The sequence below is a fragment of the Paraburkholderia sp. SIMBA_054 genome, assembly GCF_046534875.1.
Classification (GTDB): Bacteria; Pseudomonadota; Gammaproteobacteria; order Burkholderiales; family Burkholderiaceae; genus Paraburkholderia; species Paraburkholderia hospita.
Map to the genome: position 1 here is coordinate 56763 of NZ_JAWRXV010000028.1, position 57671 is coordinate 114433.

General features: G+C 62.9%; 51 protein-coding genes (1 of these 51 only partly in view). 30 read left to right on the forward strand and 21 right to left on the reverse strand.

What is annotated here, in order from left to right; genetic code table 11:
• Both SB822_RS30115 and SB822_RS30120 read right to left on the reverse strand, forming a co-directional pair.
• A protein-coding gene (locus SB822_RS30115; RefSeq protein WP_090836093.1) for an MFS transporter crosses the window boundary here: on the reverse strand, positions 1–308 show its start. The gene continues 952 nt to the left of window position 1, outside the view; the window shows 308 of its 1260 coding nt (coding positions 1–308); its start codon is at positions 306–308; its stop codon lies off the left edge, out of view.
• A 114-nt stretch (positions 309–422) separates the two neighbouring features.
• Entirely contained in the window at positions 423–1853 is a 1431-nt protein-coding gene (locus SB822_RS30120) for a PLP-dependent aminotransferase family protein (protein ID WP_007747526.1), read from the reverse strand.
• Between the two features lie 208 nt (positions 1854–2061).
• Between SB822_RS30120 and SB822_RS30125 the strand changes: the two genes are divergently transcribed.
• The 6 genes from SB822_RS30125 to SB822_RS30150 all read left to right on the forward strand — a co-directional run bounded on the left by SB822_RS30125 (position 2062) and on the right by SB822_RS30150 (position 7400).
• Positions 2062–3237 (forward strand): mandelate racemase/muconate lactonizing enzyme family protein, encoded by a 1176-nt coding sequence (locus tag SB822_RS30125; protein ID WP_090836092.1) that lies wholly within the window; start codon positions 2062–2064, stop codon positions 3235–3237.
• Between the two features lie 63 nt (positions 3238–3300).
• The gene (locus tag SB822_RS30130; protein ID WP_090836091.1) at positions 3301–4338 is read left to right on the forward strand and encodes an ABC transporter substrate-binding protein; all 1038 of its coding nucleotides are present in this window, start codon (positions 3301–3303) and stop codon (positions 4336–4338) included.
• A gap of 41 nt (positions 4339–4379) precedes the next feature.
• Positions 4380–5369, forward strand: a complete 990-nt coding sequence (locus SB822_RS30135; RefSeq protein ID WP_090836090.1) for an ABC transporter permease — start codon at positions 4380–4382, stop codon at positions 5367–5369.
• 14 nt (positions 5370–5383) lie between these two features.
• Complete coding sequence (locus SB822_RS30140) at positions 5384–6205, forward strand: glycine betaine/L-proline ABC transporter ATP-binding protein (RefSeq protein WP_009769519.1); 822 nt, start codon at positions 5384–5386, stop codon at positions 6203–6205.
• Between the two features lie 137 nt (positions 6206–6342).
• On the forward strand, positions 6343–7047 hold the full coding sequence (locus SB822_RS30145) for a pseudouridine synthase (protein WP_090836089.1): 705 nt from the start codon (positions 6343–6345) through the stop codon (positions 7045–7047).
• A gap of 164 nt (positions 7048–7211) precedes the next feature.
• Positions 7212–7400: a hypothetical protein gene (locus SB822_RS30150; protein ID WP_007747542.1), complete on the forward strand. Its 189-nt coding sequence runs from the start codon at positions 7212–7214 to the stop codon at positions 7398–7400.
• A 15-nt stretch (positions 7401–7415) separates the two neighbouring features.
• On the opposite strand, the gene SB822_RS30155 is transcribed toward SB822_RS30150, so the two are convergent.
• Complete coding sequence (locus SB822_RS30155; RefSeq protein WP_090836118.1) at positions 7416–8468, reverse strand: NAD-dependent epimerase/dehydratase family protein; 1053 nt, start codon at positions 8466–8468, stop codon at positions 7416–7418.
• Between the two features lie 74 nt (positions 8469–8542).
• Between SB822_RS30155 and SB822_RS30160 the strand changes: the two genes are divergently transcribed.
• The 3 genes from SB822_RS30160 (at position 8543) to SB822_RS30170 (ending at position 11544) form a co-directional block, all read left to right on the forward strand.
• Positions 8543–9574, forward strand: a complete 1032-nt coding sequence (locus SB822_RS30160; RefSeq protein ID WP_007747548.1) for a CDP-6-deoxy-delta-3,4-glucoseen reductase — start codon at positions 8543–8545, stop codon at positions 9572–9574.
• Between the two features lie 336 nt (positions 9575–9910).
• On the forward strand, positions 9911–11095 hold the full coding sequence (locus SB822_RS30165; RefSeq protein ID WP_086918040.1) for an acetylornithine transaminase: 1185 nt from the start codon (positions 9911–9913) through the stop codon (positions 11093–11095).
• On the forward strand, positions 11092–11544 hold the full coding sequence (locus SB822_RS30170; RefSeq protein ID WP_007747552.1) for a GNAT family acetyltransferase: 453 nt from the start codon (positions 11092–11094) through the stop codon (positions 11542–11544). The genes SB822_RS30165 and SB822_RS30170 overlap by 4 nt, the downstream gene beginning before the upstream one ends.
• 855 nt (positions 11545–12399) lie before the next feature.
• On the opposite strand, the gene SB822_RS30175 is transcribed toward SB822_RS30170, so the two are convergent.
• The 7 genes from SB822_RS30175 to SB822_RS30205 form a co-directional block, all read right to left on the reverse strand.
• The gene (locus SB822_RS30175) at positions 12400–13116 is read right to left on the reverse strand and encodes an ABC transporter ATP-binding protein (RefSeq protein WP_007749228.1); all 717 of its coding nucleotides are present in this window, start codon (positions 13114–13116) and stop codon (positions 12400–12402) included.
• Positions 13116–13892, reverse strand: coding sequence for an ABC transporter ATP-binding protein (locus SB822_RS30180; protein WP_007586207.1), 777 nt, complete (start codon positions 13890–13892; stop codon positions 13116–13118). The genes SB822_RS30175 and SB822_RS30180 overlap by 1 nt, the downstream gene beginning before the upstream one ends.
• An 18-nt stretch (positions 13893–13910) precedes the next feature.
• Complete coding sequence (locus SB822_RS30185; protein WP_090836088.1) at positions 13911–15080, reverse strand: ABC transporter permease subunit; 1170 nt, start codon at positions 15078–15080, stop codon at positions 13911–13913.
• Positions 15081–15098: 18 nt separating this feature from the next.
• The gene (locus SB822_RS30190) at positions 15099–16049 is read right to left on the reverse strand and encodes a branched-chain amino acid ABC transporter permease (protein WP_007586210.1); all 951 of its coding nucleotides are present in this window, start codon (positions 16047–16049) and stop codon (positions 15099–15101) included.
• Between the two features lie 228 nt (positions 16050–16277).
• Positions 16278–17480: a branched-chain amino acid ABC transporter substrate-binding protein gene (locus tag SB822_RS30195; protein WP_086918246.1), complete on the reverse strand. Its 1203-nt coding sequence runs from the start codon at positions 17478–17480 to the stop codon at positions 16278–16280.
• 539 nt (positions 17481–18019) lie between these two features.
• Complete coding sequence (gene ispH, locus SB822_RS30200) at positions 18020–18979, reverse strand: 4-hydroxy-3-methylbut-2-enyl diphosphate reductase (protein ID WP_007749222.1); 960 nt, start codon at positions 18977–18979, stop codon at positions 18020–18022.
• Positions 18980–18981: 2 nt separating this feature from the next.
• A complete protein-coding gene (locus SB822_RS30205) occupies positions 18982–19437 on the reverse strand; it encodes a peptidylprolyl isomerase (protein ID WP_007586223.1) in 456 nt (151 codons plus the stop codon).
• Between the two features lie 207 nt (positions 19438–19644).
• Between SB822_RS30205 and radC the strand changes: the two genes are divergently transcribed.
• The 4 genes from radC (at position 19645) to nadB (ending at position 22860) form a co-directional block, all read left to right on the forward strand.
• A complete protein-coding gene (gene radC / locus SB822_RS30210) occupies positions 19645–20355 on the forward strand; it encodes a RadC family protein (protein ID WP_244144499.1) in 711 nt (236 codons plus the stop codon).
• Between the two features lie 258 nt (positions 20356–20613).
• Positions 20614–20847 carry a 50S ribosomal protein L28 gene (gene rpmB, locus SB822_RS30215; protein ID WP_007586227.1) on the forward strand — a complete coding sequence of 78 codons (234 nt, stop codon included), beginning with the start codon at positions 20614–20616 and terminating at the stop codon, positions 20845–20847.
• 10 nt (positions 20848–20857) lie between these two features.
• The gene (rpmG, locus tag SB822_RS30220; RefSeq protein ID WP_007586229.1) at positions 20858–21025 is read left to right on the forward strand and encodes a 50S ribosomal protein L33; all 168 of its coding nucleotides are present in this window, start codon (positions 20858–20860) and stop codon (positions 21023–21025) included.
• A 236-nt stretch (positions 21026–21261) separates the two neighbouring features.
• Positions 21262–22860 carry an L-aspartate oxidase gene (gene nadB / locus SB822_RS30225; RefSeq protein WP_007586230.1) on the forward strand — a complete coding sequence of 533 codons (1599 nt, stop codon included), beginning with the start codon at positions 21262–21264 and terminating at the stop codon, positions 22858–22860.
• Between the two features lie 81 nt (positions 22861–22941).
• Here the strand turns inward: nadB and nadC are convergent, their stop codons facing one another.
• The 6 genes from nadC to purN all read right to left on the reverse strand — a co-directional run bounded on the left by nadC (position 22942) and on the right by purN (position 29854).
• Positions 22942–23844 (reverse strand): carboxylating nicotinate-nucleotide diphosphorylase, encoded by a 903-nt coding sequence (gene nadC / locus SB822_RS30230; protein WP_090836086.1) that lies wholly within the window; start codon positions 23842–23844, stop codon positions 22942–22944.
• Positions 23844–24974 (reverse strand): quinolinate synthase NadA, encoded by a 1131-nt coding sequence (gene nadA, locus SB822_RS30235; RefSeq protein WP_090836117.1) that lies wholly within the window; start codon positions 24972–24974, stop codon positions 23844–23846. The genes nadC and nadA overlap by 1 nt, the downstream gene beginning before the upstream one ends.
• A gap of 117 nt (positions 24975–25091) precedes the next feature.
• The gene (locus SB822_RS30240) at positions 25092–26288 is read right to left on the reverse strand and encodes an acyl-CoA desaturase (RefSeq protein WP_007586235.1); all 1197 of its coding nucleotides are present in this window, start codon (positions 26286–26288) and stop codon (positions 25092–25094) included.
• Between the two features lie 206 nt (positions 26289–26494).
• Positions 26495–27850 carry a mechanosensitive ion channel family protein gene (locus SB822_RS30245; protein WP_090836116.1) on the reverse strand — a complete coding sequence of 452 codons (1356 nt, stop codon included), beginning with the start codon at positions 27848–27850 and terminating at the stop codon, positions 26495–26497.
• 82 nt (positions 27851–27932) lie between these two features.
• A complete protein-coding gene (locus SB822_RS30250; RefSeq protein WP_007734599.1) occupies positions 27933–29192 on the reverse strand; it encodes an RsmB/NOP family class I SAM-dependent RNA methyltransferase in 1260 nt (419 codons plus the stop codon).
• Positions 29189–29854: a phosphoribosylglycinamide formyltransferase gene (gene purN / locus SB822_RS30255; RefSeq protein WP_007586241.1), complete on the reverse strand. Its 666-nt coding sequence runs from the start codon at positions 29852–29854 to the stop codon at positions 29189–29191. Before purN ends, SB822_RS30250 begins: the two co-directional genes overlap by 4 nt.
• Before the next feature lie 118 nt (positions 29855–29972).
• Between purN and SB822_RS30260 the strand changes: the two genes are divergently transcribed.
• The 6 genes from SB822_RS30260 (at position 29973) to dut (ending at position 37412) form a co-directional block, all read left to right on the forward strand.
• Positions 29973–30965 (forward strand): bifunctional riboflavin kinase/FAD synthetase, encoded by a 993-nt coding sequence (locus tag SB822_RS30260; RefSeq protein ID WP_007586242.1) that lies wholly within the window; start codon positions 29973–29975, stop codon positions 30963–30965.
• 176 nt (positions 30966–31141) lie between these two features.
• Entirely contained in the window at positions 31142–33979 is a 2838-nt protein-coding gene (gene ileS, locus SB822_RS30265) for an isoleucine--tRNA ligase (RefSeq protein ID WP_090836085.1), read from the forward strand.
• Entirely contained in the window at positions 33979–34479 is a 501-nt protein-coding gene (gene lspA, locus SB822_RS30270) for a signal peptidase II (RefSeq protein WP_090836084.1), read from the forward strand. The genes ileS and lspA overlap by 1 nt, the downstream gene beginning before the upstream one ends.
• Positions 34480–34599: 120 nt before the next feature.
• Positions 34600–35811 carry a bifunctional phosphopantothenoylcysteine decarboxylase/phosphopantothenate--cysteine ligase CoaBC gene (coaBC, locus tag SB822_RS30275; RefSeq protein ID WP_090836083.1) on the forward strand — a complete coding sequence of 404 codons (1212 nt, stop codon included), beginning with the start codon at positions 34600–34602 and terminating at the stop codon, positions 35809–35811.
• An 85-nt stretch (positions 35812–35896) separates the two neighbouring features.
• Entirely contained in the window at positions 35897–36901 is a 1005-nt protein-coding gene (locus SB822_RS30280; protein WP_007586248.1) for an LLM class flavin-dependent oxidoreductase, read from the forward strand.
• Between the two features lie 64 nt (positions 36902–36965).
• The gene (gene dut, locus SB822_RS30285; protein WP_090836115.1) at positions 36966–37412 is read left to right on the forward strand and encodes a dUTP diphosphatase; all 447 of its coding nucleotides are present in this window, start codon (positions 36966–36968) and stop codon (positions 37410–37412) included.
• A gap of 112 nt (positions 37413–37524) precedes the next feature.
• On the opposite strand, the gene clpA is transcribed toward dut, so the two are convergent.
• Positions 37525–39825 (reverse strand): ATP-dependent Clp protease ATP-binding subunit ClpA, encoded by a 2301-nt coding sequence (gene clpA / locus SB822_RS30290; RefSeq protein ID WP_007586253.1) that lies wholly within the window; start codon positions 39823–39825, stop codon positions 37525–37527.
• A complete protein-coding gene (clpS, locus tag SB822_RS30295) occupies positions 39822–40136 on the reverse strand; it encodes an ATP-dependent Clp protease adapter ClpS (RefSeq protein WP_007586255.1) in 315 nt (104 codons plus the stop codon). The genes clpA and clpS overlap by 4 nt, the downstream gene beginning before the upstream one ends.
• A 539-nt stretch (positions 40137–40675) precedes the next feature.
• Here clpS and cspD point away from each other — a divergent pair.
• Entirely contained in the window at positions 40676–40882 is a 207-nt protein-coding gene (cspD, locus tag SB822_RS30300; protein ID WP_007586257.1) for a cold shock domain-containing protein CspD, read from the forward strand.
• A 92-nt stretch (positions 40883–40974) separates the two neighbouring features.
• Here cspD and SB822_RS30305 read toward each other — a convergent pair whose 3' ends face one another.
• From SB822_RS30305 to icd, 3 genes are all read right to left on the reverse strand, one after another.
• Positions 40975–42600, reverse strand: coding sequence for a multicopper oxidase family protein (locus SB822_RS30305; RefSeq protein ID WP_090836082.1), 1626 nt, complete (start codon positions 42598–42600; stop codon positions 40975–40977).
• 137 nt (positions 42601–42737) lie between these two features.
• Complete coding sequence (locus SB822_RS30310) at positions 42738–43082, reverse strand: hypothetical protein (RefSeq protein ID WP_007586261.1); 345 nt, start codon at positions 43080–43082, stop codon at positions 42738–42740.
• Between the two features lie 155 nt (positions 43083–43237).
• The gene (gene icd / locus SB822_RS30315) at positions 43238–44494 is read right to left on the reverse strand and encodes an NADP-dependent isocitrate dehydrogenase (RefSeq protein WP_007586262.1); all 1257 of its coding nucleotides are present in this window, start codon (positions 44492–44494) and stop codon (positions 43238–43240) included.
• Positions 44495–44876: 382 nt separating this feature from the next.
• On the opposite strand from icd, the gene SB822_RS30320 reads away from it, so the two are divergent.
• The 10 genes from SB822_RS30320 (at position 44877) to SB822_RS30365 (ending at position 57537) form a co-directional block, all read left to right on the forward strand.
• Complete coding sequence (locus tag SB822_RS30320) at positions 44877–45452, forward strand: pseudouridine synthase (protein WP_007744841.1); 576 nt, start codon at positions 44877–44879, stop codon at positions 45450–45452.
• 401 nt (positions 45453–45853) lie between these two features.
• Positions 45854–46045, forward strand: a complete 192-nt coding sequence (locus SB822_RS30325) for a hypothetical protein (protein WP_007586271.1) — start codon at positions 45854–45856, stop codon at positions 46043–46045.
• A gap of 145 nt (positions 46046–46190) precedes the next feature.
• On the forward strand, positions 46191–46706 hold the full coding sequence (locus SB822_RS30330) for a DUF192 domain-containing protein (protein WP_007744843.1): 516 nt from the start codon (positions 46191–46193) through the stop codon (positions 46704–46706).
• A gap of 255 nt (positions 46707–46961) precedes the next feature.
• Entirely contained in the window at positions 46962–49067 is a 2106-nt protein-coding gene (fusA, locus tag SB822_RS30335) for an elongation factor G (protein WP_007586275.1), read from the forward strand.
• 934 nt (positions 49068–50001) lie between these two features.
• Complete coding sequence (locus SB822_RS30340) at positions 50002–50499, forward strand: cupin domain-containing protein (RefSeq protein WP_007586277.1); 498 nt, start codon at positions 50002–50004, stop codon at positions 50497–50499.
• Between the two features lie 29 nt (positions 50500–50528).
• On the forward strand, positions 50529–51548 hold the full coding sequence (locus SB822_RS30345; RefSeq protein WP_090836081.1) for a HoxN/HupN/NixA family nickel/cobalt transporter: 1020 nt from the start codon (positions 50529–50531) through the stop codon (positions 51546–51548).
• A gap of 257 nt (positions 51549–51805) precedes the next feature.
• Positions 51806–53491 (forward strand): ABC transporter substrate-binding protein, encoded by a 1686-nt coding sequence (locus tag SB822_RS30350; protein WP_090836080.1) that lies wholly within the window; start codon positions 51806–51808, stop codon positions 53489–53491.
• Between the two features lie 31 nt (positions 53492–53522).
• Entirely contained in the window at positions 53523–54533 is a 1011-nt protein-coding gene (locus SB822_RS30355) for an ABC transporter permease (protein WP_090836079.1), read from the forward strand.
• Positions 54530–55423: an ABC transporter permease gene (locus tag SB822_RS30360; RefSeq protein ID WP_007745287.1), complete on the forward strand. Its 894-nt coding sequence runs from the start codon at positions 54530–54532 to the stop codon at positions 55421–55423. The genes SB822_RS30355 and SB822_RS30360 overlap by 4 nt, the downstream gene beginning before the upstream one ends.
• Positions 55420–57537: an ABC transporter ATP-binding protein gene (locus SB822_RS30365; RefSeq protein WP_090836078.1), complete on the forward strand. Its 2118-nt coding sequence runs from the start codon at positions 55420–55422 to the stop codon at positions 57535–57537. The genes SB822_RS30360 and SB822_RS30365 overlap by 4 nt, the downstream gene beginning before the upstream one ends.
• The last annotated feature ends 134 nt before the right edge of the window (positions 57538–57671 follow it).

Here is a 57671-nt window from a genome sequence, read left to right on the forward strand (position 1 = left end):
ACGAGCAGCAGCACGCACGCCATCGCCAGCGCGCGCACGCCTTCCGAAACGGCCATCAACGCGCGGCGCGACCGGCGGTCGGCGTAGACGCCAAGCGGTATCGACAGCAACAGGAAGGGCAAGGTCTGCGCGGTTTGCAGCAGCCCGGTATCGCGCGCGGTCGCGCCGAGCGTGAATACGGCGACGAGGGGCGCGGCGGCAAGACTGATCTGTTCGGCGGATTGTGCGATCAGGTTCGACCACGCGAGCTGGTGGAATGGCGCGGGCAAGCTCGCTCGAGATGAGGAAAACGGCAAGGGAAAGCGCATCGGCAGCCTCCGTGACGCGATGACGAAAAACCCATCGTCACGGTTTCAGCCGATCGTTACGCTCCGCTTCTTGCTCTGTGATTCCGTCAGACAACAACGTGCCGCAGGCCCGCATCAAGGCGCATACGACGACGCCATTCCGCTTTCCAGCCCGTGATCGAGCGTCGTGCGGATCAGCGCGAGGCCGCGCGCGAGCGCATCGAGCGAGACAGCTCCACTCATGCACACGCGGATCGCGTGCGGCGCGGCATTGCGGCCGATCACGAAGCTGTCGGCCGTTTTCACGAGCACGCCTTCCTGGCGCAGCGCCGCCGCGAATTCCGCCGCGCGCCACGGCTCGGGCAGCGGCAACCACAGGTGCGAGCTGGTCGTCGCGTGCCGGTACGCGACGCCTTCGAGCGCTTCGTTCGCGATCGCGTGCTCGGCATCGATTCGCGCGCGCTGCAACGCGTTGAGCCGATCCATCTCACCGCTTTCGATCCAGCGCGACACGATCTCGGCCATCAGCGGTGCCGTCATCCAGCAGTCGCTTCGGATCACGGCGGCGATCTTCGAGCACCACGCGCTCGGCGCCTGCAGATAGCCGACCCGCAACCCCGGCGCAACCGACTTCGACAGCCCCGCGATCAGGAATGCCTGCTCCGGCATGCGTACCGCGAGCGGCTCGGGCGGCGCTTCCATCAGCATCGCCGGGACGATGTCCTCGATCAGCAGCACGCTGTGCCGCTGCAGGATTTCCGCGACGGCGTCGCGCCGTTGCTCCGACATCGTCGCCGTGGTCGGATTGTGGATGGTCGGCACGCAGAAGATCGCGCGCGGATGCAGCGACTTGCACGCGAGTTCCAGCGCGGCGGGCACGAGCCCTTCCTGATCGATTTCGACGCCGACCAGATGCAGCCGCAGTTGCCGCGCGAGCGCGATGATGCCCGGATAGCTGACCACCTCGGCCAGCACCGTGTCGCCCGGACGCGTGACGGCGCGCAGCACCGACGCGAGCGCATGCTGCGCGCCCTGCGTGACGAGCACGCGCGCGGCGCTCGCCGGACTGCCCGCACGGCCGAGCCACGCGGCGCCCGCGAGCCTATGGCGCATCGAGCCGGCTTCGGGCGCGTATTGCAGCAGTTCGGCCGCGAGGCGCTGGTCGGTGGCGATCTCGGCGAGCGTCGTGGACAGCGCGGCCGCTTCTTCCGTCGATTGCGGCACGTTCTGGCCGAGGTCGATCAGTGGCGGCGCGCTGACCGCGCCAGGACGCAACGTTGCATAACCGCTGGCGGCGGGCGGCAGCTCGCGCGAGCGCGCCTGCGCCACATACGTGCCGTCGCCGACGCGCGCATTCGCGAGGCCCTGGCGTTCCAGTTCGGCATAAGCGCGGCTGATCGTGCCCGTCGTCACTTTCAGTTCACTTGCAAGCGAACGATGCGGCGGCAGCTTTTCGCCGGCGGGCAATTGCCCGTTGAGGATGGCCTGCGCGAACGCGCGCGCAATGACCTGATATTTCGGTTCGCTGCCCGCCTCGATTCTTGGCAGCCAGGCATTCATCGCCATGATGCGACGGTCTCCGGAAGTTCGTTGAGTTGTGTCATTCGGATGATACGCAACGCATATCCCAGAATTGGATGCAGTCATTTACTTTTATTGAAGCGATTGAGTTGCCTGCGTCACCTTCATAGCATGGCGTCATTCTTATCCCATTCGAAACGCATTGCGCATCGCATTGAATGCCGCACTGCGTCAATTCAGGAGGAGACGCCTGATGGATCGCGCAACAAGCGAGGCCGCAAGCCGGACCGCGCAAACGACCCGCATCACCCGCATCGAAGTCACGCACCATCAACTGGTGCTGGATCCGCCGTTCCCCGCCTCGTGGGATAGCCAGCCGCGCCGCAAATTTCCCGCGACGATCGTGCGCGTGCACGACGACGCCGGCCACGTCGGCATCGGCTCGGGCGACGCGATGTACGGCTTCGCCGACTATCAGCATCTGTTCATCGGCACCGATCCGCTCGACCTCGCGCGTCATAGCGCCGTGCTCGACAACATCGGCTTTCACGCCGGCCGTCCGTGGCCGCTCGATATCGCGCTGTGGGACCTCGCCGGAAAAATTCGCGACGAAGCGTGCTGGCAGATGGCGGGCGGGCGTAGCAACCGGATTCGCGCGTACGCGTCGAGCGGCGTGCATCGCCGCCCCGATGAAATGGCGCGCATGGCGCTGCATGTCGTCGACCGCGGCTTTCCGGCGCTCAAGATCCGATTCGGACGTTCGCAACTGAAAGACGATTTCGCCGTGCTCGCCGCCGTGCGCGAAGCCGTCGGCGACCGGATCGAACTGATGGTCGATTGCAACCAGGGCTGGCGCATGCCGTGGGACACGGCCGCGCCGTGGACCTTCGATGAAGCGCTCGCCGTCGCGCGCGAACTGGAAAAGCACCGCGTCTACTGGATGGAAGAGCCGCTGCATCGCGGCGATTACGACGGCATGGCGCGGCTGCGCAAGGCTGTGTCGCCGGCATTGCGCATCGCCGGCGGCGAGATGACGCGCGAGCGCTACGAGTTCGATCAGCTGCTCGCGCGCGATTGCCTCGACGTGTTCCAGCCGGATGTCGCGTGCTCGCTCGGCATGGAAGGGCTCCGCAAGCTCGCGCAAGCCGTCGAGGCGCACGGTAAGGTCTTCACGCCGCACACGTGGGGCAACGGCATCGGCCTCGCCGCGAACCTGCATCTGACGGCGGGCGCCGCGAGCGCGCCGTTCATCGAATTTCCGTACGACTCACCCGAATGGTCGATCGAGCGCCGCGACTTCATGCTGATGAACCCGATCGATATCGACAGCGAAGGCTGGATCACGCTGTCCGATGCGCCGGGCCTCGGTCTTTCCATCGACGAAGACATCCTTGCCGCGACGCTCAGTTCCAGTAACACGTACGGCTGACGCCTCGACCTGAAAGGCGCTCGACGACAGCGCCAACTATCCAATCACAATCGGAGACACACCATGCAGATCAGATCCCTGCTGCGCGCCGCCACGGTCGCGCTCGCCGCCGGCGCGTTATGGCCCGCCGCCGCTCATGCCGGCACCTGGTGCTCGGCGGGCAAGCCCGTGCGCTTTGCGGGCGTCACGTGGGAAAGCGGCTCGTTCACGTCGGAAGTGCTGCGCTTCATCACCGAGAAAGGCTACGGCTGCAAGACGGACACGATCCCCGGCAACACGGCCGCGACGGAAACGGCGCTGGCGCGCGACGATCTGCAGGTGTGGTCCGAACAGTGGACGGGCCGCTCGGAAATCACCGCGAAAGCGGTTGCCGACGGCCACGTGAAGCTGCTCGGCGACACGCTGCCGGGCGGCACCAATGAAGGCTGGTTCGTGCCCGAGTACGTCGTGAAGGGCGATGCGAAGCGCAACATCAAGCCCGTCGCGCCGAACCTCGTTTCGGTGACCGATCTGCCGAAGTACAAAGGCGTGTTCGAAGACGACGAAGAGCCGGGCAAGGGCCGCTTCCTGAACTGCCCGTCGGGCTGGGACTGCGAGCGCGTGAACCGGCGCCTGCTGAAAACGCTGAATCTCGACGACTCGTACACCGACTTCCGCCCCGGCACGGGCGCGGCACTCGATGCCGCGATCGAATCGGCGTATCAGCGCGGCAAGCCGATCCTCTTCTACTACTGGGAACCCGCAGCGCTGATGGCGAAGTACAAGTTCGTCCAGCTGAAAATGCCCGCGTTCAACCAGAAGTGCTGGGACACGCTGCGCGCGGATAACAGCACGTCGCAATGCGCGTCGTCGTATCTCGTATCGCATCTGAAGGTCGGCGTGTCGACGCCGTTCTATCAGGCCGAGCCGCAACTGATGGACACCTACTCGAAGGTCAGCTTCCCGATGGACTTCCTCAACAAGACCATCCTCGAGATGACGAGCAAGAAGATCGACGGCCAGACGATGGCGAAACAGTTCCTGCGCGATCACCCGGATATGTGGAAGGCATGGGTGCCCACCGACGTGGCGCAAAAGGTTCAGGCCGCGCTGGCTGGCTGATATCGACACCGACGCGTCATGACGTACCGGAGGGTTTCAACATGAATTCGATCTTCCTGCATCTGTCGATCGCCGACTGGGTGAACGACCATGTGCAATCGTTCGTCGCCGCGTACGGCGACAGTTTCCACGACTTCAGCACGGCGCTCTTGCGCTATGTGCTGGTGCCGCTCGAAGGCGCGCTGCGCGCGACGCCCGCATTGGCGATCCTGATCGCCGTCGGGCTGCTGACGCTGAACGCGACGCGGCGCATCGGCATCGCGGCGTTTTTCGTGCTGCTGCTGTATGTGATCGGCTGCTTCGGTCTGTGGGACAAGCTGATGCAGACGCTCGCGCTGATGCTCGTCGCGACCGTGCTGTCCGTCGTGCTCGGCGTGCCGCTTGGCATCTGGGCGTCGCGCAGCCCGTGGATGCGGCGCGTACTGCTGCCCGTGCTCGACATCATGCAGACGCTGCCGAGCTTCGTGTATCTGATCCCCGTGCTGATGCTGTTCGGCCTCGGCAAGGTGCCCGCGATTCTCGCGACGATCATCTACGCGCTGCCACCGCTGATCCGTCTTACCGATCTCGGTATCCGGCATGTGGATGGGGATGTCGTCGAAGCGGCCCGCGCGTTCGGCACGACGCGCTGGCAGCTGCTCGTCAACGTGCAGTTGCCGCTCGCGCGGCCGAGCATCATGGCGGGTATCAACCAGACGACGATGATGGCGCTGTCGATGGTCGTGATCGCGTCGATGATCGGCTCGCGCGGACTCGGCGAAGACGTGCTCGCGGGCATCCAGACGCTCGATATCGGCAAGGGCATGCAGGCGGGCATCGCGATCGTGATTCTCGCGATCGTCATCGACCGGATCAGCCAGGGCTACGGGCAGGACCGCCGCACGCGCAGGCTCGTCGCGCAGCGCCGCAGGGCGAAGGCGGCATCGCGCGTTCCGTATCGGAATGCAGGCGCGCCGCGTGAAGACGAAGCAACGGCAACGGGCAACGAAAACGCAACGCAGAGCGGCCTCGAAACCCGCGCGGCAGATTGACGGAGGGCACGGACATGTCATCGATCGAAGTGAAGAACGTGTACAAGCTCTTTGGCCCGGAAGCGGGACACAAGCGCGTGCTCGACCTGCTGAAAAGCGGCAAGACCAAGCCGGAAGTGCTCGCGCAAACGGGCTGCAACGTCGGGCTGAACAACGTGAGCCTGCATATCGGCTCGGGTGAGATCTACGTGATCATGGGGCTGTCGGGCTCGGGCAAGTCGACGCTCGTGCGCCACTTCAACCGGCTGATCGAGCCGACGGCGGGCGAGATCGTGATCGACGGTTCGGACGTCATCAAGCTCGATCCGCATGGGCTGCGCGAGCTGCGCCGCTACAAGGTGAGCATGGTGTTCCAGAACTTCGGCCTGCTGCCGCATCAGACCGTGCTCGACAACACCGCCTATGCGCTGCGCACGCGCGGCGAGAGCAAGGCGGAGGCGAACGAGAAGGCGCGCATGTGGCTCGGCAAGGTGGGGCTCGACGGATACGGCGACCATTACCCGGATGAGCTGTCGGGCGGCATGCGTCAGCGCGTGGGTCTCGCACGCGCACTCGCCGCCGATACCGACGTGCTGCTGATGGACGAGGCGTTCTCCGCGCTCGATCCGCTGATCCGCACGGAAATGCAGGATCAGCTTCTGCAACTGCAGGCGACGCTCAACAAGACAATCGTGTTCATCACGCACGATCTGGACGAAGCGCTGCGCATCGGCAACCGCATCGCGATTCTGCGCGACGGCACGCTGGTGCAGGAAGGCACGCCGAACGAAATCCTCACGAAACCCGCCGACGACTACGTCGCGCGGTTCGTCGAACGGCGCTCGGGCGCGCATTGAGTTTGGTCTTGCGCTGACGCTGGCGGGGCAACGCAAGGCGGCGGGTAAAATGCAGGCGATGACGGCGTCCTTCACCACGAAGGACGCCGTCGACGTTTGATACATCGCTGTTCGTCTGTGCCCTTCTGCCCGCCCCAATGAATCTCGAAAGCGTTCTCTTTTCCCAGGGTTTCGGTTCGCGCCGCCAGTGCCGCGCATTGATCGCGGATGGCCGCGTGTCGGTCGGCGGCGCGACGCTCGCAGATCCCGACGCCAACGTCGATACGAATGCGCTGGCGTTCGAAGTCGACGGTACGGCGTGGCCTTATCGTGAGCGCGCTTACATCCTGCTCAACAAGCCCGCGGGCTACGAATGCTCGCGCGATCCGCAGCATCATCTGAGCGTGTTCAATCTGTTGCCCGCGCAGTTCGCGACGCGCGGCGTCCAATGCGTCGGACGGCTCGATCAGGACACGACGGGCCTGCTGCTGCTCTCCGACGACGGCCAGTTCGTCCACGCGTACACGTCGCCCAAACGCAAGGTGCCGAAGGTCTACCTCGCGACGACCCGTCATCCACTCGACGACGCGCAACTCGCCGCGTTGCGCGAAGGCGTACTGCTGCACGGCGAAGCGAAGCCGATCGCGGCCGTCGCTGCTCATGCGCGCGGCGAACACGCGCTGGAACTCACCGTGCTGGAAGGCAAATACCATCAGGTGAAGCGGATGGTCGCGGCGGCGGGCAACCGTGTCGAGGCGCTGCATCGCGAGCGGGTCGGCGGGCTCGCGCTGCCCGCGTCGCTGGCTGAAGGCGCGTGGCAATGGCTCGATGAGTCTCACCTGGGCGCACTACGGAACGGGTAAACGATCAATGCCCGGCCTCATCGTTTCAAGTGATTGAGACTACGTGGGATTCCGAACAAAAACGCTACAAAAACCTTGCAGAACGCTGCGACGTAGCATGCTTGCTCCGAACGCCCGTCCTATACTCGGATCAACAAAGATTACAAAGCTGGCAAGGAGGCGCCATGGTCATCTACGGCAACCTGGCGGTTTCATACGCGATGATGGCGTTCATCGGGCTCGGACTTTTGCTGATTGGCGGCGTGTTGGCCGTCATGCATCGTCGGCACAGGTACGAGCCGAATCTGGTCGCTGCTCTGATCGGTGCGTTCTGCTGCTTCCTGTTGCTGGAAGCGCTACCTGCCCTCACCTGATCGCTGCGCTTTCCGTCACGGCTTGTCTGCGCGCGGCTGCGTGCGGCTATGGCTCGCTACCGTACGCAGAAAGTCGTCGACGCTCGGATAGCGCAGCCTGAAGCGCAACTCACGCTTCAGACGCGTGTTGACGAGACGCCGCGACTCGCGCATGAACGACAGCATCATCTCGCCGAGTTGCTGTTCCGCTTCGTCGCGTGCGATACGCGGCGCGCGCTCGATGCCGAATGCGTCCGCCACCCGGTCGAAGTACTCACCCATTTTCAGCGTTGTGTCGTCGGATGCGTGGATCACGCGTGACGATCGGCCGTGCGTCGACATGCGCAGCAGGATCGCGGCGAGATCGTCGGCGTGGATGTGATTCGTGTAGACGTCGTCGGCATCGACGAGCGCCGGGGTGTGTTTTTCCAGCCGCGCGAGCGGCAGCCGGTTGCCCGCGTAGATGCCCGGAATGCGTGCGATGCTCGCCGTGATTGCACGCCGAGTGGCCGCGCGCCGCAATTGCGTCTCCGCCGACACGCGGCGCTTCGCTCGCTCGTTGGCAGGCGCGACGGGGCGCGTTTCGTCGAGCCACGCGCCGCCGCAATCGCCGTAGACGCCCGTCGTGCTCGCATAGACGACGCGCGAACGCTGGCTCGGCCGATGCCCGGCCCGCGGAGCCGGATACCCCCCGTCGGGTACAATACTGGATGTTTTGCGTGCACGAATGCCGTGCTGCGCGCGCCGCAACCGCCCCGTCGCAAGATGACGGACACGCCGGACACGCGGTGCAGTCAGCGTGGCGATCAGCGCGCGCGTGCGCGTGTCGACGTCGCCTGTTCTTTGCGGAGGCGCGAGATGCAGGACGGTCGGCGCGAGACGCGCAAGACGAGCAAGGCTCGCGCGCACGTCGAGATCGCCGACGATCGGCGTGACGCCAGCCGCGCGCAGTTCGTCGCGGCGCTCCGCGTGACTGGTGAGCGCATAGAGACGCGCGCGTCCTTGCAGTTGCCGCACGCAGCGCATGCCGACATCGCCGCAACCGACGATCAGCACGCGCGGTCTGCGCAATTTTCGTGTCGCTTTCATCGTGGACGCATTGTAGCCGCGATCCACGGCACGCATTGGTTACCGACTTTCTGTATTCGAAGACTGAACGACTTATGGCATTCAATGTAACGCTCCGGCAAAGCGGCCGGCAGTTTCAGGTGGAACCCGACGAACCCGTGCTGACAGCCGCCCTTCGCCAGGGCGTCGGCCTGCCGTACGGCTGCAAGAACGGCGCATGCGGCTCGTGCAAGGGCGCGGTCGTCGGCGGCGAGGTCGAGCAGCGCGCGCATTCGTCGTCCGCGCTGTCGAACGACGAGAAGACGCGCGGCCTGGCGCTGTTGTGTTGCGCCACCGCTTGCACGGACCTCGAGATCGACATCCGCGAAGTGACGGGCATCGGCGACGTGCAGATCAAGAAGCTGCCGTGCCGCGTGAACGCAATCGAGCGCAAGGCCGACGACGTCGTCGTGCTGAAGCTGCAATTGCCCGCGAATGAGCGCCTGCAGTACATGGCGGGCCAGTACCTCGAATTCATCCTGAAGGACGGCAAGCGCCGCAGCTATTCGATGGCGAGCGCGCCGCACGCGGACGGTCCTGTCGAACTGCATATCCGCCACATGCCGGGCGGCGCGTTCACAGATCACGTCTTCAACACGATGAAGGAGCGCGACATCCTGCGCTTCGAGGCGCCGCTCGGCACGTTCTTCCTGCGCGAAGAGTCGGACAAGCCGATCGTGCTGCTCGCGTCGGGCACGGGCTTCGCGCCGCTGAAGGCGATCGTCGAGCATGCCGTGTTCAAGAACATCACGCGTCCGATGACACTCTACTGGGGCGCGCGCCGCAAGAAGGACCTGTACATGATGGAGCTCGCCGACCAATGGGCACGCGAGATTCCGAACTTCAAGTTCGTGCCGGTTCTCTCCGAACCGGATGCGGACGACGCATGGACGGGCCGCATCGGCTTCGTTCATCGGGCCGTCATCGAAGATCTGCCAGACTTGTCGGCGTATCAGGTGTATGCATGCGGCGCGCCTGTGATGGTCGAGTCGGCACAGCGCGATTTCACGCAGCATCATCGCCTGCCGGAAGACGAGTTCTATGCGGATTCGTTCACGAGCGCAGCCGATCTCGCGAACCCCGTCTGATCGTTGCGCAAGCACGCTTCGATTGTGAGAAACGGCCGGCAGTGCGTGAAGACATGCAAATTGCAGGTTTACACGGGCGCCGGCATTGTCGTATTCTTTCGCGCATGAACCGCATCCAGTCCGAACTTCGACGTCGCCGCTCGCTGCTCCCTTAGGGGCGCCGCTGGCTTCGTCACGGATTCGCGCGAACAACGCGCACGCAGTTCGAATCATGAAAGCCACGGCATGCCGTGGCTTTTTGTATTTCTGCCGTACCCGTCGTGCTTTTTTCTTTCCGTTGCTGGGCCATGTTGTCCAAGGCGGTTTTTCATCCCTGTTTGCCTGGAGCCTGTAGCCATGAACTTCAATGAGTATCCGATCGATTCGCTGATGTACATCACGAACCGGCCCGAAATCGTTTTCACGCACGGCAAGGGCTCATGGCTCTACGACAACACCGGCAAGCGATATCTGGATTTCATTCAGGGCTGGGCCGTCAATAGCCTCGGCCATTGCAACGACGGCGTGATCGAAGCACTCACGCAACAGGCGCGCACGCTGATCAATCCGTCGCCCGCGTTCTACAACGAACCGATGGCGAAGCTCGCGGGCCTGCTCACGCAGCATAGCTGCTTCGACAAGGTGTTCTTCACGAACAGCGGCGCCGAGGCAAACGAAGGCGCGATCAAGCTTGCGCGCAAGTGGGGCAAGAAGTTCAAGGGCGGTGCGTACGAGATCATCACGTTCGATCACAGCTTCCACGGCCGCACGATCGCGACGATGTCGGCAAGCGGCAAGCCGGGCTGGGACACGATCTATGCGCCGCAGGTGCCGGGCTTTCCGAAAGCTGACCTGAACGACATCGCGTCGGTCGAAAAACTGATCACCGACAAGACCGTCGCCGTGATGCTCGAGCCGATCCAGGGTGAAGGCGGTGTGCTTCCCGCATCGCGCGAGTTCATGCAGCAGCTGCGCGAGCTGACGAAGAAGCACAACCTGCTGTTGATCGTCGATGAAGTGCAGAGCGGCTGCGGCCGTGCGGGCACGCTGTTCGCGTACGAGCTGTCGGGTGTCGAGCCGGACGTGATGACGCTGGCGAAGGGTATCGGCAGCGGCGTGCCGCTGGGTGCACTGTTGTGCAAGAAGCATGTCGAGGTGTTTGAAGCGGGCGACCAGGGCGGCACGTACAACGGCAATCCGCTGATGACGGCAGCCGGCTATTCGGTGATCTCGCAACTGACGGCGCCTGGCTTCCTCGATGGCGTGAAGGCGCGTGGCGAATATCTGCGCACGAAGCTGCTCGAACTGTCTGCCGAGCGCGGCTTCGAGGGCGAGCGTGGCGAAGGTCTGCTGCGTGCGCTGCTGCTTGGGAAGGATATCGGCAACCAGATCGTCGAGAAGGCGCGTTTGATGCAGCCGGATGGGCTGTTGCTCAACGCCGCGCGTCCTAATCTGCTGCGTTTCATGCCCGCTTTGAACGTGACGACGGAAGAGATCGACCAGATGATGGCGATGCTGCGGTCGATTCTGGATACGCTGTGATTGGCGCGGCTTCCCTGTCGATCCGCGTGTTCGATGCGGCCGATACGGATGCCGTGATCGCGCTGTGGCTCGAAGCGTTTCCTGAGTATAAGGATGCGAGCCGGCCGCAGCGTAATCCGCATCTGTCGATCGCTAACAAGCTGGCTACGCAGCCTGAACTGTTCTTCGTTGCCGTGAAGGATGGGGGCATCGTTGGAACTGTGATGGCTGGGTATGATGGGCATCGAGGCTGGCTGTATTCGCTTGCTGTCGAGGCGGCGGCCAGGCGCCTTGGGATTGGGACTTTGCTTGTGCGGCATGCTGAAGCGGCGCTTACCGCGCGGGGGTGTCCTAAGGTGAATCTGCAGGTGCTGAGCGCGAAGGCCGATGTGCAGGCTTTTTATGAGTCGCTTGGGTATGTTGCTGATGCGGTGATTAGTCTTGGGAAACGGTTGGGGGCAGTGGCTTAGGTTTGGTTTTTTGGCTTCGCCTTTGTGCTGGCATCCGCGTTACGGTGTTTGCTGTTCACGCGTCGCCCCTGTGTGTTTGCCTTTTCGCTGGCATCCGCGTTTTGCCTTCGTGCTTCAAGCGTCGCCCCTGTGCGGGGCGGCACCTACTTTTCTTTGCCGCCGCAAAGAAAAGTAGGCAAAAGAAAGCGGCTAACACCGCCAACATTTCTTCTTGCCTGAGGGCCCCCAAGCGGTCCCACACTTCACACGGCAACGTCCTTGTTCGCGTGTGTTGCCAACGCGCTGAATGAGCGCCTCACCAACTTCAAACACCCGCACAAGGGCTAGCGGTAGCGAATGGTTTGTGCCGCCCAGGTGGCAAACTGTGTGTAGGTTGTCGCACCGCACAGGTGAGTGCTCTTACCAGAAACACCAACCTTGCTACTCAGTCCGGAGTGATGCGCGTATGGCGCGAAAGCCTACACACAGTTTGCCACCTGGGCGGCGGCGGAATGTCCGGCACGGCGTGCTGCGACGCGTGCACATGAAGCAGGTGAGGCGTACAGAGAGAGCGTTGGCAACGCACGTGAACAAGTGCGTTACCGTGTGAAGGACGGGGCCGTTGGGGGCCCTCAGGCAAGAACAAGAGTTAGCGGTGTTAGCCGCTTTCTTTTGCCTACTTTTCTTTGCGGCGGCAAAGAAAAGTAGGTGCCGCCCCGCACAGGGGCGACGCTTGAAGCACGAAGGCATAACGCGGATGCCAGCGAAAAGGCGAAGCCAAAACCAAAACCAATCAAAGCCCACGACAAAACAAAAAAGGCCACACGCCTGAACGTGCAGCCCTTCCTGTTAAAACAAAAAAACCAACCGCGAGAGTTACTCGCCGAGATACGCGGCCCGCACCTTCGGATCATGAAGCATCTGCTTGGCATCCCCCGACATCGTGACCATACCCGAATCCATCACATAACCGCGATCCGCAGCCTGCAAGGCAAGTCGCGCATTCTGCTCAACCAGCATGACCGTGATGCCTTCCTTGGAAATCTCGCGCACGACTTCGAAGATCTTCTCGACCATGATCGGCGACAGCCCCATCGACGGCTCGTCGAGCAGCAACAGCTTCGGCTTCGAGATAACCGCACGCGCCATCGCCAGCATCTGCTGCTCACCACCGGACAGCGTACCCGCCAACTGCGTCGCACGCTCCTTCAACCGCGGAAAGAACCCGAACATCCGCTCGACGTCCTTCTTGATCCCTTCATTATCGGTACGCAGATAAGCCCCCATCTGCATATTCTCGATAATCGACATACGCGCGAAGATCCCGCGCCCTTCCGGCACCATCGCGAGACCACGCTTCAGAAGCTCGTGCGCCGGCACGCCCTTGATCGACTGGCCCATGTACTCGATATCACCGGCCGAGTAAGGCTTCAGGCCCGTAATAGCCTTCATGGTCGTCGTCTTGCCCGCGCCATTGGCGCCGATCAGCGTAACGAGTTCGCCCTGCGCGATCTCCAGGTCAACACCCTTGACGGCCTGAATGCCGCCGTAGTTGACCTGCAGGCCCTTGATTTTCAACATTGCCGTAGCCATCAGTGGACCCCCGCACCCAGATAAGCCTCGATCACCTTCGGGTCCTTCTGCACGTCGTGCGGCAGACCTTCAGCGATCACCTTGCCATAGTCGAGCACTGTCATCCGGTTGCACAGGCCCATCACCAGTTTCACGTCGTGCTCGATCAGCAGGATCGTCTTGCCGTCCGCGCGGATCTTGTCGAGCAGCTTCGTCAGTTCGACCTTCTCCGTTGCGTTCATGCCGGCAGCCGGTTCGTCCAGTGCGAGCAGCTTCGGATCGGTTGCCAGTGCACGCGCGATTTCCAGACGGCGCTGGTGACCGTACGACAGGTTGCGCGACGTGTAGTCCGCGTACTGCAGCACGCCGACATACTCGAGCAGTTCCAGCGCGCGTTCCTTGATCTCGCGCTCTTCCTTGCGCTCAGCCGGCGTCTGGAACACGGCGCCCAGCAGACCGTGCTTCGTGCGCACGTGGCGGCCGACCATCACGTTTTCCAGCGCAGTCATGCCGCCGAACAGACGGATGTTCTGGAACGTACGCGCGATGCCCGCCTTCGCCACCTGATACACAGCCGTCGGCGTGTACGGCGTGCCGTCGAGCTTGAACTCGCCCGAGTCCGGCGTGTAGAGACCAGTAATCACGTTGAAGAACGTGGTCTTGCCAGCGCCGTTCGGGCCGATCAGACCGTAAATCGTGCCTTCTTCGATCTGAAGGCCCACGTCCGACAGCGCCTGCAAGCCACCAAAGCGCTTGTTCACGCCCTTTACGGACAGACGGATTTGCTTGTCGCTCATGTTTAATTCTCCTGTCCGTTAAGCGCGCACCGGCTTCTTGTTGCTGCGCTTGGCAATCTTCGCGATCTTGTCCTCGTGCTTCGGCGACGGCCACAGGCCTTCCGAGCGGTACAGCATGATCAGCACCATCGCGAGTGCGTAGACGAGCTGACGGATCACTTCCGTGTCGACGACTTCGTGACCGAAGATCAGGTGTTGCAGCGGACCCATCGTCGAGCGCAGGAATTCCGGCAGCACGGCGAGCAGCACCGCGCCGAGAATCACGCCCGGAATATGGCCCATGCCGCCCAGCACCACGGCCGCCAGCACGACGATCGATTCCGGCAGCGTGAACGATTCCGGCGACACGAAGCCCTGGAACATGCCGAACATCGAGCCCGACAGGCCGCCAAACGACGCACCCATCGCGAACGCGAGCAGCTTCACGTCACGGGTGTTGATGCCCATCGCCTTCGCGGCAATTTCGTCTTCGCGGATGGCGGCCCAGGCGCGGCCGATGCGCGAGTGCTGCAGACGCGTACACACCCAGATCACGAACAGCGCACACAGCACGAACACGTAGTAGTACGAGTACACCGACGGAATCGTCAGGCCGAACAGCGAGTGCGACTGCGAGAGGCTGAAATCGCCGAGATGAACGGGGTCGATGCCCGTGATGCCCTTCGGGCCGTTCGTGATGTTCGCCGGACGGTCGAGGTTGTTCAGGAAGATCCGGACGATTTCCCCGAAGCCCAACGTCACAATGGCAAGGTAGTCGCCACGCAGACGCAGCGTCGGCGCACCGAGAATCACACCGAAGAACGCAGCGACTGCCATTGCGCACGGCACGATGATCCAGAACGGCACGTGCAGCCCGCCCGGCGCGAGATGCGCGATCCATTCGAATTGCGACGACAGGTGCGGCGAACTCAACAATGCGGCCGTGTACGCGCCCACTGCGTAGAACGCGATGTAGCCCAGATCCAGCAGGCCGGCGAAGCCGACCACTACGTTCAGGCCTAGCGCGAGCATCACATACAGCATCGCGAAGTCGAGCACGCGGACCCAGTAGTTGCCGCCGGCGGTGCCGATGACGAAGGGCGCGGCGATCACGAACACGGCGGTGATGATGCCCACCACCAGCGTCTTCGTCATATTCCGTTCAGGGATGAGCGTCGTGGACGGCTCGATTGGTTGAATAGAGGTCATTGTGTTTGCTCCTTTCCCTTACGCACGATCCGCGACACGTTCGCCAAGCAGGCCCGACGGACGGAACACCAGCACGATGATCAGCACGATGAACGCGAACACGTCCTGATAGTTACTGCCGAACACGCCACCCGTGAGGTTGCCGATGTAGCCGGCACCCAGCTGTTCGATCAGACCGAGAATCACGCCGCCGACCATTGCGCCGCCGAGGTTGCCGATACCGCCGAGCACCGCCGCCGTAAATGCCTTGAGGCCGGGAATGAAGCCCATATAGAAGTGCGCGTTGCCGTATTCCGACGCGATCATCACGCCCGCCAGCGCCGCCAGCGCCGAGCCGATCATGAACGTCGCCGAGATCACGAAGTTCGGGTTCACGCCCATCAGCGAGGCGACACTCGGGTTCTCGGCGATCGCGCGCATCGCGCGGCCGAGCTTCGTCCTGTGCACGAGGAGCAGCAGGCCCGCCATCACGAGGAACGCGACGACGATGATCACGATTTCAGTCATCGAGATCACGGCGCCCGGCGTCGTGTCGGTGGCCTTGATCACGTTCAGCGGATCGGTCGGCAGGAGCTGCGGGAACGGCAGCGGGTTGCGCGACCAGATCATCATCGCGAGCGTCTGCAGCAGGATCGACACGCCGATCGCGGTGATCAGCGGGGCGAGACGCGGCGCCTTGCGCAGCGGCCGGTAAGCCACGCGTTCGATCGTGTAGCCCACCGCCGCGCAGACAATGGCCGCTATGACCAGCGCGATACACAGCGTCGGTATATTGCCGAGACCGGGAAAGTGGTTCTGCAATACCCCGATACAGGACAGGGCAACCATCGCCCCGACCATCAGGATGTCGCCGTGCGCGAAGTTGATGATGCCGAGAATGCCGTACACCATCGTGTAGCCCAGTGCGATGATGGCGTAGACGCTGCCAAGCACCAGTCCGTTGAGAACCTGCTGGATGAAAATATCCATTTAATGCTCCTTAGCCCGTGCGACTGGATTCGCGCGCTTCATCTGCCGGTTGGCACTGATGCTTCACGCAAATCGCAACGGCACTGCGGGTACTGATGTAAAAGACCGGTAAGGGTTATCTTCGTCGAGCGTCTGTAGCCACCGGGTTGCAGCGGCCCGCGCGCTCGACGCGGATGCAAAAACGGCACCGTCGGATGGTCCGGTGCCGTCAGGCTGTACGTCCCGTCATTACATCTTCACGACGTCGAGGACCGCTTTCTTGCCGTCCTTGAAGTCGTAAAGCGTAATCGCGCCTTCTTTCAGGTCGCCCTTGTCGTCGAATGCGATGTGACCGATTACACCTGTGTAGTCAGTCGAGGGCATCGCAGCGAGCACCTTGGGCGGCTCGATCGAATTGGCGCGCTTCATTGCGTCGACGATCACGTATACAGCGTCATACGTGAACGGCGCGTAAATCTGCACCGGCGTGTGGAAGCGTGCGTCGTACTTCTTTTCGAAGTCCGCTCCCCTTTCCATCTTCGAAAGCGCAAGTCCTGCTTCCGAACACACGAGGTTCTGAACGGCACTGCCCGCCAGTTCCCCCACCTTGTCGGTGCACACGCCGTCGCCGCCAAGGATTTTTGCCCTGATCCCGAGCGCCGCTGCCTGTTTCGTGAACGGCCCGCCCGTTGCATCCATGCCGCCGAACATGATGGCGTCCGGCTGGGCACTTTTAATCTTTGTGAGGATGGCCCGGAAATCCGTGGCCCGGTCATTGGTCGCCTCGCGCGCGACGATCTTCGCGCCGCCCGCTTCCGCCGTCTTCGCGAATTCGTCAGCAAGACCCTTGCCATACGCAGTCGCGTCGTCGACCACGGCGATCCGTTTCGCGCCGAGGGACTTCGTCGCGTAGTTCGCCAGCGCCGGACCTTGCTGCGCATCGGTCGCGACAACCCGGTAGGTCGTCTTGAAGCCTTGCTGCGTATAGGCCGGATTCGTCGAGGATGGCGATATCTGCACAATGCCCGCGTCGCTATATATCTTCGAGGCCGGAATCGACACACCCGAATTCAGGTGCCCGACTACGGCAACTACATGATCGTCCACCAACTTCTGCGCGACCTGCGTACCCGTTTTCGGATCGCCCGCATCGTCCTGCGCGTCGAGTTGCAACTGGATCTTGCGGCCGTCGATGGTCAACCCCTGCGTATTGATCTCTTCAATAGCGAGACGCGCCCCGTTTTCATTGTCCTTGCCCAGATGTGCAATGCCGCCCGTCAAAGGGGCCGCATGACCGATCTTCACGACAGTCACTTCGCTTGCGCTCGCCGCCGACACTGCCACCGCTGCCGACGCACTCTTGTCCGCCTCGCCTTCGTTCTTTTTGCTGCACGCGGTCAACATCGCAACAGCGGCCGCGATGGACACGGCACAAGCAAACTTGACTCGCATTAAATAGGTCTCCTGCGCCTTGCTAAATCTGGCGTCCCGAGGCGTTCAAGGCCTGAGAACGGGCGCATTGTAACTCCAATTTTGCGACGGGCAATATTGTTGGAGGCGCAGGGTTTTCCTGCATTGCAACCGTGCTGCGAGGCCCTTAGCGGCTGATCATCGCAACCTGGTTGCGCCAGTTTTCCGTGCATCAGTTGCACCACTGCTGACGCCTTGCAGCATCAGATGTTGCAGAGATTTCGCTGCGAGCCCGATGCTGCGGACTTCGGCATATCCATCTGTCTCAATATTATGTTAGTCCTCAAATGCACCGTATTTGTGCGCTTGTCCGCACATCAACGCAATTGTCTGGCGAAAAACGGGGCGCGATCGGTCTCATTCACCCAAATTACGCCCCGGAAAACAAAAAGAATGTTCGCCTCGACACCGTCCCTGGTTTGTTTTTCGGTGATATGGCACCGTTTTTATGATGATTTCTGATGTGCAAAGGCAATAAAAAAGCGCGCCCGCGGCGCGCTTTTTCAGTTGGGGACAGGTCTTCAGGCGGGCAAACCGAGCCCGCGCGGCAGTGGAAACGCAATGTTTTCCTCGATGCCTTCCAGCGCGCGCACGTTGCGCACGCCCAGCTCGCGCAGACGGCCGATCACGGCCTGAGCCAGTGCTTCCGGCGCCGACGCGCCCGCCGTCACGCCGATGCGGCGCTTGTCGGCAACCCACGCGGGATCGATCTGATCCGGCGAGTCGACCATATAGGAAGGGACGCCGAGCTTTTCGGCCAGTTCGCGCAGCCGGTTGGAGTTCGAGCTGTTCGGGCTGCCGACGACGATCACCACATCGCACTGCGGCGCCATGAACTTGACGGCATCCTGGCGGTTTTGCGTCGCGTAGCAGATGTCCTGCTTCTTCGGTTCCTTGACGTTCGGAAACTTCGCCTTCAGCGCGGCAATGATCTGCGCGGCGTCATCCACTGACAGCGTGGTCTGCGTCACGTAGGCGATGCGCTCAGGGTCGGCGAGTTGCAGCGCCTGCACGTCGTCGATATCTTCGACGAGATACATGCCCTCGGCCGTCTGTCCCATCGTCCCTTCGACTTCGGGGTGGCCCTTGTGGCCGATCATCACGATGTCGAAGCCTTCCGCGCGCATCTTCGCGACTTCGATGTGAACCTTGGTGACGAGCGGACAGGTCGCGTCGTACACGCGCAGGCCGCGCTCGTCGGCTTCGGCACGCACGGCCTTCGACACGCCATGCGCGCTGAAGATCACCGTGCTGCCCGACGGCACTTCGTCCAACTGCTCGATGAAGATCGCGCCCTTCTTGCGCAGGTCTTCGACGACATACGCGTTATGAACGATTTCGTGACGCACGTAGATCGGCGAGCCGTACAGCTTGATGGCGCGTTCGACGATCTCGATCGCCCGATCGACGCCGGCGCAGAATCCGCGCGGCTGCGCAAGCAGGATTTCAGCTTCGGCGAGAGTCGTGTCCGTGATGCTCATGTTTACAGGATCCCGATGATTTTGACTTCGAACGTCAGCGCCTGGCCGGCGAGCGGATGGTTGAAATCGAAGAGAGCCGAGGTTTCACCCACTTCCTTCAGCACGCCCGCATAGCGACCGCCGCCCGGCGCATTGAATTCGACTAGATCGCCGGGAGAAAAATCCTCGCCGATCATCGCGTTTTCGCGCAGCGTGGCCAGCGACACGCGCTGGATCAGCTCCGGGTTGCGCGGGCCGAATCCCTGACCCGGCTCTAGCTGAAAGGTCGAATGGTGGCCCACCTTCAATCCCAGCAGAATGTCTTCCAGCGGCGGCGCCAGTTGGCCCGCGCCCAGCAGCAGCGTAGCGGGTTTGTCGTTGAAAGTGCTGACGATCTCGGCGCCATCGGCAAGCGAAAGCCGGTAGTGAAGTGTGATGTGCGAACCGGGTTTCACTTCGGAGATGTCGATGATGCTCATGCGGTACTCGTTCGGTCGTGGCGCGCGGCGCACAAACGCAGCGGCGCGGGTCGCGCGCATGGCGGGCCCATGCCATGCCGGGGGCGCCGTGCGCAAAGGATCTATTGTAAGCCACATATCCCGAGCCGGCTGGAACGTTGCTGCGCGGCGCGTCGTCGCCGCTTCATCCGAAATTCGAAGGACACAGCCATGAACGACACGATAGTCATGCCGCGCTCCGCGGCAGAAAAGCCTCCGATACGCCGTCCGCAGCCCGCGTGGCCGACCCGCGACATGCCGCGCGAGCGGCTGCTCGAGGCCGGCCCGGCGGCGCTCTCCGAAACCGAACTGGTCGCGCTCGTGCTCGGCTCCGGGCTACCCGGCCACAATGTCTTCGACGTCGCGCGCTCGCTGCTGGGGCGCTTCGGCTCGTTGCGCGCGATGCTCGACGCGACGCCCGAAGACTTCGACGGCGTGCGCGGCGTCGGCCCGGCCAAGCGCGCGCAACTGCTGGCAATCATGGAGATGGCGCGGCGCGCGCTCGCGGAAAAGATGCGCGAGCGTCCGCTGATCGACTCGCCCGAAGCCGTCGAGGACTATTTGCGGCTGTTGATCGGCTCGCGGCCGTACGAGGTGTTCATCTGCCTCTTTCTGGACACCCGGCACCGGCTGATCCGCTCGGAAGAAAACTCGCGTGGCTCGCTCACGCGCATGGCCGTATACCCGCGCGAGATCGTTCGGCGCACGCTGTCGGTCAATGCGGCAAGCCTGATCGTCGCGCATAATCACCCGTCCGGCGCCGTCAAGCCGAGCGCCAGTGACCGCCAGCTCACGCGCGTGCTGCGCGACACCCTCGCACTGATCGACGTGCAACTGATCGACCATCTGGTGATCGGCGCGAACGAGACGTTTTCTTTCGCGCGCGCGGGCTGGCCATGAGCCGCAGCGCAATGAGCACACAGCGGGAAAGGCGCGGGCGGCGGCGTTGCGCATCCGTCCTGTCCGTCGCAAATAAGGTTTGATATTTCGGCTTTTTTTCTGCTAGAATTTCGGTTTGCCTCTTTCCAACCCCTGTTCCGAAGCCTCAAGGCCTTTCCGGAAAGCGAGAGATTAAGTCGGCTACGGCTTGGTTCTTATGTTTTCCCGGGAAACTTCACGGCGTTCCGAACTCAGAATTAGCGTATTAGGAGTGCTCTCATGGCACGCGTATGCCAAGTAACTGGGAAAGCGCCGATGAGCGGCAACAACGTTTCCCACGCCAACAACAAGACCAAGCGTCGTTTTCTTCCGAACCTGCAGAACCGCCGTTTCTGGGTTGAAAGCGAAAACCGTTGGGTGCGCCTCCGCGTCTCGAACGCCGGCCTGCGCCTGATCGACAAGAACGGTATCGACACCGTGCTCGCAGATCTGCGCGCACGTGGCGAAGCCTAAGGAGTAAATCATGGCCAAGGGCGCACGCGACAAGATCAAGCTGGAATCGACCGCTGGTACGGGTCACTTCTACACGACGACGAAGAACAAGCGCAACATGCCGGAAAAGATGGAGATCATGAAGTTCGATCCCGTCGTCCGTAAGCACGTGGCGTACAAGGAAACGAAGATCAAGTAATCTGGTCTTCTACCTGTCGAAAAAGCCCCGCACCATGCGGGGCTTTTTGTTTTCCGGCTACCGGCTTTGCGGTGGCCCTCTTCACCATCCCCTCCTCTTGCGACGCGCGCGCAATAGCCTACGCCGATCGGTCAGCTTTTCCTCGGCGGTTTCAACGCGTATGCTGTTCTGTTTCCCAATCGAACGGTCTTGGCGGCGCTCGCCGCACCGGCCGCGCAATACGACGGAGAGAGGAGATGAATTTCGATGTAGCGATTGTCGGCAGCGGACTGGCCGGTTTGAGTGTCGCGCTGAATCTCGCGCAGACGCGGCGCGTCGCCGTGATCGCCAAGCGTTCGCTGACGGAGGGCGCCAGCGACTGGGCGCAAGGCGGCATCGCCGCCGTGCTCGATTCTGCCGATAGCGTCGAGAATCACGTCGACGACACATTGATCGCCGGCGGCGGCTTGTGTGATGAAGCGGCGACGCGCTTTATCGTCGAGCATGGCCGCGAGGCGATTCAATGGCTGATCGACCAGGGCGTGCCGTTCACAAAGGACGACGCCGCCGAGCTCGGCTTCCACCTGACGCGCGAAGGCGGCCACAGCCATCGGCGCATCATCCACGCCGCCGATGCAACGGGCCACGCCGTCGTCGCGACGCTTAGCGAGCGCGTGCGGCAACATCCGAACATCACGCTGCTCGAAGACCACTACGCGATCGACCTGATCACCTCGGACCGGCTCGGCCTGCCGGGACGCCGCTGTCACGGCCTCTACGCGCTCGATCTCGCGAGCGGCCGCACCGTCACCATCGAGGCGCCGCATACTGTGCTCGCCACGGGCGGCGCGGGCAAGGTCTACCTGTACACGACTAACCCCGACACCGCGACGGGCGACGGCATCGCAATGGCCTGGCGGGCCGGTTGTCGCGTGTCGAACATGGAGTTCATCCAGTTTCACCCGACATGTCTGTTTCACCCGTACGCCAAGTCCTTTCTGATCTCAGAGGCTGTGAGAGGAGAAGGCGGCATTCTTAAGCTGCCCGACGGCACGCGCTTCATGCCGGCTCACGACGAACGCGCCGAACTGGCGCCACGCGATATCGTTGCGCGCGCGATCGACTTCGAAATCAAGAAGCGCGGTATCGACTGCGTGTATCTCGACATCAGCCATCAACCGCCAGAATTCCTGCGCGAGCACTTCCCGACCATTCTCGCGCGCTGCCTCGAGTTCGGCATCGACATCACGAAAGAGCCGATTCCCGTCGTACCCGCGGCGCACTACACGTGCGGCGGCGTCGTCACGGATCTCGCCGGGCGCACCGATCTGACCGGGCTTTACGCTGTCGGTGAAACGTCGTGTACCGGCCTGCACGGCGCGAACCGGCTCGCGAGCAATTCGCTGCTGGAGTGCCTCGTGATCGGTCGCTCGGCCGCGCAGGCGATCGAAGAAGAAGGCTTCGGCGCAGCCGTGCATGCGCCGCTGCCCGATTGGGACGAGAGCCGCGTGTCCGATCCCGACGAGGAAGTCGTCGTCGCGCACAACTGGGACGAACTGCGCCGCCTGATGTGGAATTACGTCGGTATCGTGCGCACGGACAAGCGGCTCGCGCGCGCGAAACACCGTCTGACGTTGCTGCGCGACGAAATCCACGAGTACTACGCGAACTTCAAGGTGAGCCGCGATTTGCTCGAACTGCGCAATCTGGTCGATGTGGCGTCGTTGATCGTCGAAGGCGCGCGTTCGCGGCGCGAGAGCCGCGGGCTGCACTACAGTCGTGACTGGCCGAACGCGCTGCCCAAGGCGCTGCCAACCGTACTTTCGCCGGAGCGTGTGCCGAACCGCAACGTGTAGCCGTCGCGTGCGCGCATGAAAAAAGCCATCGCCAGTCTGACTGGCGATGGCCTTTTGCTTGAGTCGTTTAACTGCGGCGTATCAAACGATGCGCATCGAGAAATCCGTTGCCCGCACGTCCTTGGTCAACGAACCGACAGACACGCGATCGACGCCCGTCTCCGCAATCTGCCGGACCGTGTCGAAGTTCACACCACCGGACACTTCGAGCACCGCGCGACCTGCCGTGATCCGCACGGCGTCGCGCATCATGTCGAACGAGAAGTTGTCGAGCAGAATCGACTGCGCGCCGTGTGCGAGCGCGGATTCCAGTTGTTCCAGCGTTTCGACTTCGATCTGGATCGACACACCCGCATTCAGTGCGAGCGCCGCCTGCATCGCCGCGCCGACGCCGCCCGCCGCCGCGATGTGATTCTCCTTGATCAGAATGCCGTCGTAGAGCGCGAGACGCTGGTTTGCGCCGCCGCCCACGCGCACCGCGTACTTCTGCGCGAGACGCAGACCGGGCAGCGTCTTGCGCGTATCGAGCACGTGTGCACGAGTATGCGCGATCGCATTGGCGAACTTGCGCGTCGCGCTCGCCACGCCGGACAGCATCTGCAGAAAATTGAGGCCGTTGCGTTCAGCCGTCAGCAGCGAGCGCGCCGGGCCGCGCAGCGTGCACACCACGGAATCTGCCGCCATGCTGTCGCCCTCGCGATAGCGCCATTGCACGTCGATGCGTGGATCGACGCGGCGCATCACTTCGTTGAACCACGGCACACCGCACAGCACAGCCGCCTCGCGCACGATGATGCGCGCGTCGCGCATTTCGTCAGCGGGAACGAGCAGGCCCGTCAAGTCGCCGCTGCCGACATCTTCCTCAAGCGCATCGCTGACATTGCGCGCGATCGCGGCAGCAAACGCTTCGCCGTACTGCGCCTCGATTTCCGCGAAGAGCGGCGATACCGCGTCCTTCATCTCCTGTTGGTCATTCGCGCCCATCAAGCGGCTCCAACGTTAGAGAACAGCGCCGTATCGCGCGCGAGATCGCCGCTCGTCTGCACGCGCTTCTTGTGACGCGCGGCGAAATCGAGCATCCGGTCGATCGGCAAACGCGCGCGCTCGCCGAGCGACGGGTCGACAAAGATTTCGTTGTGGCCGCGCTCCAGCACATCCGCGAGATTACGCAAGCCGTTCATCGCCATCCACGGACAATGCGCGCAGCTCTTGCACGTCGCGCTGTTGCCGGCCGTGGGCGCTTCGATGAAGGTCTTGCCAGGCGCCGCGAGCCGCATCTTGTGCAGGATGCCGAGGTCCGTCGCGACAATGAAGTGCGTCGCGTTGCTGTTCTTCGCGGCGTCGATCAGTTGAGTCGTCGAGCCGACCACATCCGCCAGTGCAACCACGCTTTCCGGCGACTCCGGATGCACGAGCACTTTCGCGTCCGGATATTCGGCGCGCAGCAGATCGAGCTCGACGCCCTTGAATTCGTCATGGACCAGACACGAGCCTTGCCACAGCAGCATGTCGGCGCCTGTCTTCTTCTGGATATAGCTGCCCAGGTGACGGTCCGGCGCCCAGATGATCTTTTCGCCGCGAGCGTGAAGATCAGCAACGATTTCCAGCCCGATCGACGACGTCACCATCCAGTCGGCTCGCGCTTTCACCGCCGCACTCGTATTCGCGTAGACGACGACAGTGCGGTCCGGATGCGCATCGCAGAAAGCGGAAAATTCGTCGACAGGACAGCCGAGATCGAGCGAACAGGTTGCGTCCAGATCGGGCATCAGAATGCGCTTGTTCGGGCTGAGAATCTTCGCGGTTTCGCCCATGAATCGCACGCCGGCAACGACCAGCGTCTGCGCGTCGTGATCGCGTCCGAAGCGCGCCATTTCAAGCGAATCGGCCACGCAACCGCCCGTCTCATCCGCGAGTTCCTGCAGTTCCGGATCGACGTAGTAGTGCGCGACGAGCACCGCCTTTTCACGCTTGAGCAAGCCGCGAATACGCTCCTTCAGCGCGAGCCGTTCCTGCGTCGACGGTGCGTCGGGCACCTTCGCCCAAGCCTGTCCCACACCGCAGGCCGCGCCTTGCGGACGGTCGTACTCGACGCTCCTGATCGCCTGATTCATGATCTCCTCTGCCCTGCTGATTCCGCCGCCGACAGCCATTTCGGCGGCCCAAAAAGAAAAACCCCGCCAACGCGGGGTTTTGTGACGTAACGAAAGTTTAATAGATTTCGTCGCGTATCAGGCGTAGCGCCGCAGGCGCATCGCAAATTCCTGCAGGGCCTTGATGCCGCTTTGTTCAGCGCGATGACACCAATCTTGCAATTGCACCAGCAGTTGTTCGCGCGATGCGTTCGAACGCTCCCACATTGCGGCGAGTTCATTGCGCAGTTCGATGTACGTGCGCAATTTCTGGCTGTTAGCGAAAATCTGCGGCAACTGGCGACGCTGCGGCTCGTCCAGACCCGCCTCTTCCTTGTGGAACCAGCCACGGGCGCCGCGCATAACTTGATACTTTTCACGCGCGCCCACTTCCTTCAGATGCGCCAATTCCTGACGGTAAGCGCGCTTGATCGCCTTCGCGTAGGTCGCCATCACTTCATAGCGGTTCGCGAGCACGGCTTGCAGCGTGTCCTGATCCAGCACGAGCTTGCCCGTGGTCAGACGCGGCGTCGGTGCGATCTTCTTCACCTTGGCAAGACGGAACGCCGACATGATGCGGATATACATCCAGCCGATATCGAACTCGTACCACTTGTTCGACAGCTTCGCGGACGTCGCATACGTGTGGTGATTGTTGTGCAGCTCTTCACCGCCGATGATGATGCCCCACGGAATCAGGTTCGTGCTCGCATCCGCGGAGTTGAAGTTGCGATAACCCCAGAAGTGTCCGAGACCGTTGACGACGCCCGCTGCCCAGAACGGGATCCAGATCATCTGCACGGCCCACACGCTCAGACCGACGATGCCGAACAGCGCGACGTCGACGACCATCATGATGCTCACGCCGAGGATCGGGTACTTCGTGTAGACGTTGCGCTCGATCCAGTCATTCGGCGTGCCGTGGCTGAACTTGCGCATCGTTTCTTCGTTCTTCGCTTCGGTGCGATACAGCTCCGCGCCTTCGAGCAGCACCTTCCAGATGCCGCGCGTCTGCGGGCTGTGCGGATCTTCTTCCGTCTCGCACTTCGCGTGGTGCTTGCGGTGAATCGCAGCCCACTGACCAGTAAGCATGCCCGTGGTCATCCACAGCCAGAAGCGGAAAAAGTGGGCCGCAACGGGATGCAGGTCCAGCGCACGGTGCGCCTGGCAGCGGTGCAGATAGACAGTGACGCCAATGATCGTGACGTGCGTGACGGCGAGCGTCCACAACACGATTTGCCACCACGAGAAACGCAGTGCGCCGTGGGCAAGGAAATCAAGCAAGGAATTCAACAAGGCCATTTACCTAGGAACGGAAGACATTCGCAGAAGGATACAACGGCGGATGTCAAGAAAGTGAAAGCAACGAGTTATTTACGACGATATTCTACGCGAACGGTTCCAAGTATCTGTAACAAATAAGGAAATTGTTGTGCTGCATCAACCGGTTGCCGTTGAAAAAGGGGCGAAATCCGGCTGAATGCCCCCCGCAAAGACCCGTTTCAGGCGGCACTGCCCGATTCGTTCGCGATGTGCCCGGTCATTGTTACCGCCTGCGACATGATGTCGCTGGAGCCGGCGACGATGCGCACTTCGCGTTGCGCATACGGGATCGCGATGCCGTTCTCCGAAAAGAGCCGCCAGATGTTGCGATTCACGTTCGAGCGCACGGCGGACGTGCCCGTCGCTGCGTCCTGAATCCAGTAGCCGAGTTCGAGATTGATGCCGTCCGGCCCGAAGCCCGCCAGATAAGGCGTCGGCGCCGGTTCCTGCAGCACGCGGTCGACACCGTGGGTGGCCTCGACGAGCAGCGCCATCGCCTTTTCGACATCGGTCGAATACGAGATCTGGAGCGTCGCCTTCGCGTTGCCGCGCGTCAGGTATGACGATTGGTTCTGCACGACGTCGGTGATCAGCTTTTCGTTCGGAACCAGCGTTTCGATCCCGTCGAGCCCGCGCACCACCGTATAGCGCGTCCGGATCTGCGTGACCATGCCTTGCAGGCCGCTCACGTTGATCGTGTCGCCAATGCGCAGCGACCGGTCGATCAGGATGATGAAGCCGGACACGTAGTTGCTCGCGATCTTCTGCAGACCGAAACCAAGGCCCACGCCGAGCGCACCGCCGAACACACCGAGCACCGTGATGTCGATGCCGACCAGCGACAGGCTGATCAGGACTGCCCCGAGTATCAGCAGCGCCCGGCCAACGCGCGACAGCACCACTTTCAGGTTCGCGTCGAGCGCGCCCGAGCGCATCAGCCGGTCTTCGAGCGCCGCGCCGAGCCACATCGCGACGATCATCGTCACACAGACCCACAGCAGCCCCGACAGCAGCGACAACAGCGTCACATGCGTGTTGGCGATCCTGAACTGCACGCTCGCCATCCACTTGAGCACGTCGTTCTGGATGCCCATCACGGTCAGCACCATGCCGACCCAGACGATCAGCGACACGACCTTTTCGACCAGCGACAGCCACGTGTGCGCGCTGTCGTCGCGGCCGAACACGCGCCGCGCGAGATAGAACACGATGTAGATCAGCCCGATGCCGAACAGCGGCACCAGCGCGAGATCGAGCAGCGACGTATGGATGAACTGCCCGGCGATGGCCCGCGCGATCCACACGAGCACGCCGCCCAGCAGCGGAAAGAGCGCGCGGTTGAGCGCCTCGGCGCCGAAACGCAGCGCGCCGTAACGGGTTTCGCGCTTCGCATCGAGCGCGCGGCGCATGAGTCGCGCGAGCAGATACGCGAGTGCGAGCGTGCCGAGCAGCACGCCGACCTGCCACAAAATGACAGGCTGGCCGAAGTCGCGCACGACGTCGCCCAGCATGTGGAAGAAGAGATGGTTTTGCATGATGTTTCCAGCGGCCGGCGCGGCGCTCACACAGCGCGCGCCGGCCAGACCGGGTCAAGCCCGGCCGTTCGCGTGGCAGGCCTTAGCCGCGGCGTTCCAGCACGGCCGCGAAGAAGCCGTCCGTCGCATGACGATGCGGCCAGAGCGACAGGTAATCGCCCATTTCCAGCTCGATGCGCTGCTCGGCGAGCACGTCGCGCGCGGGCACGAGCGCGAAATCCGGGTGATCGGCGAGAAACTGCTGCACGACACCTTCGTTTTCCGCATCGAGGATACTGCACGTCGCGTAGACGAGGCGGCCGCCCTTCTTCACGAGACGCGCCGCGCTCGTCAGGATGGACAGCTGCTTCGGCGTCAGTTCGGCGATCGATTCCGGCGACTGGCGCCATTTCAGATCGGGATTGCGGCGCAGTGTGCCGAGGCCGCTGCACGGCGCATCGACCAGCACGCGATCGATCTTGCCAGCGAGCCGCTTGATCTTCGCGTCGTGTTCGCTGTCGATCAGCACCGGGTTCACGTTCGACAGCCCGCTGCGCGCGAGGCGCGGCTTGAGCTTCGCGAGGCGCCGGTCGGAGATGTCGAAGGCATAGAGACGGCCCGTCGAGCGCATCATCGCGCCGAGCGCCAGCGTCTTGCCGCCCGCGCCCGCGCAGAAGTCGACGATCATCTCGCCGCGCTTGGGCGCGACCAGCGAGCACAGCAGCTGGCTGCCCTCGTCCTGCACTTCGAGCCAGCCGTCCTGGAACGCGTCGAGCTTGGTGAGCGGCGGCTTGCCGACCACGCGGACGCCGAACGGCGCGAACGGCGTCGCGCCCGCCTCGATGCCCGCCTTCGACAGCGCGGACAGCACTTCGTCGCGGCTCGCCTTGATCGGGTTTGCGCGCAGATCGAGCGGCGCCGGGTAGTTCAACGAGGCGGCCAGGTGCGCGAGTTCTTCGGCTTCGAAGCGCGTGCTGAGCGCCTGATAGATCCAGTCAGGCAGATTCAGGCGGATGCGCAGCGGCAAGCTCTGCGGATCGATCTTCGCCACGTGCTCGAGCCACGCGTTCTCCGCATCCGACATGAACGGCTTCAATGCCGTGCGGCCCGCCGTCTGCATCAATCCGAGCAGCGTAAGGCGCCGGGTAGGACTGCCCGTGCCGCCTTCCGCCAGATGCGCAAACTCCATCCGGCGACGCAGCACCGCGAACACCGCTTCCGCGATCACGCCGCGCTCGCCGTGGCCGAGCTTCGAATGCGCGCGGAAAAAGCGGCTGGTCGCGGCATCGGCGGGGCCGGTGAACTTAAGAACCTCGGCGAGCAGCGTCTCGGTTTGTCCAATCAAAAATCCATGCAGTTTCATTCGCCCTCCCCGGCGGTGTTCTGGCTTGTTGTATCAAGGAAGAGCCATTGAGGCTCGGGTGGCGTCACGGTGACGCGCAGGCCGTCGACGGCAATACGCCCTTCGACGAACCAGCGCACTGCGCGCGGATAAATAACATGTTCGGTTTCGAGCACGCGCGCGGCGAGCGTCGCGGCATCGTCGCCCGCCAGCACGGGCACGGCCGACTGCAGCACGATCGGCCCGTGATCGAGCGTCGGCGTGACGAAATGCACCGATGCGCCGTGCAGCCGCACGCCGGCGTCGAGCGCCTGCTGGTGCGTCTTGAGGCCCGGAAAGCTCGGCAGCAGCGACGGGTGCACGTTGATCATGCGCCCCGCGTAACGATCGACGAATGCGTCGGTCAGCACGCGCATGAAGCCGGCGAGCACGACGAGATCGGGCGCGAAGCCGTCGATTTCGCGCGCGAGCGCGGCGTCGAAGCTGTCGCGGTCGGGAAACTGGCGGTGGTCGACGACCTTTGTGGCAATACCTTGCGACGCCGCGAATTCAAGCCCCGCGGCATCAGGACGGTTGGCAATCACGGCGGCGATACGCGCCGGCCAGCCTTCGTTCGCGCATGCGCTGACGATGGCCTCCATGTTGCTGCCCCGTCCGGAAATCAGAATGACGAGATTTTTCATTTGCGGATTTTATCATTCGGCCAGGCCACAATCCGCGCGCCGGCGCCGTCTGGCGCCCTGTGCGTTTATAATCGATTGTTTTGCGGCATCTGGCCCGCTCAAATCCTTCATCTCTATCGTGAGAGTCTTCCGCGGTCTTCCCAATGCCGAGAGCCGTGCGCCGTGCGCACTGACCATCGGCAACTTCGACGGTGTCCACCGCGGGCATCAGGCGTTGCTCGCCCGCGTCCGCGCGGCCGCTGACGCGCGCGGCCTGCCCGTCTGCGTGATGACCTTCGAGCCGCATCCGCGCGAGTTCTTCAATCCCGCCAGCGCGCCGCCGCGCATCGCGATGCTGCGCGACAAGCTCGAAGCGCTGCGCATGAACGGCGTCGATCGCGTGGTCGTCGAGCATTTCAATCACACGTTCGCAAGCCAGTCGCCGGATACGTTCGTCGAACGCATCATCGTCAACGGCCTGCATGCGCGCTGGGTGATGATCGGCGACGACTTCCGCTACGGCGCGAAGCGCGCTGGCGATTTCGCGTCGCTGAAGGCGGCGGGCGAGCAATACGGCTTCGAAGTCGAGCAGATGGCGACCGTCGCCGATCCGTCCGGTGCGCGCATCTCCAGCTCCGGCGTGCGCACGTCGCTGATCGCGGGCGACCTCGATTCGGCACGCGCCGCGCTCGGCCGCGACTATCTGATCAGCGGCCACGTCGTGCACGGGCTGAAGCTCGGCCGCGACCTCGGTTTTCCCACGCTGAATCTGCCCATCGCGCACAAGCGTCCCGCGCTGTCGGGCATTTTCATCGTGCGCGTGCATGGCATCGCAGACGAGCCGCTGCCGGGCGTCGCGAGCCTCGGCTTGCGCCCCACCGTCGACGACTCCGGCCGCGTATTGCTCGAAGTGCATCTGCTCGACTGGCATGGCGACGCGTACGGCAAGCTCGTGCGCGTCGAGTTTCTGAAGAAGCTGCGCGACGAAGAAAAATTCGTCGATCTCGAAACGCTGACGGCCGCGATCGCGCGCGACGTCACGAACGCCCGCGCATGGTTCGAGGCAATCGGTGACGCGCCGGGCAGCCGTTCCACTGGTTTCGCCACGTCGGCCACCGATCGAATTAGATGACCGTCGCGGTACGTGCGCAGCGCTTGCGCGAACCACGTACCGTCCGCCGCGCATCGACGGGCGCCGCACGCAGCATGTGCAACGGCCCGCGTCGTGCGCGACGCAGGGCGCCGCACGGCGCCACTCAGGTCCTCGCGCATGCCGCGCCCTAACACCGTATTCACCGCTACCTCACCATGAGCAACAAGAAAGCCGATTCGAAACCGCAGGCCCGATATCCCGTCAACCTGCTGGACACGCCCTTCCCGATGCGCGGCGATCTGCCCAAGCGCGAGCCGCAATGGGTGAAGGACTGGCAGGAGCGCAAGATCTACGAGCAGATCCGCGCCGCCTCCAAAGGCCGCAAGAAGTTCATCCTGCACGACGGCCCGCCGTATGCGAACGGCGACATCCACCTCGGCCACGCGGTGAACAAGATCCTGAAGGACATGATCGTCAAGGCGCGCAACCTGGCGGGCTTCGACGCCGTCTACGTGCCCGGCTGGGACTGTCACGGCATGCCGATCGAAATCCAGATCGAAAAGCAGTTCGGCAAGTCGCTGCCCGCCGCCGAAGTGATGCAGAAGGCGCGCGCCTACGCGACCGAACAGATCGAGAAGCAGAAAGCGGGCTTCCGCCGTCTGGGCGTGCTCGGCGACTGGGATAACCCATACAAGACGATGAACTTCGCGAACGAAGCGGGCGAAATCCGCGCACTCGCGAAGATCATCGAAAAGGGCTACGTATTCCGCGGCCTGAAGCCGGTGAACTGGTGCTTCGACTGCGGCTCGGCGCTGGCGGAAGCGGAAGTCGAGTACAAGGACAAGACCGACCCGACCATCGACGTGCTGTTCACGTTCGCCGAGCCCGAAAAGACGGCACAGGCGTTCGGCCTCGCGTCGCTGCCGCGCAACGAAGGCGGCATCGTGATCTGGACAACCACGCCGTGGACGATCCCCGCGAACCAGGCACTCAACGTGCACCCGGAGATCGTGTACGCGCTCGTCGATACGCCGCGCGGCCTGCTGATCCTCGCTGAGGAGCGCGTCGAAGACTGCCTGAAGTCGTATGGTGTCGAAGGCAACGTCGTCGCGACGGCGCTGGGCGCGAAGCTCGCGAACCTGCGCTTCACGCATCCGCTCGCGTCCGCGCATCCGTCGTACAAGCGCACGGCGCCCATCTATCTCGGCGACTACGTGACGACGGAAACGGGTACGGGCATCGTGCACTCGTCGCCCGCGTACGGCGTCGAAGACTTTATTTCGTGCAAGTCGCACGGCATGGCCGACTCGGACATCATCAGCCCGGTGATGGGCGATGGCCGCTATATCGAATCGCTCGCGCTGTTCGGCGGCCTGTCGATCTGGGACGCGAACCCGAAGATCGTCGAAGCGCTCGACGAAGCGGACGCGCTGCTGCGCACCGAAAAGTACCTGCACAGCTACATGCACTGCTGGCGCCACAAGACGCCGATCATCTATCGCGCCACGTCGCAGTGGTTCGCCGGCATGGACATCAAGCCGAACGACACCGACAAGACGCTGCGCGAAACGGCGCTCGAAGGCATCGAAGCGACGGCGTTCTATCCGTCGTGGGGCAAGCAGCGCCTGTTCGCGATGATCGCGAACCGTCCCGACTGGACGCTGTCGCGTCAGCGTCAATGGGGCGTGCCGATGGCGTTCTTCGTGCACAAGGAAACAGGTGAACTGCATCCGCGCACGCTCGAACTGCTCGAAGAAGTCGCGAAGCGCGTCGAAGTGTCGGGAATCGAAGCCTGGCAAACGCTCGATCCGCGCGAGCTGATCGGCGACGACGCGAACATGTACGAAAAGAACCGCGACACGCTCGACGTGTGGTTCGATTCGGGCACGACGCACTGGCACGTGCTGCGCGGCTCGCACAAGGACCAGCTGCAGTTCCCGGCCGACCTGTACCTCGAAGGCTCGGACCAGCATCGCGGCTGGTTCCACTCGTCGCTGCTGACGGCGTCGATGCTCGATGGCCGTCCGCCGTACAACGCGCTGCTCACGCACGGCTTCACCGTCGACGGCGAAGGCCGCAAGATGTCGAAGTCGCTCGGCAACGGTATCGATCCGCATGAAGTCGCGAACCGTCTGGGCGCGGAAATCATCCGTCTGTGGATCGCATCGACCGATTATTCGGGCGAACTGGCGATCTCCGAAGAGATCCTGAAGCGCGTGACGGAAAGCTATCGACGCATCCGCAACACGCTGCGCTTCCTGCTCGCCAACCTGTCGGACTTCGACTTCGAGAAGCACGCGCGCCCCGTCAGCGAGTGGCTGGAGATCGACCGTTATGCGGTCGCGCTCACCGCCAACCTGCAAGCGGACATCCTGTCGAACTACGACAAGTACGAGTTCCACCCGGTCGTTGCGAAGCTGCAGACGTTCTGCTCGGAAGACCTGGGCGGCTTCTACCTCGACGTGCTGAAGGACCGCCTGTACACGACGGCGCCCGATTCGAACGCGCGCCGCTCGGCGCAGACCGCGCTGTATCACATCGCGCACGGCCTGCTGCGGCTGATGGCGCCGTTCATGTCGTTCACGGCCGAGGAAGCGTGGAAGGTGTTCCAGCCGCAAAGCGAGACGATCTTCACGGAGACGTACCACGCTTATCCGGAAGTGCCGGACGCATCGACGCTGCTCGACAAGTGGACGCTTCTGCGCGCGGTGCGCAGTGACGTGACGAAGGCGCTGGAAGAAGCCCGCGTCGCGAACCAGATCGGTTCGTCGCTGCAGGCGGAAGTCGAAATCCGCGCGAGCGGCGCGCGTCATGATGCGCTCGCGAGCCTCGGCGCCGACCTGAAGTTCGTGCTGATCACGTCGGGCGCGACGGTCGTGAAGGTCGACAGCGAAGCGGAAGAAGGCGTCGACGTGATCACCTCGAAGTATCTGAAGTGCGAACGCTGCTGGCACTATCGCAAGGAAGTCGGCGAAAACGCCGAGCATCCCACGCTCTGCGGCCGCTGTATCAGCAATCTGTTCGGCAACGGCGAAACGAGGAGCGCGGCATAATGTCCAGAACGCTGTCGAAACCGGCGGGCGGATCGCTCGCACCGTGGCTGGGCGTCGCGGTGATCGTGATCCTGTTCGACCAGTTGACGAAGATCGCGGTGGCGAAGGTGTTCGCGTACGGCTCGTCGCATGCCGTTACGCCATTCTTCAACCTCGTGCTCGTCTACAACCGCGGCGCAGCGTTCAGCTTTCTCGCGATGGCGGGTGGCTGGCAGCGCTGGGCATTCACGGCGCTCGGCGTCGCGGCGGCACTGCTGATCTGCTATCTGCTCAAGCGCCACGGCACGCAGCGGCTGTTCTGCGCGGCGCTCGCGCTGATCATGGGCGGCGCGATCGGCAACGTGATCGATCGCCTTATGTACGGGCACGTGATCGACTTCCTCGATTTCCATGTCGGCACGTGGCACTGGCCGGCGTTCAACCTCGCGGACAGCGCGATCACGATCGGCGCGGCGCTGCTGGTGTTCGACGAACTGCGGCGCGTGCGCGGCGCGCGCTGACATAACAACGGGCGGTGTGCGGCGCGGTGATGGCCGCATACGCCGCTCACGCAGTCTTGCAGTACGAAGCCGGCGCGCTTCACCGATGCGCCGGCCATCACGTCTTGTCGGAGGCATCAGTTGGCCACAGAACTCGCCGGAAAACACATCGTCCTCGGCATGACAGGCGGGATCGCCTGCTACAAGATCGCTGAACTCACGCGTCTGCTGGTCAAGGCGGGCGCGACCGTCCAGATCGCGATGACGGAAGCAGCGACGCAGTTCATCACCCCCGTCACGATGCAGGCGCTCTCCGGCCGTCCGGTCTACACGAGCCAGTGGGACGCACGCATCGCGAACAACATGCCGCATATCGATCTGTCGCGCGAAGCCGACGCGATCGTGATCGCCCCCGCCTCCACCGATTTCCTCGCCAAGCTCGCGCACGGCCTGTGCGACGACCTGCTGTCGACGCTGTGCATTGCGCGCGACTGTCCGCTGCTCGTCGTGCCCGCCATGAACCGCCAGATGTGGATGAACCCGGCGACGCAGCGCAACGTCGCGCAGTTGCGCGCAGACGGCATCGAACTGCTCGGTCCTGACTCGGGCGCGCAGGCGTGCGGCGAAGTCGGCGACGGGCGCATGCTCGAACCGGAAGCCGTCTATGAGGCGATCGCCTCGTTCTTCACGCCGAAGGTGCTGGCCGGCCGCCGCGTGCTGCTGACAGCAGGCCCGACCTTCGAGCCGCTCGATCCCGTGCGCGGCATCACGAACCGTTCGAGCGGCAAGATGGGCTTCGCGCTTGCGCGCGCGGCGCAGCAAGCCGGCGCGGATGTGCACCTCGTCGCGGGCCCGGTCGGTCTGGACACGCCGTGGGGCGTCTACCGCGAGGACGTGCAGACGGCGCAGCAGATGCACGACGCCGTGATGCGCGCAGTGACCGAATACGACATCTTCATCGGCGTGGCGGCCGTCGCCGACTGGCGCGTCGATCACATCGCCGAGCACAAGATCAAGAAGACAGCCGATCACGCGATTCCGTCGTTCGCGTTCGTCGAAAATCCGGACATTCTGGCTTCCGTCGCGAAGATGCCGCATCCGCCGTTCTGCGTCGGCTTCGCAGCGGAAAGCGGCGATCTCGACGTGCACGGCGAAGAGAAGCGCAAACGCAAGAAAGTGCCGCTGCTGATCGGCAACCTCGGCCCGCAGACGTTCGGGCTCGACGACAACGAAGTCGTGCTGTTCGAAGCCGCCGGCACGACGAAGCTTCCGCGCGCGGACAAGCAGACGCTCGCGCGCGCGCTGATTGCGGAAATCGCAAAGCGCCTGCCGGATGCGAGCGTGATCGGTTGAGCGCGTCGCGCTGCTTGCCGCGCGCTTCGCCACAGTGAATCACCACGCTCGAATGCAATCTTTCAGCTAACGCCATGGTGCTGTCATGACCCTGCTCTCCGTCCTCGACCAGACACCCGTGATCGACGGGCATACCGTGGCCGACGCGATCGCCGCGACGGTCGAACTCGCGCAACTCGCCGACGACCTCGGCTACACGCGCTACTGGTGCGCCGAACATCACGGGCTGTACGGCGTGTCGAACCCGTGCCCGGAAGTGATGCTCGCTCGCCTCGGCAGCGTGACCAGGCGCATCCGCATCGGCTCGGGCGGCATCATGCTGCCGTACTACAGCCCGTTCAAGGTCGCCGAGCAATTCCTGATGCTCGAAGCGCTGTTTCCGAACCGCGTCGATCTGGGCGTCGGGCGCGCGCCGGGCGGTGACATGCGCACCGCGCAGGCAGTCGCAGCGGGCGACTACAATCGCGGCGAACTGTTTCCGCAGCAGGTCGCCGATCTCGTCGCGCTGATGAGCGGCACGCTGCCGTCCGATCATCTCGCGCACGGCGTGCTGCTGCAGCCGCAAGTGGAAACTCGCCCGCAATTGTGGGTGCTTGGCTCCAGCGATTTCGGCGGCATGCTGGCCGCGCAACTGGGCATCCGCTTTTCATTCGCGCATTTCATCAATGCGCACTTCGGGCATGCTGTCGCACACGCGTATCGCGAGCGCTTCAAGCCGGGCAACGAGCAGAAGCCGTATCTCGCAGCCGCTGTATTTGTGATCTGCGCGGACACGGAACAGGAAGCCGCGGACCTCGAAAAAGCCGTCGATCTGCGCCGCGTGCAGATGGCCTATGGACTGAACGAGCGAGTCCCTTCCATCGCACAAGGGCTCGCGCAGGAATACGGCGAGCGCGAGCAGCTGATCATCGACCGGGAAAAGCCGCGCAGCATCGTCGGCACGCCGGAGTCCGTCACGGAACGGCTGCACGCATTGCAGGAACAGTTCGATGCCGATGAACTGATCGTGCTCTCGGTCACGGGCAGCTATCGCGCGCGGCTGCGCTCGTATGAACTGCTTGCCGACGCATTTGAACTCGGCAAGTCATGAATCGATCACGGCGGTCCGTCGCCATGACGCGCGCCGCCACTTCCTCAACCTCTCACTGAACTGCATGAAACTCGACCTGAAGATTCTCGACCCGCGCATGCGCGAACAACTTCCCGCCTACGCCACGACGGGCAGCGCGGGTCTCGACCTGCGCGCGTGCCTCGACGCGCCGCTGACGCTCGAACCCGGTCAAACGGCGCTCGTGCCGACCGGCCTCGCGATCCACGTCGCCGATCCCGGCTATGCAGCGCTGATCCTGCCGCGCTCGGGCATGGGCCACAAGCACGGCATCGTGCTCGGCAACCTGGTCGGCCTGATCGACTCGGACTACCAGGGCCAGTTGATGATCTCGACGTGGAACCGCGGCACGACCACGTTCACGCTGAATCCGATGGAACGCCTCGCGCAACTGGTGATCGTGCCCGTCGTGCAGGCGACGTTCAATATCGTCGATGAGTTCGAGACGAGCGATCGTGGTGAGGGCGGGTTCGGCAGCACTGGCAAGCACTGAGGCGTTGCTCAGGTTTCGTCTGTCACGTTCGACATTCGCGACGCGTAGCAAATAAAAACGGCGTGGGTTCTGAAACCCACGCCGTTCTTTTTTGCTTCGGACAATTCGACGCTTAGTCGACTTCCACCGCTTCCGGATTCGGATTGCGCGGCGGTGTCGAGTTTTCGTCGAACGTCAGCGCGACCTTGTCTTCCGCATCGACGTCGACCGTCACGCGGCCGCCACTCATCAGCTTGCCGAACAGCAGTTCGTCGGCCAGCGCGCGGCGGATCGTGTCCTGGATCAGACGCTGCATCGGACGCGCGCCCATCAGAGGATCGAAGCCGTGCTTCGCGAGATGCTTGCGCAGCGCGTCGGTGAAGAGCGCGTCGACCTTCTTCTCATGCAGTTGATCTTCCAGTTGCATCAGGAACTTGTCGACCACGCGCATGATGATTTCTTCATCGAGCGAGCGGAAGCTGATCGTCGCATCCAGACGGTTGCGGAACTCCGGCGTGAACATGCGCTTGATGTCGGCCATTTCGTCGCCCGACTCGCGGCGTGTCGTAAAGCCGATCACCGACTTGCCCATCGCTTCGGCGCCCGCATTCGTCGTCATGATGATGATGACGTTGCGGAAGTCCGCCTTGCGGCCGTTGTTATCCGTCAGCGTGCCGTGGTCCATCACCTGCAGCAGCACATTGTAGATATCCGGATGCGCCTTCTCGATTTCGTCGAGCAGCAGCACGCAGTGCGGCTTCTTCGTCACGGCTTCCGTCAGCAGACCACCCTGGTCGAAACCGACGTATCCCGGCGGCGCGCCGATCAGACGGCTCACCGCGTGACGCTCCATGTATTCCGACATGTCGAAGCGGATCAGCTCGATACCCAGCGTGAACGCCAGTTGCCGCGCGACTTCCGTCTTGCCGACGCCCGTCGGGCCGGAGAACAGGAACGCGCCGATCGGCTTGTCCGTCTTGCCGAGACCTGCGCGCGCCATCTTGATCGAAGCGGACAACGCATCGATAGCGGGATCCTGACCGAACACGACGGCCTTCAAATCGCGGTCGAGCGTCTGCAGCTTGCTGCGATCGTCCTGCGACACGCTTTGCGGCGGCACGCGCGCGATCTTCGAGATGATTTCCTCGATCTCGCTCTTGCCGATCGTCTTCTTCTGCTTCGACTTCGGCAGGATGCGTTGCGCCGCGCCCGCTTCGTCGATCACGTCGATAGCCTTGTCGGGCAAATGACGATCCGTGATGAAGCGCGCCGACAACTCAGCCGCTGCCGACAGCGCACCCGACGAATACTTCACGCCATGGTGCTCTTCGAAACGCGACTTCAGGCCGCGCAGGATCGCCACCGTCTGCTCGACGGTCGGCTCGGTCACGTCGATCTTCTGGAAACGACGCGACAATGCCGCGTCTTTTTCGAAGATGCCGCGGAATTCCGTGAACGTCGTCGCGCCGATGCACTTGAGCGTGCCCGACGACAGCGCCGGCTTCAGCAGATTCGACGCGTCCAGCGTGCCGCCCGATGCGGCGCCCGCGCCGATCAGCGTATGAATTTCGTCGATGAACAGAATCGCGTTCGGACGTTCCTTCAGTTCCTTCAGAACCGTCTTCAGGCGCTGTTCGAAATCGCCGCGATACTTGGTGCCAGCGAGCAACGCACCCATGTCGAGCGAATAGACCTGCGCATCCACCAGAATGTCAGGCACTTCGCCGCGCGTGATGCGCCATGCGAGCCCCTCGGCGATCGCCGTCTTGCCGACGCCGGCCTCACCAACCAGCAGCGGATTGTTCTTGCGGCGACGGCACAGCACCTGAACGACGCGCTCGACTTCCGGCTCGCGTCCGATCAACGGATCGATCCGGCCGTCCTTCGCCATCTGGTTCAGGTTCTGCGTGAATTGCGCAAGCGGCGTTTCTTTTTGCGCAGCGGCTTCGTCCGATTCCGCACTTGCGTCGGTCGACTTCGCAGCTTCAGAGCTGTTGGTCTTCGCGATGCCATGCGAAATGAAATTGACGACGTCCAGACGCGTCACGCCCTGCTGCTGCAGGTAATACACCGCGTGCGAATCCTTCTCACCGAAGATCGCCACGAGCACGTTCGCGCCCGTCACTTCCTTCTTGCCGTTCGAGGTGGACTGGACGTGCATGATCGCGCGCTGGATCACACGCTGGAAACCCAGCGTGGGCTGCGTATCGACGTCGTCGGTGCCCGGAACGGTCGGCGTGTTGTCGTGAATGAAGTTGCGCAGGTTCTGACGCAGGTCTTCAATATTGGCCGCGCACGCGCGCAGCACTTCGGCCGCCGTCGGGTTGTCCAACAGCGCCAGCAAAAGATGTTCGACCGTTATGAACTCATGCCGCGCCTGGCGCGCTTCCATGAACGCCATGTGCAGGCTGACTTCCAGTTCCTGGGCAATCATGCTTCCTCCATCACGCACTGCAGCGGATGCCCTGCCTGCCGCGCGTGGGTAACGACTTGCTCGACTTTGGTCGACGCGATGTCCCGCGTGTAGACCCCACAAACTCCCCTGCCCTCTCGATGGACCTTCAACATGATCTGCGTTGCGGTCTCACGATCTTTATTGAAATATTCCTGCACGACCATCACGACGAATTCCATCGGCGTGAAATCGTCATTCAACAACACCACCTTGAACATGGCGGGCGGTTTCAGCTTTTGATCCTGCCGCTCCAGTACGGTGTTGTCCTGCTTGTCCGGGATAATCGCCATACACCCATTCTAAACAACTCGGACAGGCCCGCAATCCTGTCAAAACCCGACCGGCTGGCCGGACATCTGTTCCCTCCGGCCCTGTGGAGCGGCCTCTCGCGGGTGCGCCCTGCGCCGGGCCGCATGCGGTAGCGGCCCTCCGGTATATCCGTGTTGCAGCTTGATGACTGCAGTCGGATCGAGTATCGCACAACCCGGGCCAGCAAGCTGATGACACGCCAACCCGCAAACTGCCTCTTACCGCTGAACTGCATGTGAGTCGATTATGCGACTTTTCAAGACGCGCCGCTTGCGCCACCGCACATAAGAAAAGCGGGAAAAACCCTGGAAATTGGTTCTTTACAACGAAGAAATGGGCGTCTCAAAATTTTCTTGACACTCGAATAAAGAGACTCAACAATCAAGCTGGCACTTTTTTCAACAAGCCGTTTATACGAAAAAATGCCGTTGGTGAGCTTGTGAGGAGGGACGACTGCAATCCGTGGTCGTTGAGCTTTTCGAGGGCTCGTGGCAGCTTTTGAGTTACAGGGGAAGTTGGTATGGCAACTGGTACGGTCAAGTGGTTCAACGACGCGAAAGGTTTCGGATTCATTACGCCCGACGAAGGCGGTGAGGATCTGTTTGCACACTTTTCGGCTATCCAGATGAACGGTTTCAAGACCCTCAAGGAAGGCCAAAAGGTTAGCTTCGAGGTCGTTCAAGGCCCGAAGGGTAAACAGGCATCGAACATTCAGTCCGCAGCCTGAGACGTTCGATCCGCAGCCTTGAAAACCCGGCTTCTGCCGGGTTTTTTCGTTTCTGGCCTGTGCACTGCCTCTATCGATAACTACGGCAGCATTCAGACAACCTTGAGGGTTGCCATCATGCCGAGATCCTCGTGTTCCAGTATGTGGCAATGGAACATCCGCTCGCCCGCGTCGCGCTGCACCGTCGCGATGCGCACCGTCTCGCCGGGCTGCACGTTGACGGTATCCCGCCATGCGAGAAACGGCTCGCGCGTGCCGGCGCCGCCCCGCTCCCGTCCGATCACCTGAAACTGCGTGCCATGCAGATGGAACGGATGATCCATGTCGGTGCGGTTTTCGATCGACCACGCCTCGACTTCGCCGCGCCGGCTGGTGAGCGCGACGCGCGACGGATCGAAACTCGCGCCGTTGATCAAGAACCGCATGCCAGGCGGCAGCGCCGACATCGACGCGCCAGGACGGTGCATGGCGGTCATGTCCATCGCTTCGGTGAAAACGACGGATTTTTGCGGGGCTTTGTCGGCGGCGTTGTCAGCGGCTGGCAGGAGCGGCGCGATTGGACGCAGCGTCGGCGGCACGGCGCGCACCGCGCCGCCCGGCGAGCCGGGCACGAAGCGCACGTCGGCGAGCGGTTTGGCGGGGTCGGCGGGCAGGCTTTTACCCTCTGTCATCGTCATCTTGCGGCGGTCGTATGTGACAGCGGTGAGGATCGCCGCCGACGCCTGCGCACCTGCACGCACGATGATCTCGGCGCGCTCGCCCGGCGCGAGCATCAATTCCGTCAGCCCGTCGCGTGGCTTGTCGAGCAGCCCGCCATCGGTGCCGACTTGCGTGAAGGTATGTTCACCGCCCAGCGACAGTCTCAGATAGCGCGCATTACACCCATTCCACAGACGCCAGCGCTCGTCCTGCGCGACATCGATGCGCGGGCGGCGCGCGCCGTTCACCAGCACGAACTGCCCTTCGCGGCCGTTCATCCAGTCCATCATGTCGTTCGGCGCGATCGACGCGTCGTTTGCCAGCTTCAGGTCTGAGAAGAACAGATGACGTTCGGGGAACGCGGCGAGCGGATCGTCAGCGGCGCGCACGACGATCGGCCCAGCCAGGCCGCGAAACACCTGTTCCGCCGACATCATGTGCGGATGCGGGTGATACCAGTACGTGCCGGCGCTGCCGGGCGGCAGCGTGAAGCGGTAGACGTGCGACGCGCCCGGCGCAACGGGGCTCATCGGATTGCCGTCCTGATCGGGCGGCACGGGCAGACCGTGCCAGTGGATCGTCGACGGCTGCGGCAGACGGTTGACGAAGCGGATTTCGACGGTGTCGCCTTCGCGCACGTCGATGAGCGGACCGACGATCGGCCCTTGCGCGGCGTCGCCGTACAGCCATAGCGACGTCGAACGTCCCGGCATCAACTGGCGGCGCACGGGTTGCGCGACGAGCGTCGCGCGAAAGACGCCAGCCTCGCTGCTCTCATTCGCGAGCTTGCGCAATGCGGCAAGCGGCGCGCCGGCGGGCAGCGCCGTTTCAGGCGCGAGCTTCGGGGTTGCGTGGGCGGCGTGCGAGTTGGCGGCATGCGTCGACGACATGCCAGGCATGTCGTCCATATCGGTCATGCCGGACATGCCGTGCATCGAGTGCTGCGCGAAGACGTTGCGCGCGAAGAGCGACGCGACGGCAACGCTCAATGAGCGGGCGAGAAAATCCCTGCGGATCATGGATCGATTCCTTGCTGATGCGGCGCGGCAACGCGGTTGCACGCAACGCATTGAACATGTGACGGAGGCGAGCGTGACGGATTCAGTCACGCATCGGTTTCTTGTGCGCCATTCGAATGAGCGCCGACATGAAACCGTCACACGATCGGCGGACGCACCGGCGGTGCGCGCGTGACGCTCGCGCGCGCGGGGTCGCTATCGGCGCCCGGCACATCCGACGACGCAATGCGCGCCGCCACGCCGATGTTCGACAGCAGTGCGCCGCAATGCGCGCCGCACGCCGTCATGCAGCAAAGAGAATGCGTGCGGTGGCAAGACGAGTTTGAATCGCTCGTGTTCGTCGACGTGTCGCGATGAACCGCATTCGTATGCATGCTCATCGCTTGCAGCGCGGCATCGTGATGATGCTCGCACGCCGACGCGCCCTGCATGCCGAGCAAGGCGAACGTCAACACGATAAAAATGCGCCACAACGATTTCATGCCTGTCTGTCGATGCGAACGAGCGCGAGATGCAAAGGGAGTGAACCGATCATAACGCAGCCACGTTGCCGCGCAGATGACGAAAGCTCAAAACAAAACCCCGGTTTGCTGTCGCGCGCCGGGGTTTCGTTGAAGATGAAAGCGCTACGCCGCGCTCACATGTTGTCGATCATCACCTGACCGAAGCCCGAGCACGACACCTGCGTCGCGCCTTCCATCAGGCGCGCGAAGTCATACGTGACACGCTTCGACAGAATCGACTTTTCCATCGACTTCAGAATCGCATCCGCCGCTTCCGTCCAGCCCAGATGGCGCAGCATCATCTCCGCCGAAAGAATCTCCGAACCCGGATTCACATAGTCCTTGCCCGCGTACTTCGGCGCCGTGCCGTGCGTCGCTTCGAACATCGCGACGGAGTCCGACATGTTCGCGCCCGGCGCAATGCCGATGCCGCCAACCTGCGCGGCCAGCGCGTCGGAGATGTAGTCGCCGTTCAGGTTCAGCGTCGCGATCACGTCGTATTCGGCGGGACGCAGCAGGATCTGCTGAAGGAACGCATCGGCGATCACATCCTTCACGACGACATCGTTGCCCGTCTTCGGATTCTTCACCTTCATCCACGGGCCGCCATCGATCAGCTCGGCGCCGAACTCTTTTTGCGCGAGCGCATAGCCGTAGTCACGGAATGCGCCTTCCGTGTACTTCATGATGTTGCCCTTGTGCACCAGCGTGACCGTGCGGCGATCGTGGTCGAGCGCATACTGGATCGCCTTGCGCACCAGACGCTCGGTGCCTTCGCGCGACACCGGCTTCACGCCGATACCCGACGAGTCCGGGAAACGGATCTTCTTCACGCCCATTTCTTCGCGCAGGAACTGGATGACCTTCTTCGCCTCGGGCGAACCCGCCGGCCATTCGATACCCGCGTAGATGTCTTCCGAGTTCTCGCGGAAGATCACCATGTTGACCTTCTCCGGCTCGCGCAGCGGCGACGGCACGCCTTTGAAGTACTGCACGGGGCGCAGGCACACATAGAGGTCCAGTTCCTGGCGCAGCGCGACGTTCAGCGAGCGGATGCCGCCGCCGACGGGCGTCGTGAGCGGCCCTTTGATCGACACGATGTAGTCCTTCACCACCTGCATCGTTTCTTCCGGCAGCCACACGTCGGGACCATAAACTTTGGTCGCCTTCTCGCCCGCGAAGATTTCCATCCAGTGGATCTTCTTCTTGCCGCCGTAGGCTTTTGCGACGGCTGCATCGACGACCTTGATCATCACGGGCGTAATGTCGACGCCCGTGCCGTCGCCTTCGATGTACGGAATGATCGGCTGATCGGAAACGTTGAGCGAGAAATCCGCGTTGACAGTGATCTTGTCACCGTCAGCCGGAACCGTGATGTGCTGATACGCCATGATCGGACTCCAGTGATAGCCGTACTGTGAGAACAGGTTGGAAATACGAAACCGGGGCGCCCCTCTTGCGCGCGACGCGGTGCAGCGCCGATTCGAGTGCTGATGCCAGATACCGATGCAGCAAGCGGCCAGGCGGCTATTCTAGCCCACGTCGGCACAAGGCCGCGCTCGGGTCGTGCACGTATACCAGCGCACCGGCGGGACTGCATGAGAGTTAACACACTGTCTTATGTCTTATATAAGATATAAGACTTGTTCTGACGCATTATGCATTAAGATCTCGCCATTCGCTATCCGACGCAGCCGTCGAGACTCGCAGCGCGCTTCGACGCCATGGCTGCGATCCCGCGGTTGACGCATCCGCACTTCGCCTCGTTCACGCATGACTCTGCTCGCTCTCAACAAACCCTTCGGCACGATCTGCCAGTTTTCGGCGCACGAAACGCGCGCGTCGCTGGCCGATTGGGTAAAGATGCCCGGCATCTACCCCGCAGGGCGCCTCGACTCCGATAGCGAAGGTCTACTGCTGCTCACCGACGACGGCGCACTGCAGGCGCGCATCGCGGAGCCTCGTCACAAGCTCGTGAAGCGTTATTGGGCGCAAGTGGAAGGCGCGCCGACAGACGACGTTCTGAAGGCGCTCGCGCGCGGCGTCGATCTCGGCGACTATGTGACGCGCCCCTGCCGTGCGGAATTCGTCGAACCCGGCGAAGCGCTATGGGCCCGCACGCCGCCCATTCGATATCGCGCGGCGATTCCCACCACATGGATCGAACTGTCGATCACCGAAGGCAAAAATCGCCAGGTGCGCCGCATGACGGCGGCCGTTGGTTTTCCGACGTTGCGTCTCGTGCGGGTCGGCGTCGGCGCGCTCGATATTTTTTCGCTTGGATTGCCGCCTGGCGAATGCATCGAGCTACCTTCGCGCGCGCCCTGGGAAGGTTTCGCATCGTCGTGAATGCGCCCGCGAAAAACCTGCCGATATTCCGCTAAGCCGTTGTATCGACATGCGTTTTCTATTCGATTGCGTCATTTGAAAAATGCGCGCGAAATGCGCTAAAAAGTACCGATCTGCGACGCGTTATCACACTCACAAAATTTCCTGAAAATTTTCGTCAACCGCGTCGCGCGCTCATGCGTTACTCGACGCAGATGCCGATAAAGCTGTCCGGCATTCAGCCTCAAGAGCCTTTGCACATGCCGCTCCAACGAGCTGTAAGAAGGTGTCTGAACGCTCGCAGCCGCAAAGAAAAATTTCTTCGATGCGGATGTCAACCGAAAGGTGGACGGCACGTTTAAGGACATGACTCAACCTAATCGGGTCATTGGGTTAATTAACTAAAGCTGAGGATTCGCAAAATGAACAAACTGATCGCCGCTCTGGTCGCTGGTCTCTTCGCAACGGCAGCATTCGCACAAGCTTCGGCACCGGAAGCAGCTCCGGCAGCTCCGGCAGCAGCTTCGTCGCACAAGGCAACGAAGAAGGTTTCGCACAAGAAGTCGCACAAGAAGGCAGCAGCTCCGGCAGCAGCTTCGGCAGCATCGGAATAAGTTTGTTGCAATAACGCAGTCAAGAATCAAGCAGTTTTGCCGTTCTTACGGCGTTGAAAGGCAGATGGCCACAAGGCTCTCTGCCTTTTTGTTTTTGACGCGCTCGCGTAACATGCGCGGATCATATTCAGCAAGGAGCTATGTCGTGCGATTTTCATTGCGCTCGTTGATCGCGCGCTTCGCGATTGCAGTTGCATTGCCTGTTGCCGCATTGTCGGCCGTGTCGCTGGCGGCGATGTCCGCGCAAGATGCGCATGCGCAGCAGATGCCCCAGGGCGCAAAACAACCCGGCGACTTTCCGCGCGCCAAGCTCTCGGCAGGCATGTTCGTCATCGACGCCGCCGTCGCCGCGAACGATGCGGACCGCGAGCAAGGTTTGATGTACCGCACGCAACTCGCACCGAACGAAGGCATGCTCTTCGTGTTCGGCGAGAATGCCGTGCATTGCTTCTGGATGAAGAACACGCTGATCCCGCTGTCGATCGCATTCATGCGCGCGGACGGCACGATCACCGACATCGACGAAATGCAGGCGGAAACCACCAACAACCATTGCCCGAAGAACAACGGCGTCTACGCGCTGGAGATGAGCAAGGGCTGGTTCACGTCGAAGGGCATCAAGCCCGGTATGAAGATGCAGGGACTGCCGGCGCCGCAATAAGCGAACCCGCCTGCCACACACGAACCGGACGAAAGCCGGCGCAGCCGCAAGGCGCGCCGGCTTGTTTTTATCCGCCGCGCCGCAATGTATGGCGGGCACCATCTCTGGCGGCTTCTGGCAGGATTCCTGCAAAAGCCAGGCCGACACGCTATTCTTATAGTCTCACCAGCAGCACCGAGATCGTCCGGGCCGCGCAGCACATGCCAGCAGAAGGCCCGGCGCCAGCCACCGGCGCGCTAACACATGGAGGTTCACGTGCCCCGCAAGACTCCTATCGAGCGATACCGGAACATCGGTATCAGTGCTCACATCGATGCCGGCAAGACCACCACCACCGAACGCATTCTTTTCTACACCGGCGTGACTCACAAGATCGGCGAGGTTCACGACGGCGCGGCGACGATGGACTGGATGGAACAGGAGCAGGAGCGCGGCATCACGATTACCTCGGCGGCCACGACAGCCTTCTGGAAAGGCATGGCGGGCAATTATCCGGAGCATCGGATCAACATCATCGACACGCCGGGCCACGTCGACTTCACGATCGAAGTCGAACGCTCGATGCGCGTGCTCGACGGCGCGTGCATGGTGTACGACTCGGTCGGCGGCGTGCAGCCGCAGTCCGAAACCGTGTGGCGCCAGGCGAACAAGTACAAGGTGCCGCGCATCGCGTTCGTCAACAAGATGGACCGCGTCGGTGCAGACTTCTTCCGCGTGCAGCGTCAGATTGGCGAGCGCCTGAAGGGCGTCGCGGTGCCGATCCAGATTCCCATCGGCGCGGAAGAGCATTTCCTGGGCGTCGTGGATCTGGTCAAGATGAAGGCGATCGTCTGGGACGATGAGAGCCAGGGCATCAAGTTCTCGTACGAAGAGATTCCCGACAACCTCAAGGATCTCGCGCATGAATGGCGCGGAAAGATGGTCGAGGCGGCGGCGGAAGCGAGCGAAGAGATGCTCGAAAAGTATCTGACCGATCACGAGAGTCTGACGGAAGACGAGATCAAGGCGGGCTTGCGCAAACGCACGATCGCCAACGAGATCGTGCCGATGCTGTGCGGCAGCGCGTTCAAGAACAAGGGCGTGCAGGCGATGCTCGATGCCGTGATCGACTATCTGCCCTCGCCTGTCGACGTGCCCGCGATTCTCGGCCACACGGAAGACGACAAGGAAGCGGAACGTCACCCGAGCGACGACGAGCCGTTCTCCGCGCTCGCGTTCAAGATCATGACTGACCCGTTCGTCGGTCAGCTGATCTTCTTCCGAGTGTATTCAGGCGTCGTGAATTCGGGCGATACCGTCTACAACCCGGTGAAGGAAAAGAAGGAGCGCCTCGGCCGTATTCTTCAGATGCACGCGAACGAGCGCAAGGAAATCAAGGAAGTGCGCGCGGGCGACATCGCGGCGGCTGTCGGTCTGAAGGAAGCGACCACGGGCGACACGCTGTGCGACCCGAACAACATCATCATCCTCGAACGGATGATCTTCCCTGAGCCGGTGATCTCGCAGGCCGTCGAGCCGAAGACGAAGGTCGACCAGGAAAAGATGGGCATTGCGCTCAACCGTCTCGCGCAGGAAGACCCGTCGTTCCGGGTGCAAACGGACGAAGAGTCTGGACAGACGATTATTTCGGGCATGGGCGAACTGCACCTGGAAATTCTCGTCGACCGGATGAAGCGCGAGTTCGGCGTCGAGGCGACGGTCGGCAAGCCGCAGGTCGCGTATCGCGAGACGGTGCGTATCAAGGTTGAAGGTGTGGAAGGCAAGTTCGTCAAGCAGTCGGGCGGACGCGGGCAGTATGGTCATGCCGTCATCACGCTCGAGCCTGATCCGGGCAAGGGCTACGAGTTCGTCGATGCGATCAAGGGCGGCGTGATTCCACGCGAATTCATTCCGGCTGTCGACAAGGGTATTCAGGAAACGCTCAAGGCTGGCGTGCTGGCGGGTTATCCCGTTGTCGATGTGAAGGTGACGTTGACCTTCGGTTCGTACCACGACGTCGACTCGAATGAAAACGCGTTCCGCATGGCTGGTTCGATGGCGTTCAAGGATGCGATGCGCAAGGCGAAGCCGGTGCTTCTTGAGCCGATGATGGCTGTTGAAGTGGAGACGCCTGAGGACTTCATGGGTAACGTGATGGGTGATCTTTCCGGCCGGCGCGGCATTGTGCAGGGCATGGAGGATATTGCCGGCGGTGGCGGCAAGCTCGTGCGCGCTGAAGTGCCGCTTTCGGAGATGTTTGGGTATTCGACGTCGTTGCGGTCGCTTACGCAAGGGCGTGCTACCTATACGATGGAGTTCAAGCATTACGCTGAGACGCCGAATAATGTCTCGGAGGGGATTATTAATTCGAAGTCCAAGTAACCCGGTTTGGTTTGCTTGGTGCGAAGGCCTGTTCCTGTTGGGATGGGCCTTTTTTTTGCTGTCTGCGACGCGGGGGTGGTTTGCTTGTGCTTTTGCTGGCATCCGCGATTTGGCTTCGTGGCGTGGCCGGGTTGGTTTGCTTGTTTTGCCGCTGGCATCCGCGCTATGTCTTCGTGCTTCACGCGTTGCCCCTGTGCGGGGCGGCACCTACTTTTCTTTGCCGCCGCCGCAAAGAAAAGTAGGCAAAAGAAAGCGGCTCACACCGCCAACTCTTCTTCCTGCCTGAGGGCCCCCGAAGGGTCTTACGCTTCACACGGCAATCACGTGACTCACCTTTGTTGCCAGCGCTCTTGCGGTGCGCCTCACCCGCTTCGCGCACCCGCGTCGCAGCGAGTCGCGCCGGATATTCCTCCGCCGCCCAGGTGGCAAACTGTGTGTAGGTTGTCGCGTCGTATAGGGTAGCGTTCTTACAGGGTGGAACGCGTGCGCTATCGGTCCGAAGTGAGGCGTGTGTAGCGCTACGGCCTACACACAGTTTGCCACCTGGGCGGCAGAAACCATTCGCTGCTGTTAGCCCGTGCGTGGGTGCTTGAAGTGGGTGAGGCATTCATTCGAAGCGTTGGCAACGCACGCAAACAAAGACGCCGCCGTGTGAAGCGTAAGACCGGTTGGGGGCCCTCAGGCAAACGCAAGAATTGGCGGTGTGAGCCGCTTTCTTTTGCCTGGCGGCGACGCGTGAAGCGCGAAGGCATAACGCGGATGCCAGCGCAAAGGCCAGAACAACCAAACCGGCCGCGCCACGAAGCCAAACCGCGAAAGCTACGGCATATCCAGCGTCGCCAGACAACCCAAAACCCCAACCCCACTCAAACTTTTGTCCATGCCAGAATAACCAACCACGACGCCCCGCAAGCGCCCGGCAAGGAGACAAGACATGAGCCACGATCACGAGCACACACCTCAAGCCCCGATTGACTGGCGCGAACACGGCGTCAAGGTCATCAAGGGCGACCAGCTCGACACGAACACGCCACAAACCCCTGGCATGAACCGCGCCGCCGCGATCAACGCCGCGCGCGCCGGAGCGCAAAAGCTATGGGCGGGCACCGTCACAATCCACCCGAACGCAAAGACAGGCGCGCACCACCATGGCGCGCTAGAAAGCGTGATCTACGTCGTACGCGGCCATGCCCGCATGCGCTGGGGCGAGCATCTGGAATTCACCGCCGAAGCGGGCCCCGGCGACTTCATCTTCGTGCCCCCGTATGTCCCGCATCAAGAAATCAACGCAAGCACCGACGATCCACTCGAATGCGTGCTCGTACGCAGCGACAACGAAGCCGTCGTCGTGAACCTGAACATCGACGCCGTCGAGCAGCCCGAGACCGTCTATTGGGTCGACCCGATCCACAAGCACCCGCACGATCATTGACCAATCGCAAACTCAGGTCCAACGCCCGTATGACGCCGACCCTTTCGCTGCGCCCCCGCCTCGTCACACTGTATGCCGGACTGATCACCGCCAATCTCACCGCGTGGGCGTGGGCGCTGATCGCGTTTCGCGACTATCCGCTGCTGCTCGGCACCGCGTTGCTCGCCTACGGCTTCGGCCTGCGGCACGCCGTCGACGCCGACCACATCGCCGCGATCGACACCGTCACGCGCAAGCTGATGCAGGAAGGCAAGCGGCCGCTCGGCGTCGGACTGGCGTTCTCGCTCGGACATTCGACCATCGTGATCGCCGCCACCGTCGGCATCGCGTTGACTGCGCTGTCTCTGCATGGGCGCTTCGAGGCGTTCCACGCTGTAGGTGGGACTATCGGCACGTTGGTATCGTCGGGGTTTCTGCTGGTGCTGGCCGGCGTGAACCTCGTGATCCTGCGCGATGTGTGGCGCCGCTACCGGCACGTGCAGCAAGGCGGAGAACTGACGCACGAAGACGCCACACGCGGTGCGCCCGCCGGTCTGCTGTCGCGCGCGCTGAAGCCGCTATTCCGGCTCGTCTCGAAGAGCTGGCACATGTACCCCGTCGGCGTGCTGTTCGGTCTCGGCTTCGACACGGCGACGGAAATCGGCCTGCTCGCCATCGCCGCCGCCGAAGCGGGAAAAGGCCTGCCGCTCTACTCGATCCTCGTGTTTCCCGCGCTCTTCACAGCGGGCATGACGCTCGTCGATTCGACCGATAACGTGCTGATGGTCCACGCCTACAGCTGGGCCATGGACGACCCGAAGCGCAAGCTCTACTACAACGCGAGCATCACGTTCGTGTCGGCCGTAGTCGCGATCGCGATCGGCGGCATCGAGGCACTCGGCTTGCTATCGGACAAGCTCGGATTGAGCGGCGGCGTGTGGGACGCGGTGGCAGCCGTCAACGAACGCTTCGGCATGCTCGGCTACGGCATCGTGAGCCTCTTCATGCTGTGCTGGATCGGCTCTATTCTGTTTCATCGCTGGCGCAAGCCGGCACCGCTCAGCCGATAACACCGCCGCGTACAACGCGCCGCCTAAGCGCCGAAACAGCCGCCGCAGCGCGCCGCCCGTTGCAGCGATGGGCCGCGCCGTTGTGCGCACGACACAACTGCCGCCGGGAATCGTATGAAGGGAACCGCACGCGGCCGCGAATCCTCCCAATCCAGAGGCAATCGCTTACACTGAACCCGCATCATCGTCGCACTACCACCGCAGCGCCTCGCACAGCACGCGTGGCGTCCCAACAGAACGGATCGGACCCACCATCGATGAAGAAATCCGCGGACCCGCGTTTTGCGCCTCGCTTGGTAGAAGCACTTGACCTGGAGGCGGCACGCCGCAGCGCCGACGCCCATGGCAATCACGCCATCGACGAATTTCTCGCCGGCCGCCTCACGCGGCGCGAACTGCTGCGGTATGCGAGCGTGATCGGCATGTCGCTTGCGGGCGGCGGACTGCTCGCACCACGCAGCGCCCGCGCGCAAGGCGCGGCGGGCGCGAATGCGACGATCCGCGTTGCGCACCTGACGCCCACGGGCGCCGTCGATCCGATGACGGTCACCGACTCCGCGAGCCTCTGCCTGCTCAATCAGACGGGCGAATTCCTGATCGACGACGACGGCGAAAAACAGACGCTCAAACCCGTGCTCGCGCTGTCGTGGAAGCCGAACGACAAGGGCGACGTGTGGACCTTCAAGCTGCGCGAGAACGTGAAGTTCCACGACGGCCAGCCCTTCACCGCGAAGGACGTCGCCGCGACCTTCGACCGCCTCGCTGATCCCGCCGCCGGCTCGGCCGCGCTCTCGACATTGAAGGGCGTGCTGTCGAAGGGCGGCACGAAGGTCATCGACGATCACACGGTCGCATTCCATCTCGACGCGCCCAACGGCAACTTCCCGTACTACGTTTCGTCGGACAACTACAACGCGGTGATTCTCCCCGCGAACTACGCGGGCAACTACGAGAAAACCTTCATCGGCACGGGACCGTTCAAGCTCGAGAAGTATCAGGCGAAAGTCGGCGTGTCGTTCGTGCGCAATCCCGACTATTGGGGCGAAAAAGCGCTGCCGCAGCGCGTGCAGTTCACCTTCTACGCGGACCAGCAGGCGCAGATTCTCGCGCTGCAAGGCCATCAGGCCGACGTGATGCCCACGTTCACCGTGCAGGGCGGCCAGGGGCTGATCAACAACCCCGAGTTCAAGGTGGTCGGCGTGAGGTCGAGCGCGCACCGGCAGATTCACATGCGCGTCGACAGCCCGCAGTTCAAGGACAAGCGTGTACGCCAGGCGCTCGCGCTGTCGCTCGATCGCGAAGTGATCGTCAAGGGTCTCTTCAAGGGCCGCGCGCAGGTCGGCAACGATAGCCCGTTCGCGCCCGTGTTTCCGTCGTCGGATGCGGGCGTGTCGCAGCGCAAGATCGATGTCGCGAAGGCGAAGCAACTGCTCGCGCAGGCGGGTGTGCCGAACGGTTTCGACGTGACGCTCACGACCGAGAAGTTCATGGAGATTCCCGACCTCGCCGTCGTCGTGCAGAACTATGCGAAGGCGGTGGGCATCCGCATCAACCTGAAGGTCGAGAGCCAGTCGCAGTACTACGGCTCGGGCACGCCGGGCAAGTCGGACTGGCTCGATTCGCCGCTCGGCATCACCGACTACGGCAGCCGCGGCGTGCCGAACGTGTTCCTCAACGCGCCGTTGACGAGCACGGGCACATGGAACGCCGCGCACTTCAATAACCCGCAGTACGACAAGCTGGTCGCCGATTACGTCGCCGCGCTCGATATCGCCGCGCAGAAGAAAGTGTCCGCGCAGATCCAGACGCTGCTGCTCGACGAGACGCCCGTGATCTTCCCGTTCTTCTACGACCAGCTGATCGCCGCGCGCAAGCAGCTGAACGGCGTGCGCTTCACGGCAATCGCGCAGCTGTATTTCGATCGCGCGACGCTCGCGGCCTGATTGCGCGCGACGCTGCGAGCAAGGGATATCGATGTCGACCACGGTTTCCGCTTCCATCGCTCGTGGCCCGCGCGGCAGTGCAATGCGCGTCGTGCGCTTCGTCGGGACGCGGGTCGGCCTGTCGTTGATCACGCTGTGGCTGCTGTCGGTGATCGTGTTCGCGGGCGGCCAGCTGCTGCCTGGCGATATCGGCCGCGCGATACTCGGCCCGCTCGCCGATCCGCGCGCCGTTGCCGCGCTCAATCATCAGCTCGGCGCGGACCGTCCTCTTCTCACGCAATACACGCAGTGGATCACGCACTTCGTGCAAGGCGACATGGGCTTGTCGTACACATATCGCGAGCCTGTCGCGTCGTTCGTCGGCAGTGCGCTGGCGAACTCGGCGAAGCTCGGTTTTCTTGCGTTCATCGTGGTGGTGCCGCTCGGCATCGCGGGCGGCGTATGGGCCGCGATGCACGCGGGGCGTTGGCTCGACCGCACGATCAGCATCGTCGGTCTGTCGGCTACCGTCGTGCCTGAGTTCGTGTCGTCGATCGTGCTGATACTCGTGTTCGGCGTGTGGCTGCAATGGCTGCCCATCGACGCAACGTATCCGCCCGACGCAGGCATCTTCACGCAACTGAAGCATCTCGTCCTCCCCGTCCTGCCGCTCGTGTTCGTGTTCTTCGGCTATATCGCGCGGATGGCGCGCGCGGGCACGGTCGAGGCGCTCGACGCCGACTACACGCGCACCGCGATCCTCAAGGGATTGCCGCCGCATATCGTGATCTTCCGGCACGTGCTGCGCAATGCATTGCTGCCGACCATCACCGTCGCGGCGACGCAGCTCGGCTACATGATTGGCGGACTGGTCGTCGTGGAGACGCTGTTCCACTATCAGGGCATCGGCTCGCTGATCTACAACGCAGCGAAGGCCAAAGACTTCCCGATGCTCGAAGGCGGCGTGCTGACGATTGGCGTGGTCTACACGGTCGCCAATCTCGTCGCCGATGCGCTATACGTGCTGCTCAATCCACGCTTGCGCGTGAGGAGCGCCGAATGAGCACGATGGCTTCGCCTCCGCCCTCGTCGAACACACCCGCGCCCGCTGCGCCGCGCGCGAGAGACACACGCTACGACACGCTGCGCATGCTGCTGCGCTCGCCGACCTTCATCGCCGGCGCGGTGATCGTGCTGTGGTGGATCGTCTGCGCCATTGCGGGAACGTGGGTCGCGCCGCTCGATCCCTACGCATCCGATCCTTTGAACTCGCTCACGCCGCCCGCGGCAGGCCACTGGTTCGGCACCGATCAACTGGGCCGCGACGTGCTGTCGCGTGTGATCGTCGGCGCGCGCGACATCCTGACCATCGCGCCGCTCGCGACGCTGCTCGGCACGCTCGCGGGCACCGCACTCGGCCTCACGGTCGGTTACTTCGACGGCTGGGTCGACAACGTGATCGGACGCGCGATCGATGCCGTGCTCGCGCTCCCGCTCGTGATCGTCGCGCTGCTCGCGCTGGCCGCAGTGGGCGCGTCGAACCTCACGGTGATCCTCGTGATCGGCATCACGTTCACGCCCATCACGGCCCGCACGGTGCGCGCTGCCGTATTCGCCGAACGGCATCTCGACTACGTGGCCGCGGCCCAGCTGCGCGGCGAAAACGCGTTCTACATCATGTTCGCGGAGATCCTGCCGAACGTGCTGCCGCCCATCATCGTCGAAGCGACGGTGCGTCTCGGCTATGCGATCTTCGCGGTCGCCACGCTGTCGTTCCTCGGCTTCGGCATCCAGCCGCCTTCCGCCGACTGGGGCCTCGCGCTCTCCGAGTCGTACACGCTGATGGCGGGCGGCGCATGGTGGACCGTCGTGTTCGACGCGGCCGCGATTGCGTCGCTGGTGGTCGGCGTGAACCTGATCGCGGATGCCGTGCAAGGAGCCGTCGACGGATGAACGGCCCATCTCCTCCTCCGCCGCCCGCTTCGTTTCCCGCCTTCGATGTGTCGAAGAGCGAGCAGACCGACGCGCTCACGATCGTCGGCCTGACGGTCGCGTATCGCACCCGAGGACGCGAGCGCGACGTGCTGCAAGACGTGTCGTTTCGCATCAGGCGCGGTGAATCGTATGGTCTTGTCGGTGAATCGGGCTGCGGCAAGTCGACGGTCGCAATGGCGACGCTGCGCTATCTGGCGCGCAATGGACGCGTAAAGGCGGGACGCATTTCGATTGCGGGCAAGGAAGTGCATTCGCTCGACGCCGCCGCATTGCGCGAGCTGCGCGCGAACAGAATATCGATGGTGTATCAGGACCCGTCGCGCGCGCTCAATCCATCGCTGACGATAGCGCGCCAGGTGGCCGAAGCGTTCGAGGCATCCGGCGCGACTCGTGAAGATGCGCTGAAGCAAACGGCCGACATGCTCCGCAAAGTCCGCATCGCCGAACCCGAGCGCGTGATGGACAGTTATCCGCATCAGTTGTCGGGCGGCATGCAGCAGCGCGTCGTGATTGCGATGGCGCTCGCATCGAAACCGGCGCTGCTGATTCTCGACGAACCGACCACCGGTCTCGACGCTACTGTCGAAGCCGAAGTGCTCGATCTCGTCGCGCAACTGCGCGACGAGTTCCACACAGCCGTGCTGTTCATCAGCCACAACCTCGCGGTGATCGGCAGGATGTGCGAGCGTGTCGGCGTGCTGTACGCGGGCAAGCTCGTCGAAGAAGGCGCGACGCAGGACGTGTTCGCGCGGCCACGCCATCCGTACACGGTCGGCCTTTTGCGCTGTCTGCCGACTGTGGGCCGCAGCAAGGACAATGACCGGCTCGACACGATTGCGGGTAGCCTGCCGCAGCCGGGTTCCATCGCGCAGGGCTGCATCTATGCGGAGCGCTGCCGTCTCGCCGACGACCGCTGCCGGCGCGAAGCGCCGCCGCCGTATCGTGTGAGCGCGCGGCATGGCGATCAGATGTCGCGTTGCCACTACCACGAGCGCGCAATGGAACTGCCGCGCGCGACGCCCGCCGATGCGCCCGCTCATGCTTCCGGCAACGCGCACGAAACCCGCGACGCTTCGCCCGTGCTGCGCGCGGAAAGCGTATCGAAGACATTCCACGTCGCGGGCGCGGCACTCCGCGCCGTGGACGATGTGTCGCTCGAACTCGCGAAGGGCGAGACGCTTGGTCTCGTCGGCGAATCGGGCAGCGGCAAGACGACGCTCGCGAAGTTGCTGCTCGGTCTCGTATCGCCCGATGCGGGCAGCGTGATCGAACTCGACGGCACGCCTTTGCCGGCACGCGTCACGAACCGCAACGACGAACAGGTGAAGTCGCTGCAGATCGTGTTCCAGAATCCCGACTCGGCGCTCAATCGCGCGCACTCGGTCAGACGGCTGATCGGGCGCGCGTTGTCGCGCCTGTCCGCCCTGCACGGCGACGCGCGCGAGGAAAGGCTCGCTTCGCTGGCGCAGGCGGTCAGGCTGCCCGACCGTTATCTGACGTCGCGCACGCGGCAACTATCGGGCGGGTTGAAGCAGCGCGTCGCGATTGCGCGCGCGTTCGCGGGCGATCCGCGCATTGTCGTGTGCGACGAGCCGACTTCCGCGCTCGACGTGTCCGTGCAGGCCGCGATCCTCAACCTGCTCGCCGATCTGCAGCGCGATCGCAGCGTGAGCTATGTGTTTATCTCGCACGATCTGAATGTCGTGCGCTATCTGTCCGATCGCATCGCGGTGCTGTACGTCGGCCGCCTGCTGGAGATCGGGCCCGCGTCGGCCGTGTTCGACGGCCCGCATCATCCTTATACGGAAGCGTTGTTGTCGTCGGTGCCTGCGCTCGATCAGCGTGACGGCGAACAACCTTCCGACGCGAAGCCGCAGCGCATCCGCCTCGCCGGCGAACTGCCGAGCCCCGCCGCGCCGCCTTCGGGCTGCGTGTTTCATACGCGCTGTCCGCGCAAGCTGGGCGCGATCTGCGAGCAGCAGGACCCGCCCTACGCCGATGCCGGCGACGCGCATCGCATCCGCTGCCATATCCCCGTCGACGAATTGCGCGTGCTCCAGCGCCGCAACTGATCCCCTGTCCCCGCGCCGCATCGTCGTGCGCTGAAACGAAAAACCGCGTCATTCGAGGCCTGCGTTTCAGGTCCGAAACGTTTTTTGTGCGTTTCGATGCGCACACAACCGAGCCGTCACGCGAATGCCACGCG

What these genes read in the sequence shown, in the direction of transcription:
- SB822_RS30245 (WP_090836116.1), bottom strand. Translation starts at nt 27,850, where the DNA reads ATGCAAAACCATCTCTTCTTCCACATGCTGGGCGACGTCGTGCGCGAC.
- SB822_RS30310 (WP_007586261.1), bottom strand. Translation starts at nt 43,082, where the DNA reads ATGAAATCGTTGTGGCGCATTTTTATCGTGTTGACGTTCGCCTTGCTC.
- cspD (WP_007586257.1), top strand. Translation starts at nt 40,676, where the DNA reads ATGGCAACTGGTACGGTCAAGTGGTTCAACGACGCGAAAGGTTTCGGA.
- purN (WP_007586241.1), bottom strand. Translation starts at nt 29,854, where the DNA reads ATGAAAAATCTCGTCATTCTGATTTCCGGACGGGGCAGCAACATGGAG.
- rpmG (WP_007586229.1), top strand. Translation starts at nt 20,858, where the DNA reads ATGGCCAAGGGCGCACGCGACAAGATCAAGCTGGAATCGACCGCTGGT.
- SB822_RS30180 (WP_007586207.1), bottom strand. Translation starts at nt 13,892, where the DNA reads ATGAGCGACAAGCAAATCCGTCTGTCCGTAAAGGGCGTGAACAAGCGC.
- radC (WP_244144499.1), top strand. Translation starts at nt 19,645, where the DNA reads ATGCCGCGCTCCGCGGCAGAAAAGCCTCCGATACGCCGTCCGCAGCCC.
- clpA (WP_007586253.1), bottom strand. Translation starts at nt 39,825, where the DNA reads ATGATTGCCCAGGAACTGGAAGTCAGCCTGCACATGGCGTTCATGGAA.
- ispH (WP_007749222.1), bottom strand. Translation starts at nt 18,979, where the DNA reads ATGAGCATCACGGACACGACTCTCGCCGAAGCTGAAATCCTGCTTGCG.
- SB822_RS30185 (WP_090836088.1), bottom strand. Translation starts at nt 15,080, where the DNA reads ATGACCTCTATTCAACCAATCGAGCCGTCCACGACGCTCATCCCTGAA.
- SB822_RS30205 (WP_007586223.1), bottom strand. Translation starts at nt 19,437, where the DNA reads ATGAGCATCATCGACATCTCCGAAGTGAAACCCGGTTCGCACATCACA.
- nadC (WP_090836086.1), bottom strand. Translation starts at nt 23,844, where the DNA reads ATGGGCGCGAATGACCAACAGGAGATGAAGGACGCGGTATCGCCGCTC.
- icd (WP_007586262.1), bottom strand. Translation starts at nt 44,494, where the DNA reads ATGGCGTATCAGCACATCACGGTTCCGGCTGACGGTGACAAGATCACT.
- SB822_RS30165 (WP_086918040.1), top strand. Translation starts at nt 9,911, where the DNA reads ATGAACTTCAATGAGTATCCGATCGATTCGCTGATGTACATCACGAAC.
- lspA (WP_090836084.1), top strand. Translation starts at nt 33,979, where the DNA reads ATGTCCAGAACGCTGTCGAAACCGGCGGGCGGATCGCTCGCACCGTGG.
- SB822_RS30155 (WP_090836118.1), bottom strand. Translation starts at nt 8,468, where the DNA reads ATGAAAGCGACACGAAAATTGCGCAGACCGCGCGTGCTGATCGTCGGT.
- SB822_RS30340 (WP_007586277.1), top strand. Translation starts at nt 50,002, where the DNA reads ATGAGCCACGATCACGAGCACACACCTCAAGCCCCGATTGACTGGCGC.
- SB822_RS30325 (WP_007586271.1), top strand. Translation starts at nt 45,854, where the DNA reads ATGAACAAACTGATCGCCGCTCTGGTCGCTGGTCTCTTCGCAACGGCA.
- SB822_RS30135 (WP_090836090.1), top strand. Translation starts at nt 4,380, where the DNA reads ATGAATTCGATCTTCCTGCATCTGTCGATCGCCGACTGGGTGAACGAC.
- SB822_RS30355 (WP_090836079.1), top strand. Translation starts at nt 53,523, where the DNA reads ATGTCGACCACGGTTTCCGCTTCCATCGCTCGTGGCCCGCGCGGCAGT.
- nadB (WP_007586230.1), top strand. Translation starts at nt 21,262, where the DNA reads ATGAATTTCGATGTAGCGATTGTCGGCAGCGGACTGGCCGGTTTGAGT.
- SB822_RS30280 (WP_007586248.1), top strand. Translation starts at nt 35,897, where the DNA reads ATGACCCTGCTCTCCGTCCTCGACCAGACACCCGTGATCGACGGGCAT.
- SB822_RS30345 (WP_090836081.1), top strand. Translation starts at nt 50,529, where the DNA reads ATGACGCCGACCCTTTCGCTGCGCCCCCGCCTCGTCACACTGTATGCC.
- SB822_RS30250 (WP_007734599.1), bottom strand. Translation starts at nt 29,192, where the DNA reads ATGAAACTGCATGGATTTTTGATTGGACAAACCGAGACGCTGCTCGCC.
- SB822_RS30125 (WP_090836092.1), top strand. Translation starts at nt 2,062, where the DNA reads ATGGATCGCGCAACAAGCGAGGCCGCAAGCCGGACCGCGCAAACGACC.
- SB822_RS30360 (WP_007745287.1), top strand. Translation starts at nt 54,530, where the DNA reads ATGAGCACGATGGCTTCGCCTCCGCCCTCGTCGAACACACCCGCGCCC.
- SB822_RS30195 (WP_086918246.1), bottom strand. Translation starts at nt 17,480, where the DNA reads ATGCGAGTCAAGTTTGCTTGTGCCGTGTCCATCGCGGCCGCTGTTGCG.
- SB822_RS30130 (WP_090836091.1), top strand. Translation starts at nt 3,301, where the DNA reads ATGCAGATCAGATCCCTGCTGCGCGCCGCCACGGTCGCGCTCGCCGCC.
- SB822_RS30190 (WP_007586210.1), bottom strand. Translation starts at nt 16,049, where the DNA reads ATGGATATTTTCATCCAGCAGGTTCTCAACGGACTGGTGCTTGGCAGC.
- rpmB (WP_007586227.1), top strand. Translation starts at nt 20,614, where the DNA reads ATGGCACGCGTATGCCAAGTAACTGGGAAAGCGCCGATGAGCGGCAAC.
- SB822_RS30160 (WP_007747548.1), top strand. Translation starts at nt 8,543, where the DNA reads ATGGCATTCAATGTAACGCTCCGGCAAAGCGGCCGGCAGTTTCAGGTG.
- ileS (WP_090836085.1), top strand. Translation starts at nt 31,142, where the DNA reads ATGAGCAACAAGAAAGCCGATTCGAAACCGCAGGCCCGATATCCCGTC.
- SB822_RS30150 (WP_007747542.1), top strand. Translation starts at nt 7,212, where the DNA reads ATGGTCATCTACGGCAACCTGGCGGTTTCATACGCGATGATGGCGTTC.
- dut (WP_090836115.1), top strand. Translation starts at nt 36,966, where the DNA reads ATGAAACTCGACCTGAAGATTCTCGACCCGCGCATGCGCGAACAACTT.
- SB822_RS30140 (WP_009769519.1), top strand. Translation starts at nt 5,384, where the DNA reads ATGTCATCGATCGAAGTGAAGAACGTGTACAAGCTCTTTGGCCCGGAA.
- nadA (WP_090836117.1), bottom strand. Translation starts at nt 24,974, where the DNA reads ATGAATCAGGCGATCAGGAGCGTCGAGTACGACCGTCCGCAAGGCGCG.
- SB822_RS30120 (WP_007747526.1), bottom strand. Translation starts at nt 1,853, where the DNA reads ATGGCGATGAATGCCTGGCTGCCAAGAATCGAGGCGGGCAGCGAACCG.
- SB822_RS30365 (WP_090836078.1), top strand. Translation starts at nt 55,420, where the DNA reads ATGAACGGCCCATCTCCTCCTCCGCCGCCCGCTTCGTTTCCCGCCTTC.
- SB822_RS30350 (WP_090836080.1), top strand. Translation starts at nt 51,806, where the DNA reads ATGAAGAAATCCGCGGACCCGCGTTTTGCGCCTCGCTTGGTAGAAGCA.
- SB822_RS30305 (WP_090836082.1), bottom strand. Translation starts at nt 42,600, where the DNA reads ATGATCCGCAGGGATTTTCTCGCCCGCTCATTGAGCGTTGCCGTCGCG.
- SB822_RS30145 (WP_090836089.1), top strand. Translation starts at nt 6,343, where the DNA reads ATGAATCTCGAAAGCGTTCTCTTTTCCCAGGGTTTCGGTTCGCGCCGC.
- SB822_RS30320 (WP_007744841.1), top strand. Translation starts at nt 44,877, where the DNA reads ATGACTCTGCTCGCTCTCAACAAACCCTTCGGCACGATCTGCCAGTTT.
- SB822_RS30175 (WP_007749228.1), bottom strand. Translation starts at nt 13,116, where the DNA reads ATGGCTACGGCAATGTTGAAAATCAAGGGCCTGCAGGTCAACTACGGC.
- clpS (WP_007586255.1), bottom strand. Translation starts at nt 40,136, where the DNA reads ATGGCGATTATCCCGGACAAGCAGGACAACACCGTACTGGAGCGGCAG.